At 61.4% G+C, this 57,671-nt stretch carries 53 protein-coding genes and 1 tRNA gene (2 of these 54 cut by a window edge); 25 read left to right on the top strand and 29 right to left on the bottom strand.

Annotation, left to right across the window (positions count from 1 at the left end; all coding sequences use genetic code 11):
- Window positions 1-1,029, bottom strand: partial view of a CoA transferase gene (locus VKV28_15110; GenBank protein ID HLH78131.1) — the 5' portion only. Its footprint begins 171 nt before the window's first position; only the first 1,029 of its 1,200 coding nucleotides appear in the window; the start codon lies at window positions 1,027-1,029; its stop codon lies beyond the left edge, outside the window.
- Between the two features lie 66 nt (window positions 1,030-1,095).
- Entirely contained in the window at window positions 1,096-2,238 is a 1,143-nt protein-coding gene (locus VKV28_15105; protein HLH78130.1) for a hypothetical protein, read from the bottom strand.
- A gap of 294 nt (window positions 2,239-2,532) precedes the next feature.
- On the opposite strand from VKV28_15105, the gene VKV28_15100 reads away from it, so the two are divergent.
- Together VKV28_15100 and VKV28_15095 are read left to right on the top strand one after the other, a co-directional pair.
- The gene (locus VKV28_15100) at window positions 2,533-4,512 is read left to right on the top strand and encodes an ATP-dependent helicase (GenBank protein ID HLH78129.1); all 1,980 of its coding nucleotides are present in this window, start codon (window positions 2,533-2,535) and stop codon (window positions 4,510-4,512) included.
- A gap of 20 nt (window positions 4,513-4,532) precedes the next feature.
- Entirely contained in the window at window positions 4,533-5,732 is a 1,200-nt protein-coding gene (locus tag VKV28_15095; GenBank protein HLH78128.1) for an SGNH/GDSL hydrolase family protein, read from the top strand.
- A gap of 10 nt (window positions 5,733-5,742) precedes the next feature.
- Here the strand turns inward: VKV28_15095 and VKV28_15090 are convergent, their stop codons facing one another.
- Window positions 5,743-6,495: a Phenylacetic acid catabolic protein gene (locus tag VKV28_15090; protein HLH78127.1), complete on the bottom strand. Its 753-nt coding sequence runs from the start codon at window positions 6,493-6,495 to the stop codon at window positions 5,743-5,745.
- 108 nt (window positions 6,496-6,603) lie between these two features.
- Entirely contained in the window at window positions 6,604-6,867 is a 264-nt protein-coding gene (locus VKV28_15085; GenBank protein HLH78126.1) for a heavy metal-associated domain-containing protein, read from the bottom strand.
- A 969-nt stretch (window positions 6,868-7,836) separates the two neighbouring features.
- Between VKV28_15085 and VKV28_15080 the strand changes: the two genes are divergently transcribed.
- The 3 genes from VKV28_15080 to VKV28_15070 are packed head-to-tail and all read left to right on the top strand — an operon-like array spanning window position 7,837 to window position 11,187.
- Window positions 7,837-8,490, top strand: coding sequence for a hypothetical protein (locus tag VKV28_15080; GenBank protein ID HLH78125.1), 654 nt, complete (start codon window positions 7,837-7,839; stop codon window positions 8,488-8,490).
- The gene (locus VKV28_15075) at window positions 8,393-10,360 is read left to right on the top strand and encodes a copper resistance system multicopper oxidase (GenBank protein ID HLH78124.1); all 1,968 of its coding nucleotides are present in this window, start codon (window positions 8,393-8,395) and stop codon (window positions 10,358-10,360) included. The genes VKV28_15080 and VKV28_15075 overlap by 98 nt, the downstream gene beginning before the upstream one ends.
- Window positions 10,357-11,187: a copper resistance protein B gene (locus VKV28_15070; GenBank protein ID HLH78123.1), complete on the top strand. Its 831-nt coding sequence runs from the start codon at window positions 10,357-10,359 to the stop codon at window positions 11,185-11,187. The genes VKV28_15075 and VKV28_15070 overlap by 4 nt, the downstream gene beginning before the upstream one ends.
- Before the next feature lie 448 nt (window positions 11,188-11,635).
- Here the strand turns inward: VKV28_15070 and VKV28_15065 are convergent, their stop codons facing one another.
- The 8 genes from VKV28_15065 to VKV28_15030 form a co-directional block, all read right to left on the bottom strand.
- A complete protein-coding gene (locus VKV28_15065; protein ID HLH78122.1) occupies window positions 11,636-12,421 on the bottom strand; it encodes a transporter in 786 nt (261 codons plus the stop codon).
- Window positions 12,422-12,624: 203 nt separating this feature from the next.
- Window positions 12,625-13,428 (bottom strand): sulfite exporter TauE/SafE family protein, encoded by an 804-nt coding sequence (locus tag VKV28_15060; protein ID HLH78121.1) that lies wholly within the window; start codon window positions 13,426-13,428, stop codon window positions 12,625-12,627.
- Between the two features lie 756 nt (window positions 13,429-14,184).
- On the bottom strand, window positions 14,185-15,072 hold the full coding sequence (locus VKV28_15055; GenBank protein HLH78120.1) for a DUF692 domain-containing protein: 888 nt from the start codon (window positions 15,070-15,072) through the stop codon (window positions 14,185-14,187).
- 628 nt (window positions 15,073-15,700) lie between these two features.
- Window positions 15,701-15,976, bottom strand: a complete 276-nt coding sequence (locus VKV28_15050; protein ID HLH78119.1) for a hypothetical protein — start codon at window positions 15,974-15,976, stop codon at window positions 15,701-15,703.
- Window positions 15,977-16,151: 175 nt separating this feature from the next.
- Window positions 16,152-16,946, bottom strand: coding sequence for a hypothetical protein (locus VKV28_15045; GenBank protein ID HLH78118.1), 795 nt, complete (start codon window positions 16,944-16,946; stop codon window positions 16,152-16,154).
- A gap of 9 nt (window positions 16,947-16,955) precedes the next feature.
- Complete coding sequence (locus tag VKV28_15040) at window positions 16,956-17,297, bottom strand: heavy metal-associated domain-containing protein (GenBank protein HLH78117.1); 342 nt, start codon at window positions 17,295-17,297, stop codon at window positions 16,956-16,958.
- Between the two features lie 136 nt (window positions 17,298-17,433).
- A complete protein-coding gene (gene merA, locus VKV28_15035) occupies window positions 17,434-18,855 on the bottom strand; it encodes a mercury(II) reductase (GenBank protein ID HLH78116.1) in 1,422 nt (473 codons plus the stop codon).
- A gap of 21 nt (window positions 18,856-18,876) precedes the next feature.
- Window positions 18,877-19,494: a heavy metal-associated domain-containing protein gene (locus tag VKV28_15030; protein ID HLH78115.1), complete on the bottom strand. Its 618-nt coding sequence runs from the start codon at window positions 19,492-19,494 to the stop codon at window positions 18,877-18,879.
- Window positions 19,495-19,877: 383 nt separating this feature from the next.
- On the opposite strand from VKV28_15030, the gene VKV28_15025 reads away from it, so the two are divergent.
- The 6 genes from VKV28_15025 to VKV28_15000 all read left to right on the top strand — a co-directional run bounded on the left by VKV28_15025 (window position 19,878) and on the right by VKV28_15000 (window position 25,943).
- A complete protein-coding gene (locus VKV28_15025) occupies window positions 19,878-20,141 on the top strand; it encodes a helix-turn-helix domain-containing protein (GenBank protein HLH78114.1) in 264 nt (87 codons plus the stop codon).
- A gap of 220 nt (window positions 20,142-20,361) precedes the next feature.
- A complete protein-coding gene (locus VKV28_15020) occupies window positions 20,362-20,943 on the top strand; it encodes a sigma-70 family RNA polymerase sigma factor (protein HLH78113.1) in 582 nt (193 codons plus the stop codon).
- A complete protein-coding gene (locus VKV28_15015) occupies window positions 20,936-21,832 on the top strand; it encodes a hypothetical protein (protein HLH78112.1) in 897 nt (298 codons plus the stop codon). Before VKV28_15020 ends, VKV28_15015 begins: the two co-directional genes overlap by 8 nt.
- 1,367 nt (window positions 21,833-23,199) lie before the next feature.
- Window positions 23,200-24,624, top strand: coding sequence for a mercury(II) reductase (merA, locus tag VKV28_15010; protein HLH78111.1), 1,425 nt, complete (start codon window positions 23,200-23,202; stop codon window positions 24,622-24,624).
- 118 nt (window positions 24,625-24,742) lie between these two features.
- Window positions 24,743-25,039 carry a 4a-hydroxytetrahydrobiopterin dehydratase gene (locus tag VKV28_15005; protein HLH78110.1) on the top strand — a complete coding sequence of 99 codons (297 nt, stop codon included), beginning with the start codon at window positions 24,743-24,745 and terminating at the stop codon, window positions 25,037-25,039.
- Window positions 25,040-25,043: 4 nt separating this feature from the next.
- The gene (locus VKV28_15000; protein HLH78109.1) at window positions 25,044-25,943 is read left to right on the top strand and encodes a hypothetical protein; all 900 of its coding nucleotides are present in this window, start codon (window positions 25,044-25,046) and stop codon (window positions 25,941-25,943) included.
- A 193-nt stretch (window positions 25,944-26,136) separates the two neighbouring features.
- Here VKV28_15000 and VKV28_14995 read toward each other — a convergent pair whose 3' ends face one another.
- A complete protein-coding gene (locus tag VKV28_14995; protein ID HLH78108.1) occupies window positions 26,137-26,460 on the bottom strand; it encodes a cellulose binding domain-containing protein in 324 nt (107 codons plus the stop codon).
- Between the two features lie 127 nt (window positions 26,461-26,587).
- On the opposite strand from VKV28_14995, the gene VKV28_14990 reads away from it, so the two are divergent.
- Window positions 26,588-28,900: an FUSC family protein gene (locus tag VKV28_14990; protein ID HLH78107.1), complete on the top strand. Its 2,313-nt coding sequence runs from the start codon at window positions 26,588-26,590 to the stop codon at window positions 28,898-28,900.
- Between the two features lie 18 nt (window positions 28,901-28,918).
- Here VKV28_14990 and VKV28_14985 read toward each other — a convergent pair whose 3' ends face one another.
- A complete protein-coding gene (locus VKV28_14985) occupies window positions 28,919-29,335 on the bottom strand; it encodes a glycine zipper domain-containing protein (GenBank protein HLH78106.1) in 417 nt (138 codons plus the stop codon).
- A gap of 285 nt (window positions 29,336-29,620) precedes the next feature.
- On the opposite strand from VKV28_14985, the gene VKV28_14980 reads away from it, so the two are divergent.
- The 10 genes from VKV28_14980 (at window position 29,621) to VKV28_14935 (ending at window position 38,711) form a co-directional block, all read left to right on the top strand.
- Complete coding sequence (locus VKV28_14980; protein HLH78105.1) at window positions 29,621-30,088, top strand: hypothetical protein; 468 nt, start codon at window positions 29,621-29,623, stop codon at window positions 30,086-30,088.
- A 227-nt stretch (window positions 30,089-30,315) separates the two neighbouring features.
- Entirely contained in the window at window positions 30,316-31,188 is an 873-nt protein-coding gene (locus VKV28_14975; GenBank protein HLH78104.1) for an isocitrate lyase/PEP mutase family protein, read from the top strand.
- On the top strand, window positions 31,167-33,599 hold the full coding sequence (locus tag VKV28_14970; GenBank protein HLH78103.1) for a tetratricopeptide repeat protein: 2,433 nt from the start codon (window positions 31,167-31,169) through the stop codon (window positions 33,597-33,599). Before VKV28_14975 ends, VKV28_14970 begins: the two co-directional genes overlap by 22 nt.
- Before the next feature lie 125 nt (window positions 33,600-33,724).
- On the top strand, window positions 33,725-34,366 hold the full coding sequence (locus VKV28_14965; protein HLH78102.1) for a MotA/TolQ/ExbB proton channel family protein: 642 nt from the start codon (window positions 33,725-33,727) through the stop codon (window positions 34,364-34,366).
- Entirely contained in the window at window positions 34,356-34,814 is a 459-nt protein-coding gene (locus VKV28_14960; protein HLH78101.1) for a biopolymer transporter ExbD, read from the top strand. The genes VKV28_14965 and VKV28_14960 overlap by 11 nt, the downstream gene beginning before the upstream one ends.
- A 17-nt stretch (window positions 34,815-34,831) precedes the next feature.
- On the top strand, window positions 34,832-35,287 hold the full coding sequence (locus VKV28_14955; protein ID HLH78100.1) for a biopolymer transporter ExbD: 456 nt from the start codon (window positions 34,832-34,834) through the stop codon (window positions 35,285-35,287).
- A gap of 14 nt (window positions 35,288-35,301) precedes the next feature.
- The gene (locus VKV28_14950) at window positions 35,302-36,540 is read left to right on the top strand and encodes a vWA domain-containing protein (protein HLH78099.1); all 1,239 of its coding nucleotides are present in this window, start codon (window positions 35,302-35,304) and stop codon (window positions 36,538-36,540) included.
- A 99-nt stretch (window positions 36,541-36,639) separates the two neighbouring features.
- Window positions 36,640-36,716: transfer RNA gene (locus tag VKV28_14945), tRNA-Pro, on the top strand.
- Between the two features lie 257 nt (window positions 36,717-36,973).
- Window positions 36,974-37,786, top strand: a complete 813-nt coding sequence (locus VKV28_14940) for a class I SAM-dependent methyltransferase (GenBank protein ID HLH78098.1) — start codon at window positions 36,974-36,976, stop codon at window positions 37,784-37,786.
- Between the two features lie 172 nt (window positions 37,787-37,958).
- Window positions 37,959-38,711, top strand: coding sequence for a hypothetical protein (locus VKV28_14935; protein ID HLH78097.1), 753 nt, complete (start codon window positions 37,959-37,961; stop codon window positions 38,709-38,711).
- A 70-nt stretch (window positions 38,712-38,781) separates the two neighbouring features.
- Here VKV28_14935 and VKV28_14930 read toward each other — a convergent pair whose 3' ends face one another.
- The 5 genes from VKV28_14930 to VKV28_14910 all read right to left on the bottom strand — a co-directional run bounded on the left by VKV28_14930 (window position 38,782) and on the right by VKV28_14910 (window position 44,020).
- Complete coding sequence (locus VKV28_14930; protein HLH78096.1) at window positions 38,782-39,609, bottom strand: hypothetical protein; 828 nt, start codon at window positions 39,607-39,609, stop codon at window positions 38,782-38,784.
- Window positions 39,610-39,672: 63 nt separating this feature from the next.
- Window positions 39,673-41,004 carry a hypothetical protein gene (locus tag VKV28_14925; protein ID HLH78095.1) on the bottom strand — a complete coding sequence of 444 codons (1,332 nt, stop codon included), beginning with the start codon at window positions 41,002-41,004 and terminating at the stop codon, window positions 39,673-39,675.
- 183 nt (window positions 41,005-41,187) lie between these two features.
- Window positions 41,188-42,225 carry an MBL fold metallo-hydrolase gene (locus tag VKV28_14920; GenBank protein HLH78094.1) on the bottom strand — a complete coding sequence of 346 codons (1,038 nt, stop codon included), beginning with the start codon at window positions 42,223-42,225 and terminating at the stop codon, window positions 41,188-41,190.
- 70 nt (window positions 42,226-42,295) lie between these two features.
- The gene (locus tag VKV28_14915; protein ID HLH78093.1) at window positions 42,296-43,099 is read right to left on the bottom strand and encodes an alpha/beta hydrolase; all 804 of its coding nucleotides are present in this window, start codon (window positions 43,097-43,099) and stop codon (window positions 42,296-42,298) included.
- Window positions 43,100-43,189: 90 nt separating this feature from the next.
- On the bottom strand, window positions 43,190-44,020 hold the full coding sequence (locus VKV28_14910) for a phosphatase PAP2 family protein (GenBank protein ID HLH78092.1): 831 nt from the start codon (window positions 44,018-44,020) through the stop codon (window positions 43,190-43,192).
- 214 nt (window positions 44,021-44,234) lie between these two features.
- Between VKV28_14910 and VKV28_14905 the strand changes: the two genes are divergently transcribed.
- Complete coding sequence (locus tag VKV28_14905; protein ID HLH78091.1) at window positions 44,235-45,323, top strand: nitronate monooxygenase; 1,089 nt, start codon at window positions 44,235-44,237, stop codon at window positions 45,321-45,323.
- Between the two features lie 105 nt (window positions 45,324-45,428).
- Here VKV28_14905 and VKV28_14900 read toward each other — a convergent pair whose 3' ends face one another.
- Complete coding sequence (locus VKV28_14900) at window positions 45,429-46,196, bottom strand: SDR family oxidoreductase (GenBank protein HLH78090.1); 768 nt, start codon at window positions 46,194-46,196, stop codon at window positions 45,429-45,431.
- Between the two features lie 37 nt (window positions 46,197-46,233).
- Window positions 46,234-46,947 carry a glutathione S-transferase family protein gene (locus VKV28_14895; GenBank protein ID HLH78089.1) on the bottom strand — a complete coding sequence of 238 codons (714 nt, stop codon included), beginning with the start codon at window positions 46,945-46,947 and terminating at the stop codon, window positions 46,234-46,236.
- A gap of 226 nt (window positions 46,948-47,173) precedes the next feature.
- On the opposite strand from VKV28_14895, the gene VKV28_14890 reads away from it, so the two are divergent.
- Window positions 47,174-48,052: an FkbM family methyltransferase gene (locus VKV28_14890; protein ID HLH78088.1), complete on the top strand. Its 879-nt coding sequence runs from the start codon at window positions 47,174-47,176 to the stop codon at window positions 48,050-48,052.
- 266 nt (window positions 48,053-48,318) lie between these two features.
- Here VKV28_14890 and VKV28_14885 read toward each other — a convergent pair whose 3' ends face one another.
- The 4 genes from VKV28_14885 to VKV28_14870 form a co-directional block, all read right to left on the bottom strand.
- Window positions 48,319-50,016 (bottom strand): thiamine pyrophosphate-binding protein, encoded by a 1,698-nt coding sequence (locus VKV28_14885; protein ID HLH78087.1) that lies wholly within the window; start codon window positions 50,014-50,016, stop codon window positions 48,319-48,321.
- A 51-nt stretch (window positions 50,017-50,067) separates the two neighbouring features.
- A complete protein-coding gene (locus VKV28_14880; GenBank protein HLH78086.1) occupies window positions 50,068-50,571 on the bottom strand; it encodes a VOC family protein in 504 nt (167 codons plus the stop codon).
- 78 nt (window positions 50,572-50,649) lie between these two features.
- The gene (locus VKV28_14875) at window positions 50,650-52,785 is read right to left on the bottom strand and encodes an ABC transporter permease (GenBank protein HLH78085.1); all 2,136 of its coding nucleotides are present in this window, start codon (window positions 52,783-52,785) and stop codon (window positions 50,650-50,652) included.
- Window positions 52,786-52,972: 187 nt separating this feature from the next.
- Window positions 52,973-53,341 (bottom strand): VOC family protein, encoded by a 369-nt coding sequence (locus VKV28_14870; GenBank protein ID HLH78084.1) that lies wholly within the window; start codon window positions 53,339-53,341, stop codon window positions 52,973-52,975.
- 162 nt (window positions 53,342-53,503) lie between these two features.
- On the opposite strand from VKV28_14870, the gene VKV28_14865 reads away from it, so the two are divergent.
- Window positions 53,504-54,004 carry a GNAT family N-acetyltransferase gene (locus VKV28_14865; protein HLH78083.1) on the top strand — a complete coding sequence of 167 codons (501 nt, stop codon included), beginning with the start codon at window positions 53,504-53,506 and terminating at the stop codon, window positions 54,002-54,004.
- Between the two features lie 13 nt (window positions 54,005-54,017).
- On the opposite strand, the gene VKV28_14860 is transcribed toward VKV28_14865, so the two are convergent.
- The 4 genes from VKV28_14860 to VKV28_14845 form a co-directional block, all read right to left on the bottom strand.
- A complete protein-coding gene (locus VKV28_14860) occupies window positions 54,018-54,623 on the bottom strand; it encodes a hypothetical protein (GenBank protein HLH78082.1) in 606 nt (201 codons plus the stop codon).
- Window positions 54,624-54,649: 26 nt separating this feature from the next.
- Complete coding sequence (locus VKV28_14855; protein ID HLH78081.1) at window positions 54,650-55,486, bottom strand: S1/P1 nuclease; 837 nt, start codon at window positions 55,484-55,486, stop codon at window positions 54,650-54,652.
- Between the two features lie 106 nt (window positions 55,487-55,592).
- Window positions 55,593-57,299 (bottom strand): L,D-transpeptidase family protein, encoded by a 1,707-nt coding sequence (locus VKV28_14850; GenBank protein HLH78080.1) that lies wholly within the window; start codon window positions 57,297-57,299, stop codon window positions 55,593-55,595.
- 324 nt (window positions 57,300-57,623) lie between these two features.
- Window positions 57,624-57,671: the final stretch of a RidA family protein gene (locus VKV28_14845; protein ID HLH78079.1), read on the bottom strand. Its footprint extends 354 nt past the window's final position; 48 of the gene's 402 nt are visible here — the last part of the coding sequence; the start codon falls outside the window, past its right edge; it ends in the stop codon at window positions 57,624-57,626.

The following is a 57,671-nucleotide window of genomic DNA, read 5'->3' as shown; positions in this document are numbered from 1 at the left end:
GGGATGATCCGCGTGCAGGACCATTCGCCGTTCCTGCAGATGGGGATTGGCCGCGACTTCGGCCACGGTGGCCACCGGCGCGCTGGGAATCTTGGCCTGCGCCAACAGCGTCAGCCAATGAGCACGCGGCTGAGGACGAAACCACTCGTTGAGAATCTCCGCTAGCACCTTGTGATTACGCGTACGCGCGCCATTGTCGATAAAGCGCGGATCCTGCGCCAGATTAGGCAACCCAATGGTGGCGCAGAGTTGGCGCCAGAGCTGATCGTTGCCCGCCGCGATGACGAAATAGCCATCGGCGGCGGAAAATTCCTGAAACGGCGTAATCGAGGGATGGCGGCTGCCGATCGGCCCCGGAACTTCGCCGGTCGCTGAATAAATCCCCAGCGCGGTCTCCAGAAACGCCACTTGACAGTCGAGCATCGCAATATCCAGGTGGCGGCCGCGGCCGGTCTGATCGCGCACCCGTAACGCGCCCAGAATACCTATCACACCGTAGAGCGCCGCCACCATGTCGCCGATCGAAATTCCGCAGCGCAAGGGCGCCCCGCCTTCCGGACCAGTCAGGCTCATCGTGCCACCCAGCGCCTGCGCCACGATATCGTAAGCGGGCGCGGTTGAGAGCGGTCCGGATTGGCCGAAGCCCGAAATCGAGCACAGGATGATTCCGGCGTTGGCACGCTCCAACTCCGTGTAACCCACCCCGAAGCGCTCCATCGTACCGGGCGAAAAATTCTCTACGACCACGTCGGCTCGCGCCGCCAAAGCGAGCAGGATTTCCACCCCCTCGGGCTGGCGCAGGTCCAGGGTAATGCCGAGCTTGCCGCGATTGATGGAGTAATAGTAGGCGGAATCGTGGGAGTGAGGAATTTGGGGTGGAAAGCGGCGAGCATCATCGCCACTTACGGGCAGCTCGATCTTGATTACTTCGGCACCCAAATCGGCCAAATGCATGGCGCAAAAAGGGCCAGCCAACACCCGCGACAAATCGAGCACGCGGATTCCCGAAAGCGGTTTATGTCCCAACATTTGCTCTGTCTTTTGTGGGCGCGGTTTGCGCCCCTTTTTGACTATATGGGCGGCCCGGGCGCCGAATCAACGGCGCGGATTGGCGCGCGCGCGCATCGCTTCAGCCGGTGTCATTATAAGACGTGGTTCCTGCGCCGCTTCCTCCTGCTGGTCGGTCAGGGCGGCGCCCAGCGCGTGACGAACCAATTTCAGAAAGAAGGCATCTTGTGAATGCGATCGTTCGCGTAGCCGAGCGGCCGCGCTGGCCAAAATCGAAGCGCTGGCCTGCTCGCCGCGCCGTGCCCGCCGATAGGCGAGGTTCTCGAGCCGCCGCAGCAGGCGGCGATGGGGCTCGCCTTCACCGAGCGAGGCCAGCGCGCCGGCTACGACCACTTCGATGCGTTCCTGCTGCTGAAAACGGTTGAGCACAAGCGGGCTCTGGCGGATTTCCTCAACCTCGGCCACGAACGGACTCATCGCTTCCTTGGTCAGTAACAAGCCCACCAGCTCGGGGTGCTGCTCCAATAGCTGCGGAGCCGGCGCCTGAGCGAGCGTGGCCGCGAACTCGCGGTAAATCGGGTGCTCGAACTGTGCCGGCGGCGCCGCCTCAATCAGCTCCGCGCGCAGGACCAGATAATTGCCCACTTCGCGGCGCTTATCCTCGGGGGTACGGCGATAGGCCTCGGCCAAAATGAAATCGGCCAAGCTCCAGTCCGCCTCGACCATCGGTTCGGGCATCGCGCCGTTGAGCTTGGCTAGTTGCGCCCGCATCTCGCGCCGTGATTCATGCTCGGCGCGAATCAGGGTTAAGCCCACGCTTTCCGAAACCGCGCCCCACATGCAGGCCATCCCACCGGTGGCGCGCCCCTTAGCCATCCAGACCAGTTGCTCGCCCTGAGGATCGATTTGAGAGATCCACGCGCTGCACTCGCCCGCAATGGCGCCGGCCACCGGCTGCTGCGGAGCCTTGTCAACCGCTACTCCCTTTTGCCGCAGGCGGAAGAGCGCCCGGCGAATCTCGCGCCGTTGCGCGCCGGCCGTCGACGCCTCCATCTCAAACAACAACTCGGCAGCCTCGGGCTGCGCGATTGCTCCAGCCGCGTCGGCCAGCTCGGCAATCGGGCTCTGGCCGGCATTCCACAGCTCACGTAGCCGTGCCAGCGCGGCGCGCGGCTCAGCCGGCAGATCCAGCTCCGTTCGGCTTTGTGCGGCGCCCGGATGTTTAGCCATCGCAATGCTCCGTAAGCGCGCACGTTAAATTCAAGCAATCCAACGAGTCAAGCTGTCCCGCTGACAGCGCCAGAGCTCACGTTCATCAGCAATTCTTAGATGGCCGCCCTGCGCACCCAGCGCTGTTGGTCACGGGCGCACCCCGGTTGAGGAAACCGCGGTCGCGTCGATCGCGCGCAGGCGGCCCCACTCGGTAGCTGGAGCTTAAGCGTCATTGGGAAACCTCGGGGCTATTTCAATTGGCGAAGCAGCCTGTCGGAGCGCGCGCCCGCGCATGCTACAATTCCGTCCGTCTTGAGCGATAACGTAATTGTTTTGCGCCCCTCGCCCGCGCCCAACGCGGCGAGCAAATATGCCGAAGTGCTCAATCCGGCGCAACTGGCCGCCGCGATGCATCGTGAGGGGCCGTTGCTGGTGGTGGCGGGGGCCGGATCGGGCAAGACTCGCACGCTGATCTATCGCCTCGCTCATCTGATCGAAAGCGGCGTGCCCGCAGGCGCGATTCTGTTGTTGACCTTCACTCGGCGTGCGGCGCAGGAGATGCTGCGGCGGGCCGAGCTGCTGGTGGGCCAGAGCGCACGCGCCGTTGCCGGTGGCACCTTTCATTCCTTCGCCAACCTGACCCTGCGCCGCCACGGCGGCGCGCTGGGGCTCAACTCCAACTTCACCATCCTGGACCGCGGCGACATGGAAGACGTCATAAACCTGCTGCGCACCCGGATGGGGCTGGCGGCGCGCGAGCGGCGCTTCCCCAAAAAAAGCGCGCTTGCCGAAATCATCAGCATGGCGCGCAACAAGGCGCGCGAGCTACGCGAAGAAGTCGAGGCGGACTACCCCTTTCTAATCGATCAGCTCGACGAGATCACGGCGCTCGCGCAAGCCTACGATCGCTACAAGCGCGAGCGCGGTCTGCTGGATTACGACGACCTGCTCTATCGCCTGGCCGAGCTGCTGGAGCACCATCCCGAACGCCAGCAGCAGCTTTCGCGCGCCTGTCGCTACATAATGGTGGACGAGTACCAGGACACCAATCCGATTCAGGCCCGGCTGGTACGTTTGCTGGCGGCCAGCCACGACAACGTGATGGCGGTGGGCGACGACGCGCAGTCGATCTATTCCTTCCGCGGCGCCAACTTTCGCAACATCATGGATTTCCCCAAGCTTTTTCCCGGCACTCGCATCATCAAACTCGAAGAAAATTATCGCTCTCTGCATGGCATCCTCGATTTGGCCAACGAATTGATCGCGGGCGCCAGCGAAAAATACACCAAGGCCCTGTTCAGTCGCCGCCCCGGCGAGTTGCGCCCACTGCTAGTGCGGGCCGAGGACGAACATCTGCAATCGCGCTTTGTCGCCCAGCGTATCCTCGAATTGCGCGAACAGGGAATCAGCCTAAATGAAATCGCGGTGTTATTTCGTTCCAGTTTCCACGCCTTCGATCTGGAATTGGAGCTAGCGCGCCTGGATATCCCGTTCATCAAGCGGGGCGGCTTCAAATTCGTGGAAACCGCCCACATCAAGGACGCCTTGGCCCATCTGCGGGTAGCGGTCAATGGGGCCGATGCCGCTTCCTGGCTGCGGGTTTTGCTCTTAATCAAGGGGATCGGCCCGCGTACGGCCGAAGCGATGGTCGATCGGTTGGCTGGCGCGGCCCAACCCGAAGCGGTTTTAATGGAGCAGGCGGCGCGGGCGCGCGCCAACGGCAGCGCATTGCGCGCGCTGGCCGAGTTGCTGGGCTCCTTGCGCGCACCCGCCACCCCGCCCGCGCAACTGGCGCTGGTACTCGAATACTACCTACCCTTGATGCGCGACGCCCATCCCGACGACTACCCCAAGCGTGAGCGCGACCTGGAACATTTCTGCGCCATCGCCCAGCGCTATCGCTCGCTGCAAAGCCTGCTTGCCGACATGGCGCTGGAGCCGCCCAGCGATTCGATTGGCGACGTGCTGGCACCCGAAGCCGGAGTTGACGAGTATGTCACGCTGAGCACTATCCATTCCGCCAAAGGGTTGGAATGGCAGGTGGTGTTCATCATCTGGGCCGCCGACGGCCGCTTCCCCGCCTTACGCAGCACCGAGGACGTGCCATCGCTGGAAGAAGAACGCCGGCTGATGTACGTGGCCAGCACACGGGCGCGCGACGAGCTTTACATCAGCTATCCGGTACAGATGTTCGACCGCGCGCAAGGCTACGTGTCCGGCCAGGTCTCGCGCTTCTTGCAGGACTTGAAGCCCGAAATCTTGCCCGTAGCACGACTGGAAGAGGAATTCTGAACCCCCACTCGGTTGAATCAATGCTGCGTAGGATAGCCGCCAATCTGCTCTTAGTCGTGTTCGGTCTGGTTGTGGGCTTGGCCGTGGCCGAGGCTGCGGTGCGGATGCTAGGGCTGGGGCGGCCGGGCTTTTTCGTTTACAATCGCGCAACCGGTTGGAGCCTGCGCCCGGGCGCCAGTGGCTGGCAGAGCGAGGAGGGCCGCGCCTGGGTTGCGATCAACAACGCTGGGATGCGCGACCGCGAGCATGCTTTGCAAAAGCCACCGGGCACGCTGCGCATCGCGGTCTTGGGCGACTCCTTCACCGAAGCTCAGCAGGTGCCCCAGGCAGATACCTTCTGCGCCCTGCTCCAACCCGACTTGAAAAACTGCCCGGCGCTCCATGGACGCACGGTAGAAACCCTCAACTTCGGCTGCGATAGCTATGGCACCGGCCAGGAGTTGATGACCCTGCGCACGCAGGTGTGGCGCTACCACCCCGACGTAGTGGTGCTAGCCTTTTGCACCGGGAACGACGTGCGCAACGATTCCGCCATCCTGGAGGGTGACAAATGCCAGCCCTTCTTTACACTGGATGATGACGAGCTGGTTCCCACCGGCGATTTTTCCAACTCGGCGGTCTTTCGGGCTCAATGCGCCGCCCGCTTCGATTCGCAGGGCTCGGCTCTGCTCAACTTGCTCGGCGACGTGCGCAGCCGCCTGCGCGCGCGCTACCGGATGTGGCGAGCGGCGGCCTCTGCCCCTCACCCTATGGGCTCGGAACTGGGCCTGGACGATACCACCTACAGTCCACCCGCAACCCCGCACTGGCGCGATGCCTGGGCGGTGGCCGAGCAGGAGGTGGCGGAAATCAATCGCGAGGTCAAAGGCCACGGCGCCCGCTTCCTGCTGGTTACTTTGAGCAACGGGATACAGGTCTATCCCGACGCTGCCGTGCGCGCCGCATACATGCAGCGTATGGGCGTAGCTAATTTATTCTATCCCGAGCAGCGGCTGGCAGCGCTGGGCCAGCGCGAGGGGTTTGAGGTCCTCAACCTGGCCCCCGCGATGCAGCAGTATGCTGATCACAGCCATACCTTTCTGCACGGTTTCAGCAATACCAAGATGGGCTTCGGTCACTGGAACGAGGCTGGCCATCGACTGGCCGCCCAACTAATCGCCCAGCGTCTGTGCACAATCCTCAACGAGGCTCAAGTCAAAGCCGCGTCGCCCGCGCCCTGAACGGGTGGGCTCAGGCCAGTGTGTAGGGATAAGCGGCGCTCAGGCGCGGCAGCTCCAGGCCAAACTGCGTCAGGCGGCGCTGCATGATCGAGGCGAACAGGCCGGCCAGCTCCTGATTGTCCTTTTGCTTGAGGCCAAAGCGCAGGCAGTCGAAAGTGAAGCCCGTCCCGGGCGGGCCAAAGAAGTTGATTGCCATCGGCCACCAGCGGCGCAGCGCCTGGGCCACCGAGGGGATCCCGAAGCGATCCACCGCCTGGGTCAGTACACGAGCGCCAAAGACGTCATGTTCGGCCTCTTCCTCCAAGATTAGGTCGGCGGCGCGAGCATGCGGAGCGTAGCTGGATTCGCGATAGTTGATCCCAATCATCAGCAGCCCGGTTAGATCCAGGCTGAGGCTGCCCATCAAAAGGTCAAGGTCGCCAGCCGCCTGTTGGGCAAAGTAGCGAGGCGCATCGAAGGAGGGCGCGCGGCGCAACACAATCACCGCGCGATCGGCGTGCGCGCGATCGACCCCCAAATCGGCCAGCAAGCCGTAAATCAAGGCGGCATGCTCACCCTCTTCGCGCAGATTTTTCTCCGCCTCCGCCCGCAATTCCGGATCTTCCAGCGTACCGCTTACGCGCTGGTAGCCTTCGGCGGTGAGCTGCTCGGCGAGCGCATGCGCGGCCAGCAAGCGAATGAGAACTCTGGCGTAATGTGGTTCGATCCGGCCGAGGTCTGCCACCTCCAACGCGCGCGGTGCAAACTGTGGCTGGATGGGCATGGACGTCATCGCTCCAACGTTGGCTTATTATAGCATCCTGCCGCGTCAGCCCGACCCTTCAGAGATTTCGGCCGCGCAAGCGCTAGCTAGTCGGGCAGGATGGCGCTCTTACTTTGTGGCTGACAGCGCCGTGGCCTGGAACCCGGCCTTTCTGACCGCGCTGACCAATTGGTCTGGCTTGACGGCATCGTCCGCGATCACATCGGCGCGGGCGGTCTTGTAATCGACTTTGGCGCTTTTGACGCCCGGCACCGACTTGAGCGCGGCCGCTACTGACCCCGCGCACATCGAGCATTGCATCCCCTTGACCTGAAGCGGGCAAACTTTTTCGCCGGCCAGCGCCCGGCCGGTCATTCCGGCCATGACGATCATCACCGCCACAATCGCGATCCTGCTCGCCAAGACGAATCTTCCAGCCATAACCTCGCCTCCTTCGATTCTCAACCAGCGTAGCACAGTGTCAGGCTTAGCCGACGCCAACCGATAGTGCGTTCGACCTTCGGCGCTCCGGTTAACCAACGTATGCATAGAACCAATTGATTGCGCCCGTTGCAACTTGGCGCTGAAACCAATTTCGGGAGGCTCCGCCTAGGTCATTGCGGCTGGCCTGCCTTTGGAGGCTGGATCGGGAACGGAGGGACAGTGTTCGGTCCCGTGCGGCTTTAAATTCAGAGCGGAAATTCCAACCCACGGTCGCGAGGAGCGCTCCCGCCGCGGGCAGCCGCGCGGCTACCCCAAGCCAATTCCGCTCTCGAGTATGGTCACCGACGGACAGACTGCCCAGGTCTACCGACTCCCAAACGGTCGTCCGCCAGGCCGCCCTCCCCCGATTGGGCTTACGAACCACCACGGCAACCTCGGCTTCATCTATGCAACGCCGGACAGCATCTGCATCCAACCAGGCAAGAACCAGGTCAACGGGCGTGCTGATCCGACCTCGTGCGGCTGGGTTTCTCGACTCCGAGGGCAGCACGTAAACGGGTTACGCGTTGAAGCTCGCCAAACAACCGCCAACACTCCGTAGTCGAGTAAGGTGCGCTGCCGTTAAGTTCTGTGTTTGCTGATGGGTCAGTCCAGTGCCGCCTATGATAGCCAGAAAGTTTCTGAAGTTTTTGCCTTTAACAGGTTGCGGAAAAGCGATCTTTTCTCACTTAAAATGTTGTAACTTGGCTGCGGTCGTTGTAGGAGGAGAAGGCGGGGATGCGTGGGACGGACCGTCAGTAGTCTTCGATGTTCTGCTACATATCGGCAGAGCGGCGGGTGCCCAGGGATCATCCTTTGCGGGCGATTCGCAGCATGGTCGATGCCGCGCTGCGCGAGTTGTGACCGCGGTTCGACGAGATGTACGCGAAAGAGGGACCGCCTTCGATCGCGCCGGAGGAGCTGCTGCGTGGACTGCTTTTACAGCTGCTCTTGGCCAGGCAGGCTCGCGCACAAGGCCTGATCTCGGCCGAGCACTTCACCGTGGATGGCACTCTGATCGAGGCCTGGGCCGGGCACCAGAGCTTTCAGCGCAAGCATGGTGGGCCGACGCCTCCGCCGGACATTCCGGGTAGTCCCGGCATCGACTTCTGCGGCGAAACGGCGTTCCAATGCGACCCATCAATCGACCGCGACCCGCAAGCTCGGCTGTACAAGAAGTTTGCAGGGCAGGAAGCCAGGCTCTGCTATCTCGGCCACTTGCTAATGGAGAATCGCAACGGCCCGGTGGTGAACGCTCGGCTAACTGAGGCCGATGGTCACGCCGAACGGCGCTCGACGTTGGCAATAGTGGAGGAGATTCCCGGCTTTAGGTGCGTCGCGCTAGGAGCGGACAAGGGTTACGACGCCAAGGAGTTTTGTGCGCGAACTGCACGATCATCGGATCACACGGCACCGCAATTCGATCTGACCACGTTTGCCTCGGACGAAATTCGGCGTCGGCGGGTGCGAACACAAGCCCGCCCTCACGCTGGTTGCTCAATCGAGATTGGAGGTCCGTCTGACGTCATTTGACACTATTAGCGACGGACTCCTGTCGGCGTCCCGCGGAAGCCGCGATCGGGTTTCCCGAGGAATCACCCGCCGGCGCTTCGTTCAAGGAGTGCTCGCCGGCGGAGTGATCGCGAGCCTGGACCTGTCAAGATTGCCCGCCCTGGCACAGAAAACCGCCAGCGGGCCACCGTTGCTTTCCGGCAACAGCTTCGATCTCGTTGTCGAGCAAACCCCGGTGAATTTCACTGGTCGTCCGTCTGTTGCCACTGCGGTCAACGGTTTCGTACCGGGGCCAATACTGCGCATGCGGGAAGGCGACACGGTAACCATCTCGGTCGCGAACCACCTACCGGTCGACACGTCGATTCATTGGCACGGCTTCCGGATACCATCGGACATGGATGGCGTCCCCGGTCTAAGCTTTGCGGGAATCGCGCGAAACGAAACCTTCGTTTACCGCTTCCCAGTCAAGCAGCACGGCACCTACTGGTACCACAGCCACAGCCGCTTTCAGGAGCAAACCGGACTATACGGCGGGATCATTATAGATCCTCAGGTCGAGGATCCGATCGAGTACGACCGCGAGTACGTGATCCTGCTCTCGGACTGGACGGATGAAGACCCTGAGGCCGTCTTCAGCAATCTCAAGCAGCAGAGCGACTACTACAATTACCATCAGCGCACCGTCGGCACCTTTTTCTCCGATGTTCGCAAAGAAGGTCTCCGCGCGACGATATCAGACCGCCTGATGTGGGGCCGCATGAACATGAACCCCACGGATATTTTGGACGTGAGCGGAGCGACTTACACGTACCTGATAAACGGACAGCCGCCAGCCGCCAACTGGACGGCACTTTTTCAGCCGCGCGAGCGCGTGCGGCTGCGCTTCATCAACGGCTCCTCGATGACCATCTTTGACGTGCGGATCCCGGGCTTGCCGATGACGGTGGTGCAAACCGATGGCAATGATATCGAGCCGGTCATCGTCGACGAATTCAGAATCTCCGTCGCCGAAACGTACGACGTGATCGTGCAGCCCCCAGATGCGTCGGCCTTCACGATCTTCGCGCAGTCGGAGGATCGCACCGGCTACGCGCGCGCAACGCTGACGCCGCGACGCGGCTTGACCGCTCCGGTGCCACCAATGGATCCCCGCCCGCTGCTCACGATGGTGGACATGGGGCTGGGAAACATGTCGGGCATGGCGATGGGCGACAGGCCTAGGATGAAGATGGAGGCCAAACCACCCTCGACGCCGTCGGCAGTGGGAACAGTCAATGCTAGGCGCGACGGCTATGGGGAGGTGCCCTTCCCGCAGCCGAGCCCTAACACGACCCGTCCGTCGGTCCCGGCGATCGCTGGAAAGCCGACACCGCCCAAGCCAATTACGCTGCGTGAGGGTCCACAAGTGGACAACGTCGCGATGAGGCCGACGGAGCGGCTCGCCGAGCCTGGGAACGGACTGGATGACAACGGTCGTCGCGTACTGACCTATGCTGACTTGCGCGCCCGTTACCGCGGGACCGATCTGCGGCCCCCCAATCGCGAGATCGAGCTGCATCTAACCGGCAACATGGAACGGTTCATCTGGGGGTTCAACGGCGAGAAATTCTCCAGCGCCGAGCCGATCAGGTTGAAGCTGGGAGAACGGGTACGCATCATCCTCGTAAACGACACCATGATGGAGCATCCGATCCATCTCCACGGGCTCTGGAGTGAGCTGGAAAACGGCAACGGCGAGTGGCGCCCTTACAAACACACGATCAATGTCAAGCCGGGCGAACGGCTTAGCTATTTGGTCAGCGCCGACACGCCGGGTAAGTGGGCTTATCACTGCCACCTGCTCTATCACATGGAGGCTGGCATGTTCCGCACGGTGATCGTGTCATGAGGACGACGACAGCCGGGCGAGAGAGCACCGCGGAATTCGATTCGGCTTCGGCATCTGCCTTGATGCTCATCCTCGTCCTTGTCGGTTTGATTGCTTTAGCGCCTTCGGTCACGAATGCGCAATCGACCGCCACAACCACTCAAAATTCCGGCGTTACAAGTCCGGAAGAAGAGGAACCTCCGGTGATGGACAATCAGATTTTCGGACATATCCTCTTCGATCAGCTCGAAGGGCGCACTAACGGTCCAGACAATGAATTTCGTTGGGATGGCGAGGGTTGGATCGGGACGGACATGAACAAACTGTGGTTCAAATCCGAAGGCTTTGCTGAACACGGCGTAGCCACCGATGGCGACACCGAGGCGCTCTATGACCGACCGATACCCTATCTCAGATACTTCGATTTCCAGGCCGGAGTTCGTTACGACCTTGACTCAAATCCTGGAATGACGTGGGGCGCGGTCGGAATCGAGGGACTGGCTCCGTATTTTTTCGAATTCGCGCCGACCTTCTACTTCAGCGACCGGGGCCGCTTCGCCGGAAAAGTCACCGGATGGTACGACCTGCTGCTCACCAATCGGCTGATTATGCAGCCCGAGTTCGAAGTCAATTTCTACAACACAAATGATCCGAGTCGCGGTATCGGTTCGGGGCTCTCGGATCTCGATACGGGAGTGCGCATCCGTTACGAAATTAGCCGCAAGTTCGCGCCCTACATCGGCTTCGCTTACACCCAGACATTCGGCGAGACTGCTCGGTTTACGCGCGAAGAAGGCGGAATCGTCAACGATCCTCGCTTCATCTTCGGCACACGCGTTTGGTATTAGAGAGCCTCTCTCCAATACGACATTTTATTGCAGAAATCCTCACTACAGACGGAGTCGCGGTTTTAATCAGCGCCATCGTATGGATCGCGGTGATGCCACGTCTTGACTGGGGCGCGGATTAGAAGCGTCGTGTTCAGGCCTTCGGCTTTTCGCTGAACGAGATCAAGAACTTCGGGAGCTACAACCAGATTCGAAACTCGAAGCAAGCCCGTGCGGGCGCAAGCCGAGGAAAAGATCAGAAGCCTCGACGAAAAAATAGAAGCTGGCTACGAAGAAGACTCTAACGCGCCTGATGGCGACTTGTGCGAAGGGCGGTACGATCGATACGTTTCCGATTCTGGATGGTCTCGAACTGGAAGACCGGCCAGCAGGCAAACCCAGCTAGGAGCATGGACGGCGCAAAGGACGCGTGGCGAGCGAACTGATGGAACCTTTATCGGAAGGGGGGTCAGGGCAACGAGAGGTTCAAGCGCAGGCAGACAAACACAGCATAGTCCGGCGACGGAGCGCTGCCGTTGGGGGCTTCGAGCGCCGGCAGTTGTGCCGCGGCCTTCAACGCGTAGCGCTCGGTAACATACTGGACTCCTGGATCCAAAAACCAGAGCAAACCGCCGGAATCCGGATCGGCGCGTCCGTTGACCCGGTTCTTACCTTGTCCGAAGAAGTTGCTGTCGAGCGTCGCGTAGATGAAGCCTGGGTTGCCGGCTCCGATTTGAAAGGGCCACAGACGGTACTGAACTGATCCGTCGGCGAACACTTGGTTACCGAAACGGAAGTGTCCAGCCGTGGTGTTAATGCGATAGCCGGCGTCCGCATCGAACTCCCAATCCAGCGTCTGCCAGACGAGCGTCAGGCCGAACAACGGATCCCACGTTCCCGATCCCGGCTGGAGCGGGCGCGGAATTTTGCTGAACCCTGTATCGCTTATCACCGTGGGCGTTTTGAGGCCCGCGATAGGCGCGATGCGGAGTGCGGATTCCGCGTGCTCGAAGCCGATCAGCGTATACCGCGCCAGGAACAGCGTGTCGCCGAAGCCGTTAGATCCGGAGCTCGTATGAGTCCCGTTGGACGCGGTTTGAGCGAGTGACTTGTGCACGAACCACGGTATCAGCGCGAACAGTTGGAGCTTCGGCGTAACGCCGTATCCGATATCGAGGGTCTCGCCCAGCGAAAACCCATGTCCCTGTTGGATGGCGGAATTCGCAGTAGCACCAGCCGGGTTGGTGATGTCCAATAGGAACAAACCCCCGATGGTAACCGGAAGCGTGGTGAAGAACGTAATTGGTCCGGCGGTCGCAAGGGGCGGTCCCGCCGCAGCCAGTGGCGCAAACCAAACCGTAATGGTCGCTAGAATTGCGAGAGTTCGAGCGACGCCATGAACAATCTGTAGCAGGTGAATCCGACGCGGCCCGTGAACGCCGTGGATCAATGGTCCTTTCACCCGTGAGGTCCAGCGTAAGCGCGAGCTAAGGTTAGGATGCCGACCGCGAACACCACGGCGCTGAAGTAGAGCCGAGCATGCCGCTCGGAAGGCAAGCGTTGCGCGAGCCGCGGTCCGAGCTGGCCGCCCAAGACCACGGCTGGCGCGGCCCACAACATGATGACGCCAAGCTGCGGCAGATCGCGGCGAAGATCGCTAACGAAGCTGGGTCTTAGGCGGCCGATGGTTGCGGCAAGGCTTGTGAAGAATATGATCATCACCAGCGAGCCGATTGCCATTGCTGGCGCGCGGATGGAGCGATGACGCATTACGACCGGCATGGCGAGAATTCCGACCCCAATCGAGATTAGTCCCGTGAGTCCGCCGCCTATGAGCGCAAACGGATACGAAATGGATTGGCGGCGCTCCACCGGGACAAGGCCGCGCAGCGTGAGCGTGGCGATCGTTGCGCCGTAGACGAGCAGGAAAACGCCGAACAGGCCGACCAAGAGTTTCTCGTTGACGAGTCCCGCGAGCCATCCGCCGAGCAGCGCGGCGGGCAGGCTCGCGGCCAGATAGCGGCGAACTAAGGGACCGTCGTAGCTGTGGTCCCGCCAGTTCCGGTAAACGCCGCTGCCGAAGCCAAACAGCATCGTAAGGAGCCCGAGCCAGAAAGCGATCGGAACACTGAGCCGAAGCCAGAGCAGATAGACCGGCACCCATAGGCTGGCGCCGGACACCCCGGCCGACATTGCGAGCGCCGCGATAATGATGCCTATAGGTAGCAGGAACCAGAAGTGTAACAAGGCAGGGCTCATCATTGCAGCGAAAACGTGCTCGGAAGGTCGCGGCTGAATCGTGTTACTCGGATACTGTGTTTTCTGTCTGGTCCTGGTCCGAAGCAGGCCATCGCGCAACCAACGCGCGAGCATTGCACTGATGTGTCTTACCGCGCCGGCTCCCAACAATGGCGCAACAGCTTCGTAGACAGCTCCAAAGGCTGCCTCTTCCCGGACTAGGCCCGGGCGCTATCCGTTCGACCGATTCGATTCCAAACGCCGGCGATACACTTCGTTATCATCCCGCCAGACCAGAATCGTCATCCGGCGCCTTTCCGGGATTGCGGTCTGTTTGCCCTTGCCTGTCAGCTCCAGTTTTCATCATCCGGCCACAACGATTCTCGATTGCGAGTGGCGCATCCAATGGGAAACCTCCAGCATCGTTCGTTCCAGCCGCGCGAGGTCGCCCAGAAAAAGCCATCGCGTGATCTCCGAATAGCGAGCGATGAAATCCAGGCGGAAACTAGCGACTCCACAGAGCGAATGGACTGTCTGATGGATGTGCGGTCAGTTGCGCAGCGACCAGCGTGCGCAACCGTTTCTCGCCGATCACCGCCAAGGTGACGTGGTAATCCTCCCGTAAGGCGTCCCAAAAGCCCGCCGAAGTCGGCAGGTTACTAAATCTGCAGCCGCTCGACCGATCCGAGGCGAGCGTCTCCATGAACAATCTTCTCGATCTTCTCTCGGGAGCGAACGAGCCCCTATGAAGTTGGCCGTTCGCTCCTTCTGAGGAGGTTGTCAAGCGCGCGATAAGACCCCGCGCTCAAAGCCAGATCCATCGCCACCTTCCGTTTCCGCCGCCATCACGTTCCACGCGCGATCGCGCGCCTCTTTGGCGGCGTCGGCCAGCACGCCGAACTCAGGGATGTTGTCGTCCCACTCAATCAACGTCGAAGTCGCCCCGAAACGACGTACGGCCAATTCGTAGAGCCGCCACACTTCCTCCCGGATCGGATGATCGTGGGTGTCAAGCAGATAGGTGCCGTGGTCGCTGTGGCCGGCCATATGGAACTGAACCACGCGGTTGGGCGGTACCGAATCGATGTAAAGGACCGGGTCGAATCCGTGGTTAAAGGCGTTGACGTAGACATTGTTGATATCGAGCAGGATGCCGCAATTGGCCTCTTCGGCCACCGCGCTCAGAAACTCCCATTCCTGCATGGTCGAGCATCGAAACGTCATATAGCTGGACACATTCTCGATAAGGATCTCCTGGTCCAAACAGTCCTGAACCTGGCGGATGCGGCCGGCAACATGACGGACAACCTCTTCCGTGTACGGCAGCGGCAGGAGATCGTGGAGGTTGCGCCCGCCGATTTCCGTCCAGCATAGATGGTCGGAGATCCAGAACGGCTTGAACCGGTGGGTCATTGTCCGCAACGTGGCGAGGTAATTGCGATTTAACGGACCCGCCGAGCCAATCGAGAGCGACACGCCATGCATCACGACCGGATAGTCGCTGCGGACTCTTTCCAGCACCGTAAGCGGCAGGCCACCGGCGACCATGAAGTTTTCCGTGATGATCTCGAACCAATCGACCGCGGGTCGATGCTCCGTTACGTGGCTATAGTGTTCGCGGCGCAGGCCGACGCCATAGCCCAAGTCTGAAAATCGTTCACGGAACACCGCCGCAGCTCACTTAATACTGTTTGTCGCCTTTTGGGACGCAGGGTCTTTGGTAGCCAGGGAGTTTTCTGAAGTCCTTGCCTTTAACTCAAGGGCGCGCGTTGAGATCGGGGTGTGGTTATACGGGTCGGCTTCGAGCGCCTTCTTAATAGCCAATGAGATTCCCGAGGCATCAAGCCTACGGTTCAACGCGCAAATTGCGATGACTGACGGACTTCCGTCGTCTGTTGTTGTCTGCCATCCGTCTGTTTTGAGGGCCTGCGTCACGCGCGCCCGGCAGGAAAGTCATGTAAACCTGGGTGATTTGGCAAGCAGTAGCCGCTCGTTGACCTCCGCGACTTCGACCACTCTTCGTGACGCCAGTTTGTCGTTCGCAAATAAGCGGCCAAGCGAGCCGTCGGGGTGGCCTGCCGCCTCCTTCATAGTGTTTCGCAAGGATTGCTGACACTGCGCTTCTTCCCCTGCGGCTAGCGACGCCGGCTCGTAGCGCACAACTGCAACGGCCAGTGTTGCGGCTATAGCAAGCGGAGCAATCACGGAGATTGTCACCCTTAGACCGTTGCTCGTCATGCTTTGGAAGCCGACTCTGCGGTAGATCCTCATCGGGCTCATTATGGGTTGGCCTCAGCTACATCTTCATCGACTCGGGATGGCCGCCCTTTTCCCGACACTCCTTGGCATTCGAGGTCAGGATAAAGCCTTGCCCCTTGCAAGAGTTCTGGCCCGGTCCGGCGCTGGTCGCGGTCTTACAAGAGCTCTGCCCCTTGCAGCTATTGGCGCCTACACACTTGACCTTGGCTTGCGACGCCGTGCTACCCGAGCCGGCCGCCAGAACAGGCTGAGCCGCAAACATCAGACCGACGGCTGCGGCAAGCATGATTCCTGTGGTTCGTACCTGTTTCATTGTTCTCCTCGCTCCGCTTGTGGGAATGGGTTTTGGACAAGCGTTAGGGGGTGTTTGAGCCAATCCGGGCGCCAAACAGTTTTCTGACCAGCCCGCTCTCGGCCGCGACAATCTGCGGATGCCGTTGGAACCAGCAGCTTGCGGCCTCTTCCGACCGGAAGAGATTGTTGACTCCTCAGCCACCGCCGCGCAGATACCACGTTGTCTCCGGCGTAACCTCGGTCAATTCTCCGGAATCCAGGGCGATGCCGATGGGTTCATGCGTCCACGCGCAGGCGTCGTTCAGGATGGCACGCTCACGCGTATAATCGCTGGCTTGGGCAAGGCTCCGTCCCCTGGCGGAGGCGGCACGAATCGCCGCTGTCATCTTTTTGCTTATCCCATCGGTAATTTCCGGCAGGTGTTTGCAACTGAGGTGCTCCAATACACGTTGGCGAGTCGGCGGATGCGTCATGATGAAGAAGTCGGTCGCACAATTGGTATTGAAGCGCTCGCCGCGGTCGGTCAGCACCACTTCATGGAAGTTAAGTCCGATGCCGTTAACTACGCGGGCTTGGCCCGGAGCCAGTTTGTAGCCGTCCGTGTCATGCTCCAAGAATCCAACCCATTCAAGGGCCTCAAGTGCTTGCGGAATACCCCCACGGGACCAGTCCATTGCGGCCGTGCCAAGACTCTCGGGATCGGGAATCAACGCAAGAGACGGTGCGGCTCGCAGGATAAGGCGCGCGAAGAGCTTCTCATCATTGGTGAGTACATATGCCGACAGATCCCACCGCATCAGCGCCGCGGCTCGTTTATCCTGCCGCAAGAGATCGGCTATGCGCAGCCGCCTTTTATGAGAAAATGGCACTCTCACCCGCTCCATCGCTTGGTCGATGGTCGTGCAGCGCAGAAGGTCCATCCAGTCATCGTAAAGAATCTGGAGAACGCGAGCTTCCTCGCTTTCTAGCAGTGAATCGACGGTGCGCAAGTTCGTCTCCTACCGCTTGCAGCAAGAATCCTTCGCCTGAGCTTGGGGCATCGCCGGCAGGGGAACGGCCTCAAAGCCGGCCTTTTTAACCGCGCCCAGTAGAGTGGCAGGCTGGACCGTATCGTCCACGACGACATCGGCGCGGGCCGAGCTGTAATCGACCTTTGCGCTTTTGACGCCAGGTACGGCTTTCAGCGCGGCCTCGATTGCGCCCGCGCACATCGCGCACTGCATCCCCTTGATTTGCAGCGGGCAAGTCTTGTCGCCGGCCAGAGCCACGCCGCGTCCGCCCAACGCGATCAAGCTCATGACGCTCAGCGCCAATATCCCAATCGTAATCCTTTTGCTCATAAAAGCTTCCTCTCTCGGCCGCACTCGCGGCGCATTCGTAGGCGAACAGGAGGGCCCGGCAACGGGGGCAAAGCACGGTTGCGCGTACGCAAGCCTTCGAGCGAATCAATTGCCGATCATGGGCTAAATCTGTTGTTTATGTCGCGCAGCAACTTAGCTTGGTCACATCCTTGTTGAACGATAAGGCCGCGATCTTGAATGCCTCGGCCAGGGTCGGATAAACGAAAGTGGTGCGCAGCAAGTCGCCGACCGTGAGTCCCTGCTGAACTGCCAGCACGCCGATATGGATCAGATCCGCGGCCTCGGCCGCCACCAAATGCGCGCCGAGGATCCGATAGTTGCGACCATCCACGACCAACTTCAAAAGGCCGCGCGTGTCACGCACGGCGGCGGCCTTGGGCACGTGCGCGAAAGGTAGTTTGGCGGCCAAAATGTTGCGCCCAGAAGATCTCGCGTCGCGCTCGCGCAGGCCCACCGAGGCGACCTGCGGTGAGGTGAAGATCGCGTGGGGCACGTGGCTCAGGTCGATTCTTTTACGAGCGCCCGCGAGCGCGTTTTCGGCGGCGATCCCGCCCTCCATCGCCGAGACCGTGACCAGCATCATTTGGCCGGTGACGTCGCCCGCTGCCCAGATGTTTTTCGCACTGGTCCTGAGTTGGTCGTCAACGACTACAGCTCCGCGCTCGTCATGCCGGACGCCGGCTTTGTCTAGCCCGAGGTCGCGGGTGTTGGGTTTAAGGCCGGCGGCAAGCAGCAGTCGCTCGCCATAGAAATCCACCGACTTGCTACCGATCAGGGCTTCGATTCGCACACCGCCCTCGACCGGTTCAACCCGCGTCACCTTGACCGAAGTGAGAACCTGAAGCCCTTCTTCTGTCAGATAGGCCTTTAGTGCCTCGGAGATCTCCCCGTCCTCCAGTGGCGCGATATACGGCAGAGCTTCGAGAATCGTTACCTTGCTCCCGAAGCGCGAATACATCTGGCCAAGCTCAAGGCCGATCGGCCCCCCGCCGATCACCAGGAGCGATTTCGGGAGCTGCTTGAGGTCGAGAGCTTCCTTGTACGTAAGAATGGGTGTCTTTTCCAGTCCAGGTATTGGCAGCCGCGTCACGGACGCCCCAGTCGCGATGACAAAATGATCGGCGGTGACCTTCCGGTCGCCGACACTTACTTCATTGGCAGAAACGAACGCCGCCGGGCGGGACACAAACTTGATCTGCGGAAAGGCCTCCAGGACGTCCCAATATTTGGCCTTGCGCAGCCCCTCGACGAGGTCATCCTTCTGAGCAATGACTTGAGCGAAATTCGCCGCTTCCTTGCCCTGGGGCAAACCGGCGAATCCATTCCTGTAGTAGTCGTAATACCGCTCGGCGGCATAGAGCAGGTTCTTGCTCGGCACGCATCCGCGATTTACGCAAGTACCGCCGATAACACCCTCTTCGGCGACGCCGACGCGCGCACCAAGCTCGGCCGCGCGAATCGCCGCGGCGAACGCCGCCGAGCCACCGCCGAGGACGAACAAGTCGAAGTCACCCTTGGCTTTCCTTTCCAACAACATGCTACCTCTCCGACAGAGCGTTCAGTCCGCAACCTTGGCGTCGTATCCCACGGACTTTACCGCGCTCACCAACTGAGCGGCGGTCGCCTTGGCAGGGTCATATTCGACGGTAACCGTCTGATGGTGAAAATCCACCTGAGCGAAATGGACGCCGGGCACCTTATTCAAGCTGTGCTCGATCTCTGGCACGCATGCGTAACACTCCATTCCTGTGACCGCGAGAACCGCGCGCGGGTAGTTGACTCTAGCGGTGGTGGAAGCGCCGCTGGCGCGGATGGTTGCGCTCTGCGCAAATGTGGTCTGCATCGGCGAACTGGGAGGCAACAGATGACTCACCAATGCCGAACCTGCAAAAAGCACAACCAGAACGGTGGCGACCGAAAGCGCGACGAGCGTACGCCGCTCGCCCTTTATGGTCGAACCCAATGCATATACGCGTCGTCGCTCGTGCATAAAATACAACCAGGCGGCGATGACCACTAGGACACCCCCCAGATCGAGCCACGGCTCGAACCGTCCGAAAAACGACCCGAGCCCGATGCTTCCCAGTCCGAGCCCGATTGCGAGCAGCGGGAAGAGACAGCAGGTCGAAGCCAGAATTACCGACAGCCACCCAAGCCTTTCAGGTTTTAAAGGCATTTCTTCTACTCCCTAACGATGCCTGGTTCATCCGCTAAGAACGGGGATGAGGCCTGAAGGTTACATACCGGATAGAGAGGAGGCCGCCAGGTCACAACATTCGCTCTGGAAGAGGATTCGTGCGCGCAAACGCGGGCGCTGTGGCGATCGTCTGAAGGCGCACTGCAATAAGGTCTTTGGCGCGGGCAAAGCGGTCGCGTGCGACCAAACGGGGCAACTTCATTTTGAGCTTGGGTCTAATCGGCTGCTTTACTGACCCAGCCAGCCGGCTTGAACTCAGGTGACCAAATCACCGGGCAGCGCAGAGCAGCGACTATAGGCCATGGCCTGTAACTTTCAAGCGACTATTCCGTTTTGATTTTAGGCAAGCAGCAAGAAGACTTATGTGTCGTAATCATGAGTATGAAAAGGTGCCCCGGCCTGCCTTGCGCACACGCCCCGTCTATCCAAGCGATAAGAACGAAATCCTCACCGTGAAAATGCTGGCGGATTATTTGCGCTGCCATATCAGCACGGTCTATCGCCTGATCAAGCATCGTGAGCTACCGGCGTTCAGGTTGGGCTCCGACTGGCGGTTTTATCGCCCCGCGGTTGACCGGTGGATTAATGCCAAGACCACGCGTACCGGAGCCCATGGACGTAGCTGAGCAGGCACAGCTCTGCCTCTCCAAAGCATGGCGACGAAGGCACTCCCCAGTCTGTGCTTTGCTAATGTTATCTAAGCTTAGATTTGTCTTGCTGCGATTTGCCGTTAACGTAATGTTCCGAGGCTGACTACGGATCTTTAAGCGAAACAAGTGCAGTTTTTGAACTGCGGTAACTTTCGCCGGGCAGGCCCGTTATAAGGGGTGCAGGAGCGGAGGGAGCGTGCGGAACGATGAGGACTTGATGCTCGCATACGCCGGCGGAGATGGCCGCGCTTTCGACGAGCTCTTCAAGAGATATGGCACCAGGCTGTTCAACTTTCTGCTCCGTGCAAGCGGGGATCGCGCGATGGCGGAGGATCTCTTTCAAGCCACGTTCCTGCGCCTGCACCAGGCGCGAAAGAACTATGTTGCGGGAACTTTCAAGGCCTTTCTGTTCACTATCGCGGCCAACCTGCTGAGAGACGAAAAGAGCCGGGTTGAACACCGGCGGCAAACGACCATGGACCAGGAAGCAATCGACGTGATTCCGGCAGACCATCGGATCGTGGATACCGATCCGATGGCTCTGACCGAGGCCACCGAAACCAGCAGGGTGCTACAAGCGGCAATTTTGCGACTGCCGCAGGGCCTGCGGGAGGTGCTGCTGCTCAGCCGATATCAAGGGCTCAACGGGCGTGAAATTGCCTTGGCGCTTGGCATTTCCGAAGGAGCGGTGAAGGTGCGGCTTTTCCGCGCGCTGGCGCAACTCCGCGCCGCCCTTTGCGCTCCAGACAAAGCTGCGGGTCAATCTGGCAATGAATAGCTGCGAACAGACTCAAACCGAACTGGCCAACGCGTTGGCCGATGGCAATCTTCAGATGCCGGCGAAACTTCAGGTCCATCTGCGCGGATGCGCTAATTGCCGCCAGGCGTGGCAAGAGATGAAGCTTACCTGGCGCGCGCTGGGCGGGCTTTCCGAAGAGGAGGTCCCCGCGAGGCTTTTGGAAACAACCCGTACGCGGGTTCTGGACGAGCTGGAGCGAGAACAGGCGAACCTCGAGAGCGCCCGGATGGGCAAATCGACGCTCGTGAGCGTGACAATGGGGCTGGTCTTTTCAGTTGCCTCAGTCTGGGTTCTTGGGCAAAAGAGCGATTTGACGGTCTTCTCACCGCAAGTGCTGCTGAGCATGGGTGCGGCGTGGGCTGCCTTGTACGCCGCTGCGGTGCTTTTGGCGATGCGCGGCGGCGGAGTGCCGCGCTATGGCATTGCCGCGCGATGGGTCGGTATCGCGGGGTTGCTGGCGATGGGGCTTTCGCTGGCATTGACCAGATCTTGCTCGATCGGCCAGGCGTTGGATTACTGCCAGATGAGTCCAGGCGTGCGCCACCTCTTCGCAGGCGTGCAAAGCCAGACCTTGTACTTTCTGCTCGGGAGCCTTTATTCGCTGGCTCCGCTTCTGATTGCCACCGCGATCGTTGGTATCAAGGCGCCGAGGCACCCCGTCGTGCTGGGCCTGATGGCTGCCGGGGTATTTGTCCTCCTAACTCTGCCGGCGATTGTACTCCAGTGTGGGGCGTTCTCGGTGGGCATAAGCCTGAGCTGGATTTTCGGCTCGGTTGTTGGCTCGCTTGCTGGCGGCTCGGTCGGTTCACTGGCCGGAGCCGTGCTCTATCGTCACTTACTTCAAGTCGGCGTTAGTCGCGAGGCGTAACCGGAGCGACAGGCCGCCGAGCGATAGATCGATTGTGAGATGATTATATGAGATACGCAATTTCGGTCATGTCGGCGTCATTTTCGGTGTTGCTTGCGTCAACTGCGTTGGCCGATCCCTGCGGCGACGCAATTTGTTCGCTTGCAGGTTACGCGGGGTCGTCTTTGGGAACTGGCGGCATTCTCAGCATACTGGCCTTAGGCGCCGCTGTTCTGGGCGTGTGGCTGTATCGTCGCCGCGATCGAGTCGATAACGAAGCGGCACCGAAACAACCTCACAACCTGAAGGTCTGATTCCAGCGAGCCGCTGACCATGGCCACTCAGCTCGAAAACGGCAACGCACTTGCAGCTGCTGAACGGCGGATACGCCGCGAGCGTTGTGCGTTGTGCGGCGGGCGAGACCTTGAAGGCGGACTTGGCTGCCTGCTTCGTGACGGAGTTTGCGAGCCGCCAGCTCACTGCCGCACTTGTTATTACCAGTGGTGGCTTGAAGGGACTGGAGTTGACCCGTGATACCGCCGGTGACGCTGGCAAAATGGGGTCCGCTCGGAGCGGTCGTGGCAGCGGCATGTTGTCTTGGCGCATCGTGGCTCACAGGCATCCTCACTACCGTTGGAGTGGGGTTTCTTGTTCACTACGTTTTTCTCGCTCCATTCCTGGCTGTGTGCCTGAGCTTCGCACTCGTAGGTTCGTGGCGTTATTCCTGCGAGAGCCACTCGAAGACGCACCTCTGGATAAGCCTAACCGGCGCCGTACTGCTGGTGGTCGGTCTGGTCTTTGACCAACGCGCAGCCTACGCAGGGATGGCGTTGCTGATAGCGGCGTCGTTTTACACTCAGCTCAACATTGAACACACGCGCCACCACGCGCCCGGCACGCCCTGACCGTGCCGATTCCCGCACCCACAGTCCGAGTTTGACGGTCTTATGGGAGAGGACGCTTGAAATCGTTTCATGCTGAAAAATGGGGACCGCTTGGAGCGATCTTTGCTTCAGCTTGCTGTCTCGGCTTCTCTTGGCTGATAGAGCTGGTCAGTGCAATCGGCGCGGGCTTTATAATCCGCGACTCGATCCTACTTCCGCTCCTGATCATTTTCCTGGCATTCACCGTGTGGGGCTTGTGGCGTTCGTTCCAGCGCCATCACCGTCCCTATGCGCTATGGATTGGCGTGGCTGGCGCGATATTGCTGGTGGCGGGAATGTTCTTTTCGCATCCCCTCGCCTATCCGGGGATTGCCCTGCTCATAGCGGCACCCTTGGTCGACTTGGCCCTTCAAACGAGGCGGGAGTGGGCAGCATAGGACAGCCGGCGCGCGCTCGTATCTCTTCACTGGAACTGCGCTCTTAGCTGAAAAGGATTTTAGACTTATGGAAAGGCGACGCTTCGATTTGGTCATTTTAGGTTCGGGGGCAACTGCTTTTGCCGCGGCCATCCGTGCCGCGGAACTCGGCAAGACCGCTGCGATGACGGAAAACCGCACCCTCGGCGGTACTTGTGTCAATCGCGGATGCCTCCCGTCGAAAAACCTGATCGCGGCGGCGAGCATCATTTATGAAGCGCAACATCCGCGCTATCCGGGAATTAAGTCGGCGCGGCTTAAGGTCAACTTTGCGGAATTGGTTGGCCAGAAAGACGAGGTGATCGCCTACTATCGCGAGAAGAAATACCAGAGCATCGTCGGCGATCGCATAAGCGTATACGAAGGAATGGCGCGGTTTATCGATCGCAACGCCGTTCAGGTGGGCGATGTTCGCTTGGAAGCGGAACGCTTTCTGGTGGCGACGGGATCACGGCCTTTCATTCCACCGCTAGAGGGCCTCGACGAGGTTCCGTTCATGACCAGCGATCTGCTGACTAGCCACGAAACCATGGAACTCAAGGAGCAGCCGGAGTCGCTCACGATTGTGGGTGGCGGCTATATCGCGCTCGAATTGGGGCAATTCTTTCACCGGCTTGGCACGCGAGTGACCATCCTCGAACCAAGCGAGCGAATCCTGCCCAACCATGAACCTGAAGTCGGTGTTACGCTCGGCGAGGTTCTGCGCGAGGAAGGAATCACGCTCCTGACCGGGACCAAGGCGGTGGCGGTCCGTAGAGATCGCGAAGGTGTCTTGGTTGAGATAGCTGGAAATGCTTCAAGCGCCCTGCACTCGTCGCACTTGCTTGTTGCCACGGGCCGAGTTCCTAATACTGAAGGGCTGGGCTTAGACGTGGCGGGAGTGGGCACCGACCAGCGCGCTGCGATCATTGTCAACGACGAGTTGGAGACGACGGCTGCGCACGTTTGGGCCGCCGGGGATGTAGTCGGCTCTAACACGGAGAGCCAGATGGCGACGCCGGTAGGAGCCCAGGATGGTGGTATCGCGGCGCTTAACGCGCTCGGTGGGGCGCATCGCAAGGTTGACCATCGGGTGATCCCGCGCGCCATCTTCACCGACCCCGAGGTAGCCGTGGTCGGACTGACCGACAAGGAAGCGGTCGAGCGAGGTTATCGATGCGCCTGCCGTACCGTCGATATGGAGCAAGTGCCACGTGCGCAGGCGGTGCGCAATCCGCGCGGCGTTATCAAGATGGTCGCCGAGCGCGACAGCGGCAAGGTTCTGGGCGTCTCGATGCTGGGCATGGACGCGGCGGAAGTAATCCACGAAGCCGCGATGGGAATCCGCTTTGGGGCGAAGGTCGAGGACTTCGTTGGCATGCTGCACATCTATCCAACCATGTCCGAGGCGCTGAAGATCGTCGCATTATCGTTTACCAAAGACATAACTAAACTTAGCTGTTGCGCCGAATAATTCGGCCCAGCTCCCTGGCCTTCGTCAGCCGGCTCGATTTACGGCCCGCTGAGGAAAGGGACTATCGTCGCACCGCTGAGCCTGAAGGTGTAACCTCTGGACGGAGGTAAAACCTGCCATGGCACAGCTCAGTAACGAAGCGATCGAGCGCGGTCTAAACGCGCTCCCGGGCTGGAAGTTGCACGACGGCGCCATCGCCAAACAGTTCCGTTGCTCCGGTTTTGCAGCGGCGATGGCACTGGTCAACTGGGTCGCTTGGCAGGCCGAAGCCGCCGACCATCATCCCGATATCCTGATCAACTACAATCGCGTCACCTTCACCTGCTCCACCCACAGCGAAGGCGGGGTTACCGACAAAGACCTGGCCCTGGCGGCCGCCATCGAGCGATCGGCGCAGGCAGCTCAAGCGTCGTAGCATCATGAAACTTGCGGTTCCCGATCTGATTTCGAATTCGTATTTTCCCGCGGTAGCGGCGGTGGAAATGGGGCTGTTCGCACGCGAAGACATGGACGTAAGTCTGGAGCTGATCTTTCCGGTGGACCGAGCCTATGCTGCCTTACGCGAAGGCACGGTGGATTTCGTCGGCGGCTCGGCCCATTCCGCCCTGGCCGCCTTTCCCCGCTGGGAGGGGGTCAAACTTTTATGCGCGCAAGCCCAGGGAATGTACTGGTTCCTGGTGATGCGGCGCGATCTCAATCCAGTGCGCGGCGATTTGAGCATCGTCAAAGGGCGCCGCATCGGCGCCGCGCCTTGGGTGGAAATGGGGCTGCGCCGCTTGCTAAGCGAGGCCGGCATCGAGCCCGAGAGCAACGCGGTGCGGATTGCGCCGGTGCCGGGTGCGCAGGGAGCGGGGGTCAATTTCGGCCTGACCGCGGCGCGGGCTCTGGAAGCGAGACAGATCGATGGCTTTTGGGCCAACGGAATGGGCGCCGAGGTCGCAGTGCGGCGCGGGGTGGGCAGCGTAGTGCTCGACGTCCGCCGCGGTGACGGCCCGCCCGCCGCGTTCCATTACACCTTCGCCGCGCTAGCCGCGGCCGAGCGTCTGAGCACGCGCGATGCGGCCGGCGCGCGCCGCGCGATCGCCGCCGCCCAGGCCGCGCTGCGCGCCGATTACACCTGCGCAAGCGAAATCGGTCGCAAGCTATTCCCACCTCAAGAGGCCGAGCTTATCGCCGAGCTGGTTCGCCGCGACCTGCCCTTTTACGACCCCGCGATTTCGCCGCAAACCGTCAGCGGGATGAATCGCTTCGCGATCGAGATGGGAATCCTGGACCATGACGTGCCCTACGACCAGGTCGTCGCCATCCTGCCGGGGTGATCCGGCGCCCGCTGGTACGCGGATTGTTCCGAGTTACGGAAGAATCTCGAAACGCCCCAGGCGGTATGGCCGATAGAGCCCAAAGTCTCTTCTGTCCACGGTGAAGATCCGGCGGATTTTTTCGCGCTCAGCGATCCGGACCAAAGCCGCGTCGGCTAAATCCATCGGCAGGTCCCGATACTTCCACATGAGCTCACTCAGGCGAGGACAATCGTTGGGCCAACGGCACGAAGCGGCCGCTCAAATTGCCGCATCCCACTTGCGCCCAATCGCAATTGAATTGCTGCGCCATACCTTGGGCGTTGGTCAGCCAATAACGAATCGTCACCTGGCTTAGATTGATGGGACTGGTACCCGCGTTGACGATCTGGAACCATGGCACCGCTTGCGAGCTGATCGGTGCCGTCGATTGAGTAGTGTAAAGCACGCTCAGGCCGCTATTGGCCGCGCGCGCGTGAGCACAAAAGGTGGCAATCAATCCCAGCGCGAGTATTGCGCCCAGTATCCGTCGGTGCATGGTCGAGGGTTCCTTTTTCCCCTGGGGTTCGTTACCGCCCGAGTCATTTAGACGACAATAGGTTGATTTCGATACAATTCGATTACAGCAGATAGCGCATGACAGACATCAAGAGCGAAATCAGCAGGTGAACTCTTCGCCCGCGCAAACCACGCCCCTTTCACTCCCGCCCGTTATCCGCGCCGGACGGCGGCTGCGCCGCCTTTTGGCGCTACAATGGCGTGGCCTTTGCCGGACGTTGCGCGGATTCGAGCACCTGCTGGCCGAGGAGTTGCGCCCAAGCCCGGGGCGGCTTACAGCGGCGCTGCGCAGCGCGGTTATCCTCGCGCTGGGGGCGGGTCTAATGGCTGCGATGGGCATCGACGGCCCCAACGGTCCATATATTCTCAACGGACTGGTGGGCAGCCCCGCGGCAATGACGGCCAGCAGCGCGGCAATTTTAAGCGTCAGCCAGGCGCTGGCAGCCGGCTCCTCACTGCCGATTATCGGGGTGCTGGTCGAGGCGCCATGGCTGATGGTCGCCTTCTTTGCCCTGATAGCCGTGATCCTCAGTTACGCGATGATGGGACCACTGTCGGCGGGCAAGTGGCTTTACGTTGAAATCTCCTTCCTCAATACCTTCTTTCTGATGGTCTTCAACCCAACCAACAGTGGCTGGGCGGTTGCCTACACCCTGGCCGGCGGCTTGGTCTCCTTCGCCCTCCTGCTGCTATGCGATCAATGGCTATGGCCAGTATCGGCACAGCGGACTTTGCTTGCGGTCCTGGCGCGGGACTTGGCTCGCTTGGGCGGTCGCTTGGCACTGGCCGGACGCCATTATCTGGACCCTGCCCAGCCGCTTCCCCGCTCCACCGTAGCCTCGCGTCTGCCACTCCATCTCAATCTGCTGGCCACGGCGGTGAGCGAGGGCCTGCCACCCGATCGCGAAGCGATTCTGACCGCTGCTGTGACGCTTGCGGCGCGGTTGGAAATCGAGGTCGAGCGGGTCCTGGTAATCGCCTCCGAAGCCGGGCCCACGCACCTGCGGACAGCGCTGACGGGCCAGTTGCGCACCATGCTCGACGCTTTGGATCACGCGATGGCACGCCATGTCGAGCATCTGGAGCGCGGGCTGGACGGTACCCCAGACGAGGCGCTCGCGGCAGCCGTAGCCCAAGACGCCGCGGCGCTTGAGCAGTTGCTATCAAGCCAGCAAGAGCTACTGGCCGACCGCCGGCTGGGGCCCGAAGCCAGCAATCGCAGCGCCTTCGTGGTGGGTATGCGCCGGTTGGTGCGATTGCTTGAGCGCGCCCCCGATGCTCCGCCCATCGCCGTGAGCGCAAACGCCAGGCCACCGGTCAATCGGCTGCTTCCCCTCAATCGCGCTCAACTGGCGCATGCGATCAAAGTCGCCGCCGCGATGACGGTGGGCTTTCTCGTCGTCATCACCAGCAATCATGCCGAGTTGGATACGGTATCGCTCACGGTGATGATCTGCGCGCTGCCCAGTTACGGCGCGACTCTGCGCAAGATGAACCTGCGCTTGGCGGGCGCGGCGCTGGGCGGAGCGTTGGCGATCGCGGCGATGCAAGTGGTCTCGCCCAACAGCGAGACCCTGGGGGTATATATTCTGGCTCTCTTCGCGGGCACAGTGGGAAGCTTTTACGCCGGCCAATCCAGCCCACGCCTGGCATATATGGGCAAGCAGATTGGAGTAACCTTCATCCTTGCCTATGTGGGGCTGAGCCCGGCCGCCAACGTTTACACCCCGCTTTGGCGAATCTGGGGCGTGTTTCTGGGGGTCGCCATCGTGGGGCTGGTATTCCTGGTCCTGAGCCCCGATTATGCCGCCCGCTCGATGGTGACGCGGGTGCGCCGCTTGCTCCAGACTAGCCTTGAATTGCTGCCCAATCACGTTGCAGCCCATCATCTCACTGAAGCCGATATCGAAGGCAAGGTCTTCGAGATGGTTCGACTATTCGTTGAATTGTTGGGCGTGGTCGACGACGCCCGGCTGGAGGGGACGCGCAGCGGAATCTATCCTGATCAGGTAGTCCACGCCTGCGGCACTCTGCGCCGCATCTGCTATCGGGTAGGCGACCTCGCCAAATGGCGGCTGGCTTATCCCAACATCTCCTCGATGAGCATGGCTGTGATGGCTGAATTCGAGGAGGCTCTGCGCGAACGGCTGAATTATTGGCTACGCTACCTGGACTGCGTAATCATCGGCCCGCGCCAGCTCCACTTTCCCAAGCCCCAAACCCCCGCCCCTGATGTATTGGTCCAGCGCTTGGCCACATTGGAACGCCATTTCTCGGGGCCGGGTCTCAATGAAATCGACTCTTGGCCAGTGCTAGCCAAGACTTCCTTGTTGGCGCAAGTCGAATCCTGCGGGCGACTAGTGGTCCTCGCCAACGAAATGGACGAGCAACTGTCCCGGGTGGCGCGACGCTGGGTTTAGCGCTATCACCCAGGCCCTCTACTCCGTTTCCAGACTCTCCGCCATCTGTTGCTGTTGGATTTGAACGCTGCGAGCCTGCTGCGCCTGCAGGCGGTCGATTTCCTGGGCCTGGAGCTGATGAATCTCCGCACGCTGGCGGGCCAGCTCTTGTTGCTCAGCCGAAACCTCGCCAGCCAACTGGTAATTGCGTTCCTGATCAACCTGCAAGCCGTGCCCAATCAGACCACCCGCAGCCGCGCCTAAACCGCCACCAATCAAAGCACCGCCCAGCGGATGGCCCACCGCACTTCCGACCAGCGCACCCGCTCCGGCACCTAGAACCCCACCGCCCAACAACCCCTCGGTGGTCGAAGTGAGCGCCTGAGCCTGGCCAGTGCCAGACCAAAAAAGCGCAAGCAAAAGCACCGCAAGCCCCCAGCTAAACGCCGCTTTCATCGATCCAATTCTCCTTTTTCAACCGATTTTTACCTGTTGGCAATCGGTTTCGCCGGCTAAGCGAAAAGCGTGCCGACAATAAGCAGGCGATTTAAACGGCTTCAAGGCTTCGTTCGGCTGCTCGCCTGTAAGTTTTACAAAGCTGCTTTAAAATTCTGCTTCTTGCTACGGGCCTCAGGATCCGTGGGTCGGTGCGTAAACTCAAACACAATTCGGTACTGAGGGGCGGGCGGTATGCAAATTGCTCCTGGACCGGGAGTGGTATTTCAAAAGGATAAACTCAAAATGATCAAACCTCGATTTTTCTCTCTTTTTTCGTTCGGTGCCGCAAGCCTGATCGCGGGCGCGCTTTGCTTAAGTCGCCCGGTACAGGCGCAAACGGCAGCGCAAATTTTCGCTCGGCCGCTTGGCGCTCAATGTCAAAGTGGGACCAAAACGCGCCTGATTCTGCATGGCGTGAGCTTTCAGCCTAACAGCGACAGGCTTACCGCCGCCGCGGGCGGGTTGCTCGATGACGCGGCGGGCTGGGTGAGGAGCAACCCCTGCGCCAGCGTGTATGTCGAAACCGCGGCTGATAACGCCTCTGCCCTGAGCCGGGCGCGCGCTCAGGTTATTGAAGCACGACTGATGCGGGATGGAGTGGTGCCGGCCCATCTGGTCGTCGCGCAAGTCCAGGCCCAGCCCCCACCCCCCGCGCCATCCTCTCTGATCATGGCGACCCAGCAGTCTCAGCTCACACCGCCGCGCTCCTGACGCACCTGCGCAGCGCGGGCGCGCGCGTTGGGCATCAAGGCGTCAACGCTTGCGCCCGCCCGCAACTCCCTACTGACAGAGGCGCTTTCTCGCTCTCAAAGCAGGCTTATCCCGAGCATCAGCAGCGATCCGCCCTTGGTCGCGGCGTGGTTTAATCCTAAGATGCGGCTGCAATAGCGGTCGTCATCAAATGCAGCGACCGCCAAAAACGTAGCGGGAGATGAGCAATGAGTAATCCGGTGGTGCGCGAGAAGCTGGCGCGCAAGGAATTTTTTGTCGCCCCTGGTATCAACGACATGGCCACCGCGGCAATCGCCAACGCCATCGGTTTCGACATCGTGTATGGGACTGGCTTTTGGCTCACCGCCTCGCTCTACGGACTACCCGACGCCGGCCTGGCCAGCTACACCCAAATGCTGGAGGCGATGGCGACTCTGGTACGAACCTCCAAGGGGGCGGTGATCGCCGATGCCGATACCGGCTACGGCGGCCTGCTCAACGTTCATCATACGGTGCGCGGCTACGAAGCTGCCGGGGTCTCGGCCATTCAGATTGAGGATCAGGAATTTCCCAAAAAATGCGGCCATACCCCTAATAAACGCGTAATCCCGCTGGCCGATATGGTGGAAAAGGTTAAGGTGGCCTGCGCCGCCCGGCACGACGCCTTAAACACCCTTATCATCGCCCGCACCGACGCGCGCGCAGTGGAGGGCTTCGACGCCTCCTTGCGCCGGGCCGAGGCTTACGCCGCCGCCGGGGCAGATATCATCTTTCTAGAGGCGCTCACCAGCGACGACGAGATGGTCAAGGCCTGCAAGGCGATCGACAAGCCAATGATGGTCAACATGGCCGACGGCGGCAAAACGCCAATCCGCAGCGCCGCGGTGCTCAAAGAGATGGGCTTCGCCTTCGCGATTTATCCTTCCACCGCCGGCTTGGCGGCAGCCGCGGCCACCGCTCATGCCCTGCGAATCATCAAGGAAACTGGCAGCAGCCGCGATCCCAGCCTCAAGCTGTTCGACTTCGAGCAGTTTTGCCGTTTGATAGGCTTCACCGAGGTGTGGGAATTCGAGGCGAAATGGGCGCGCGGCGAGGGGTAACGCTGACTCCGATGCACCGTCGTGGCGGTCTCAGCGCACGCTTTTGCAGCTTGCTTGCAGCGGCCGGCTTGCTGGCAGTGCTGCTGGGAACAGCCGCGGCAGACGCGCAGACGCTGGAGGAATTCAACCAGCGGCTGCTCGCCAGTGAGACCCGCCTGGGTTCGGCGCTAAACGATCCGCGTGCGGGCGAGGCGATGGCAGAGGAGCTGGACCGCGACGAGGCTCAATTCGCCAACTACACCGCCGATCCGCGCGCCAGCACCGCACAACTTGGACTGGCTTATCAGCGCCTGGACGGGATGCTGGAGAAACTTTACCGCACCTGGCGTGACAAACATAACGCCTGCCTGACCACGATCGGCAACGGCGGCCAGTGCGACTACGAGCAGCCTGAGCAACTGGAGCTGCGCACGCTCTATCCGCTCTCCTGGCTGCGCTTTCACGCCAGCGTCCTGTTCCGCTCCCAGCCCCAAGTCCGCCGCCGCATGCTGGAGCAGGCCATCGCTGGCTTCTCGCAAAGCACGCTGGTCCTGCTCAATCCCGACCTGATCCGCGAAAATCTATTGGGACGAGCCTTTTGCGAGCGCGATTTGGGCCAATTCGATCATGCTCAATATGTCAAGGCCTTGGCCGACTTCAACCAGGTGCTGAAGGCGGGCCCGCACAGCGCCCAATATGTAGCCGCTCAGCAAGGCTTGGCAACCACCTATGCCGCGATGGGGGCGGCGGACAAAGCAGCGGCGATTTCCGCTAGTTTGGCTCAGAACGCGGCTGCTGGAGGCCAGCAGGAGGGCTCCCAGCTATTTCGCCTGGAAGAGCTGCTCAAAGCCGAGAGCGCCAGCCAAAATCCCCTCCAGCGCACCAAGTACCACCGCGAAGCGGTCGATGTGTTACGTCAGATTGCACACCAGGGACAAGCTTGGCCTGCAGCGGTGGCTGCCGTGATTCGCTATGTTCAAAACCCTACCGCAGAGTTGGGCGGCGGCGATCCGTTCGAGAGCTACCTGCTGGCCTCGGTGCTCTACACTCAACACCAGGCTATGGCGGCAGCCCATTATTTCCTGCTCGCGGCACGTAGCGGCCGTTATCCTCAAGCCTACAAATATGCGGTGGAAATCTATTACTCTCAGAGGCGTTACGACCTAATCGATCCGGTGTTGCAAAATCTGGTCGCGCAGCGCCGGGCGCCGCTGGCTGACTGGGCCGGCTACATGCGCTTCAAGCTGGCGCGCCAGCGCCGGGAGCAAAGCGGCCGGCAAAATCAAGCCCTACGTCAACTTTGGATCGGGCGGGCCCGCGATTATCTAGCCCGCTTTCCCCACGGCCAGTATGCCTATGAGCCGCGCTTTCGCCTGGCCGAACTGCTCCAGCAGCAAGGCCAATATGGCGCGGCAGCGGCCCAATACGATCAAGTCACAGGCGATAAATATTACGATTTTGCCGCTGCCTTCAACGCGGCTCAGTGCCGCTATCAATTGCTCGCCGCGGCCTGGCAGCAAGCCAGTTCCCCCTCGCTGAGCGCCCTGAGCAAAACCACTCGCGCCGCGTTGGAGGCGGTTATCGCGCGGGCGCCCAAGGTGGCGCAGCAGTTGCCCGCTCAGCGCCAGTTCATTGTCGATTCGCGCGGGCGTGCGACGTATATGCTGGCCGCGCTCTTGGTCCGTCAAAGACCGCCCAACCAACAGCGCATCGCGCAACTACTGGACGGCTTTCAACGCGACTATCCCAGCCTCGAAAGTTATTTCGATGACACTATTCGCTGGCGCCTGAGCGCGCTTTTGGCCCTGGGGCAGTTTGCTCAGGCCCAGCAACTGCTCGCCCCGTTGCTTTCCTCCGATGCGCGGCCGCAGCCTAGCGCCGATTTCTTAAAGGAACTCGGGATGGATTGCTGGAACGAGGCCACCGCGCGGCGGGCAAGTGGCGATCGCGCCGGGACGTTGGCCAGCGCTCGCCTCACCGTGCTGCTATACGACTACTTCGCTCGCGCCCAAGCCGCCGGCATTATCCCGGCACGCGATCTGACCGGCACACTGTCGATTCTGGGCGAAGCTGAGATGGAGCTTGGGGATAATGCGCGGGCCCAGGCCATATTCACCACCGTGGTCCAAGCGGTTCCCACTTCGCCCGACGCCAACGCCGGCCTGGCCCGTCTGGCGCAGGCGCGGGGCGATTACAAAGAGGCGGCGGAGCGGTGGAGCGCGGTGGAAAACAACGCCGCGGAATCTGACGTCCTGTGGTACGAAGCACAGTATCAATTAGCCCTAATCTACGCCCATGACGGCAACATTGCCGCCGCCTGCGGCAAATTGGCCAACACTCGTAGCGCCCATCCCAGCTTGGACGGCCCAGAAATGAGGGGGCGATGGGACGCACTGCAGCACAAACTTTGTCTGACTAAAGTGCGCTCGTAACCGGTCCCGGGCATCGCACGCGGCTGCTCTTGACAAACCTGCTGATTGAATTAAGTCAGGCGCTACGCCGATCGCGCTCGCCATTGGCCTGCGCGCGGCCAAATACTCCCCGCCAGAGGATAGCCATGCAAGGGCAGTACGGCCTGGTCGCCATGATCCAACAGGGTTACTACGCGACCTATCCGCTGATCGCGATTTCCGTCATTTGTATCACCGTCATTTTGGAGCGCCTGTGGGCTCTGGCCGGACTGCGCCGGCGCATCAATCGCACCGCGCTGGCGACGGCCACGCCGCTGCGCGAGGGCAATTTCGAGGAAGCCTTGCGCCGGCTGGCCTCCCGCCGCTCGCCCGCCGAGCGGCTCTACCACGCGTTGGTCGCGGCCGCTCGCACCGACGACCGCGAGGCGCTGGCGCGAGTGGATGAAGAGCAGCGCTTTGAGGAATTGCTAGGGCTGCGCCGCTACGTGTGGGTACTGGCGACTTCCGGCGCCTCAGCGCCTTTCATCGGCCTGTTCGGCACGGTGGTGGGAATTCTGAGCGCATTTCAATCGATGGCGATCATGGGCACGGGCGGCTTTTCGGTAGTCGCCGCCGGTATTTCCGAGGCTCTGATCTCGACCGCACTGGGACTGGCAGTGGCCATCATCGCGGTAATTTTTTACAATTATTTTTCGGTTCGCATCGAAAATCTCAACGCCCTGATGCATGTGGGGGCCAATCGGCTGATCAACGCCGCCCTAGAAGGACGCCAAGCCAGTGGCAATTAGCACGCCCAGCGGCGGCCGTAATCTGTTCTGGCAGATCAATATCACGCCGCTCACCGACATCTTCCTGGTCCTGCTGATCATCTTCATGATCACCGCCTCGGTTTCGATCGAAGCCCAAAGCCGAATCTCCCTGCCTCAAGCCGATCACACCGCTCCTGAACGGCGCGGCGTGATCGTCACCTACACCGCCAACCGTGAGATCTTCGTCAATTCCAAGGATATTCCCGCGGCTTTGCTGCAGGATACTTTGCACTCCGCGTTGGCGAATATCAGGCCCAAGGTGGTGATCTTTCAGGGCGACCGGCAAGTGCTGCTGGCTGACATGGTAACCTTGATGCGTATCGCGCAAGCCGCCGGCGCCGAGCAAATCGCGATCGCGGCCAAACGCGTTCCTCAGGCCCAGTTCGAGCGCTCGCTGGGACTGATTCAAAGCGGCGCGGGCGGCTGAGGGCAAGACCAATGGCTATGATGAACAGTCCTGGCAGCGATCTGTTTGCCGAAATCAACATCACGCCGCTCACCGACATCTTCCTGGTTTTGCTGATAATCTTCATGGTAGCAGCGGCGGTTACGATCGAGTCTGCCGCGCACGTCGGGCTGTCGCGCAGCGCGCAGGCAAGCAATCAGCCGCAACAAAAGACTGCGGTGGCGGTAAACTTGGACGCCTCGCGCCACCTGTACGTTGACGGCAAGCCGGTCACGCTCGCGAATCTGCAAAGCGCTTTGCAGCGAGCGCTGGCCACCACCACGGCCAAGGTGGTGGTCTTCAAGGGCGACCCGCGAGTAATTTTGGGTGACATGGTAATCGTGTTGGACATCGCCAAACGAGCGGGAGCGCAGCAACTGGGTGTCAGCATGGCGGAGCCCGGCGACATCGCAGCGTCGCAAGCATCACCCCAGGCCCCAGCGACGACCCCCTGAGCTCGGGGCGCCTCATGAATCGACTCTGGAGTGAGCTGGCCGCCGACCACACCTTGGGGGCGGCCCTGATTTTAGCTCTCGCGCTCGCGGCCTGCGCACTGGCGCTGGTCGCGGCCGGCCATCGCCAGTTTCGGCGCTGGCGTACCGCGCCGCGGCTGCCAGGTGAACCTGGCCGGCGTGGGCTGTGGGACACGGTGCGATTGCTGGGTGGCCCCTTTCCACTTTCGATTGCCCTGCACCTGGCGGTGCTACTTATCCTGGTGGGCGTCATTAAGCAGCACGCGGCGCCGGTCCTGCTGACTATCCGCTTGGAGGGCGGAGGTTTTGTCCCGCGCTCGGCGCTGGCCGCCCCGGCGCCACCTCAAGTTGCCACCCCCGAAACCGCGCCCTTGGATATCGCACGCCCGCCGGTGGTTGCGATGCGTACCCAGAACCTGGCCACCGACTACGTGCGCGCCATCGATCGCGCCACGTTGGAGATTGGTAGCGTTGGCCGCGGCGCGACCTACGGCCGAGGGGTGGGCAACAGCTTCGGCGGCTACATCGGCAGACTGCGCCACCAGGGGCTCGACGTCTGCCTGGTAATCGACGGCACGGGCTCGATGGGAGACGTGATCGACGACGTCAAGACCAAGATGAACCAGCTGGTGCTGGCAATCCATCGGCTGGTTCCCACCGCCCGGCTGGGCTTGGTCGAATTCGGCGGCCGTGGCGAACCTATCGAGGTCCACCCCTTCACGCTCTCGCCTGCCGTGATGGGCGGTTATCTAGGGATGATCGAGAGCCAGGGCGGTGGCGAGTGGCAGGAGGATACCCTGGGCGGTATCCGCGCCGCGGTGGAGCAGATGGCTTGGCGGCCGCGCGCCAAGAAGGTAATCGTGCTGGTGGGCGATACGCCTCCCTTCGCCGAAGACATGGAAAAGGTGATGGACTTGATCAGCCGCTTTCGCGCCGAGGATGGCACCTTCAACACCGTCGATGTAACGGTGGAAGAGCACGAACGCTTCCAGCGCGAGATGTACTACTCGCTCCATCACACCTATCCCAAAACCATCCCGCCCCTGCAGGAGTTCTATCTGGAGACTCAACATGCCTACCAGGAGATGGCGGCGGCGGGTGGGGGCGAATGGCGCAGCCTGACCATGGACATGCAGGTCAACCAGCAGGTCCTGATTCTGGCTTTCGGCCAGCAATGGGAGTCCCAGGTCGCAGCCTTCGGCGGCGGGATCGGCACCACCGCCGCCACCCCCTAATGTCCTGTTGCTACGGGAGCTTTGTTTCTTTTTACTTTCCGCAACCAACCGGCAGGCGTGGTTGAGAGCGTCACGACGGTGTGTTAACGCTTATCCTCGCGGGGCGTGGCGCAGCCTGGTAGCGCACCTGCCTTGGGCGCAGGGAGTCGGCCGTTCAAATCGGCTCGCCCCGACCAAAATCGGGTTGGATCGAGCCCGGAGGTTTTTCTCCGGGCTCCTTCGTCCTGGAATTTGAGGGGAGCGCCAATTTTTTCGCCAACGTACCGGTACACCGGGCGAGGGTTGCACGTGTGTGTCAGTTGCTGGCTCAATCCGGCCAGCGCGTCATGCTCATAGGGTTGAGTTGAACTCCTATTACAAAGTCAAAAATTTAGCGCACGCCAGCGCTCAGGCTCACCCCGAGCGCCCAAACGCACACCGGCGGAACTGATCGATGTCGCGTGTAAGCAAACTGGTACGCACGAAGCTGGGATTTCGCTGGCGGCGCCACCGTCACATGGTTGGCATTCCCCACTATTTCGATCCTATCGGGCGTTCCCAGTTCGAGTTGCTCAAGCTGCTGGGCTTGGCGCCGCATCATTACGTTCTGGACCTGGGCTGCGGCTCGCTAGCGGCGGGCAAGCATCTGATCCCCTATCTCGCGCCTGGCCACTACTGCGGGATCGAACCCAATTCGTGGTTGGTCGCGGATGGTATCGTTTACGAGCTGGGCAAGCGTTGGATTAACCAGCGCCATCCACGTTTTTCAGACAACGATCAGTTCGAATTGACGGTCTTCGATCAGAGTTTTGATTTCATTGTCGCCCATTCGATTTTTTCTCACGCTGCGCAGGCCCAAATCACCAAGAGCCTGAGCCAGGCCCGCCAAGCATTGAAGCCCGAGGGAATTTTCGTCGCCAGCTATTTCAAGGGTCAACACAACTATGAGGGCGAAGCCTGGGTCTATCCCGGCGCGGTCGCTTATACCCCGGCGAAGATGGCGGAGATGGCGGGGGAAAGCGGGCTGACGATGAAGGAACTGGTGTGGCCGGATCTGAATCAGACCTGGGTAGCATTCTTCAATCCGCGCGCCGAACCGACAATTACCAAGCGCCTAGTTGTGGCAGACCGGGCCGCCAACGACAAGGTCATCTATCCGGACCCGCGCGGACCGGCGTGGTTTCGCGATGTGGTGCGCAGATTGCCGCCCGCGCTAAGTAGCCTTTTTCCGCGCGATTCCAAAATGCCCGGCGCGCCCGGCGACTGAACTTCGCTCGAGCGGCGCAGGCCAGTTCAAGCGTAGGTACCTCCAGCTCTGCTCCGCCCGCGGTCTTTACGGGCCGTGCGATGGGTTTAAGTTGCCACAACACGAGCCTAAAATGGGATCGGATTGCCGCGATGGCTGATTGAAGGCGGCGAGGGCCCACAAGATCGTTACTATGCTCCGATTTTTACGACCGACGCTTTGGGGCGAGTTGCTGCTGCTAATGGTAGCGCTCACCGCCAGCGCGCAGGCCCAGCAATCTCTGGAGCTGCCCGCTCAATCCATGCCATCAATCCGCCCGCAGCCCGGAATAAAACTGCCTAATCCCCAAGGCAACAACGTTCAGACTATCCCGATGGCGCCGCCATCCCTTCACTCCCAAGGCAACTCAACCCAGGAGTTGCCGCCGATGCAGCCCCAGGGAAATGCCCAAGCATTGCCCCAAGTAATGCCGGCGCAACCGGTGCTGCCAGCGGTGTTTCGAGGCTGTTGGCGTGGCACAGTTTCTTATCTTGATCGGATCGAGCAGATCGGAGCCTGGCCCATTGGGGCCTGGATTCCCAAAACCTACCTGCTCTGTTATCGGAGGATAGGCAACGGTCCATTCAAGTTGACCTTTACTCAAGCTGGAATGGCGGGGTCCAGCCAAATCGCCCATCCCGCCGGTCAGATGAAGCTTATCTCCAGTGACGGCCGCAGTTACGCGACCATGGATGCCTACCTACAATTCGACGAGTACGATCCCATCATTCACTTCTTCACCCATTCCAGCTTTACCGTAAACGAAGCTGCCCGCTTGCAATGCGCGGTGGGCCCAGATGGGATGATGCGAGTTTCGGGGAGCGTCATGGGTTACCGCAACAGCGCGCCGTGGTTTCGCGCTTGGTGGCACGCCACCTTCGAGCAGGTCAAAAGCGCACCTGAGTGAGCGCCGGGTGGAATAACGCACCATTGGGGTAGGGCGCACAGGCCGCCGGAGCGGCCTGTGCGCTTGGCTTTTAATTCTGGCCGTGCTTGAAAAAATCGGGCACCAGATAAGCAAAGGTCCCGTTGCGCACCGAGTCGGTGGTGAACAGCTCGCCATGCGCCGGATCGAGCGCCACCCCGCTGGGATGGAGCAAATCGGTTTCCGCGCCACGGATGATCGCATGCGGGGCCACGTCGCCGTCGTCGGTTTCGTTCCACACCCCGATGAAACCGAGCGGACCCTGCCAAGCCAGCGGCGGCCCGGTACATCCAGGCCTGGGCTCGAACCCGCCAGCATCATAGGGCGGCTCGTAATACCAATTGCCGGCCGCGGCATAGATCTGACCATGGTAAGCCGCCACGTGCCACAGGCTGAGCAGCCCGGTAGTGGGTCCGGAGATAACCGCCTTGGGCTTGGCATCGCCCTGCGCGGTACGATCGTAAATGTAGAGTGCGCCCTGGAAATGCGCATTGCGCCCTGCCACTACCACCACGTTGCGTTCAGAGTCCACCGCCACTCCCGAGGGCAAGCGCAGTCCCGACACCGGCCCGCCATGGATCACGCGCAGCGGAGCCACGTCGCCGTTACCGCCTAGCGGGAAAACCAGCACCTGATCGGCCGTGAGGTCGGCGATGTACAGCTCGTTGTGCTGATAATCGATGGCCGGCTGCCAGGGGTTGTGGATCAGGGTATGCGGCCCCTGGATCACCCGCACCGGCGCCGGGTCGCCGTTGGCGTCGCCACGCAGGAAGACAATCGAGGCCGCCAGCGGTTCGGTGGCGACGATCAGGTCATCCTTTTCATCGTAGATGATGCCGTGGGCGACTCGCGTCAGTTTGGTCCGTTGTCCTTCGATCACTCGGTCCGGGCTCGCGTCACCACTTGCCAACCTGGCAAATGCCGCAATGCGCGGATCGCTGACTCAATTGGGTACCAGCAGTTCGTCGCGCTTGGAGTCGTAGGCAATCGCCTGCGGATTGCCAAAGCCGGCCGCGATTGCGTCCGCGGGTGCGTTGCGGATAAGTCGCCGGGGCGCCACGTCGCCCCGCGCGGTGCGCGGAAAAATCTCCGCCGTGTGGCCGAAATTAGCCACCCAGATCTCGTCGTGCAGGGCGTCATAGGCGACTCCCATCGGATGGCTAATGTAAGTATGGGGACCGGCCAGGACCCCGACCGGGGCCACGTTGCCCCGGGCATTGCGCGGGAAGATCAGAATCTGGTTGGCCGCTTCGTTGGCCACGAACAGCAGGTTATGGGCGTCGTCCACCGCGATCCCAGTGGGCCAGTTGAAGCGGGTCTTGGAGCCCTGGATGACGCGTACCGGAACCGCGTCGCCTTCGGCGTCGTCGCGAAAGACCGCCACCGACGGCGGGTAATAGTGGCCGCCGTCGCGGTAATCCATGTCCCAGTAGCCAGGATTGGAATTGCCATAGTTGGAGACGAAGATCTCGCTGTTCTTTTCGTCCCATACCAGGCTGTGGGGATCGTTCAGGTCAGTGTGCGGACCGCGAATCGAGCGCACCGGGCGATCGGCGCCATGCGCCTGCAGACGGTAAAAAATGATCTCAGCGTTATGCTGAATCGCCACTGCCATCTGCTTGTAGCGCTGGCTGAGCGCGATCCCGTAGGAGCCGTGCGGAACCGCCAGCACTCGCGACTTGTAATTGCCATTGGCGGTGTACGAAAAGGCCGCCACATCGTCACCGATATCGTTCTCCGTGGTGTAGAACTCATGGCGCACCGGATCGACCGCGATCCCAGCGGCGAAGGACAAGAAAGTCGCCGGCCCCCTAACCCACGTTCGCGCCGGGGTCACCGTCAGGTTGTGCGGCGTAGCCTTCACGTTGATGTCATAAACCAGCACGCTCTTTAAGTTGGTGTCGCTGAGCACCGCGATCCCGTTGCGAGGATCCAGGGCGATCCCGTTGAATTCCGGATAGGGGTCCATCAGCGCCGCGCAGGGCGCCACCGCACCGCCCGCCATCGTGGTAAAAGCTTTGATGAATTTGGGCGATAGCTCATAAACCTGGTTCTCGCCCTGAACCGGCGGGTGAAGCAAGCCGCCCCCACCGGGATGTGCCCGCGGTGCGCCGTTGGCGGGATGTGCACTCTTGCCATGGCTCGCCTCCTGGGCGTAGGCGCGTCGCAACCCCAACCACCCACGGGTCGCCGCATTATCGACGACCACACTCAGGCCCAGCAACAGGACGCCGATAGTGCCAGCGACCCCGACCACCATGCGGGACTTTTTCATTTAAGACCCCCGGCCGACCGCAACCGTAGATTTAGCGCAATTGACTGTACAAGCGAGCCTGAAAACCTGTCAACGCTGCGCTTCCCCGCCATCACCGCGCCAGCGCGCGCCTGAGTTCTCCTCGCACTCGCGCAAAACTGGCCGAGAGGAGGTCACGCCGCCCCGGATCTTGAGCGAGCGGGATCATCGCTCGACCGGAAGCCGCGCATCGGCCCATTCGATCATGCCGCCTTTCAGATTCCAGACGTGCTCGAAGCCCAATCCGGTGAGGATCGCAGCGGCGGTGGCGCTTCGGACCCCAACGCGGCAGATCGCGACGATGTCGCGGCCCTTGGCATACCCAAACTCATCGACCCGCTCGGGCAGTTGCTTCAGCGGGATTAGATGGGCACCCGCGATATGACCCAGCTCTCCGCGATACTCATCTTCTTCGCGAATATCGATTAATATCGGCGGAGTGGCACTGGCGAGCCGCACGTGCAACTCGGCGGCGCTCAGCTGGCGCACCTGGTTGAGTTGCGCCAGCGTGGGAAACTTGAGCGCGCCCGCGTCGATGTCGGATTGGTTGGGTTGCAGCGCCTCCTGGATGCCCTCGGGCAACGGCAAGCCGAGGTTGTTCATCAGGTCGATGTATTCCTCGCGGGATCTGCCCGCCAGGCGCGGATTGGAGCGCTTCTCCTCGCCGATGGTTGAATGGGTGTGTCCGCGATAGTCGTGCGCAGGGTAAACCAGCGTCTCGTCGGGAAGCGTGAACAGCTTGCGCATTATTGAATCGTACTGAATGCCTGCCTCGCCGCCCGCGAAATCGGAGCGTCCGGTCCCATGGATGAACAGAACATCGCCGGTGAAGACGCGGTCCTTCGCAAGCAGGCTTATCGAATCCGGGGTGTGGCCCGGGGTATGGAGGACACGGAGTTCCTCGTTGCCCACTTTCAGCGCCTGACCGTCTTCGACATGGATACTGACGTGCGGAGCGGGCGCCAGACGATGCATCACGACCGGCGCACCGGCCAGTTCGCCCAACACCAACGCGCCGCTGCGATGATCGGCGTGAGTGTGGGTGTCGACGATCGCCTCCAAGCACCATCTGTGATAGGCGAGGACCGCGAGATAGCGCTCGATCTTGTCATGCAAAGGATCGATGACGGCGGCCTTGCGGCTTGCTTCCGAGATCGCCAGATAGGTTTTGCACTTACCCCAATTGAGTTCGCGAAAGATCATTTGACCGCTCCAGCGATTTCAAGGTCTCGCGGCCAGCGCGGTTGAACGCGCAAGGAACCGCGCCGGCAGGTCAGGAGCGCAGCCAAGCAACGATACGCTGATGGATCCCGACCGGGTCGAAGCCGGCAAAGGCATGGCCGGCGCCGGGGATTATCCACAGCTCGGCTTGGGGTAAGCGTTGCTTGAGCACTTGCGCGTTGGCGGGCGGAATCACCTGGTCTTGGTCGCCATGAATGATCATCACAGGGCAGGAAATTTGCGGCAGGCGCTCGTAACTTTCGAATTCAGCCACGCTGAGCAGGGTCTTCTCGGCAACCTCCGGGGTGATCGCCGGCACCGCGGCCAGCGCCAGCAAAAGCATCGGCTTGAGCTCGGGATGGGCGGCAAGAAAAGGCGCGGGATAGAGCAGCGGCAGCAGGATATCCAAGGCCCGCTCGGGGGCGCTGGCGGCAAGCTTGGTCCCGGCCAGCAAGTCCATCAGTACCTGCTCGGGCGGCCGCACCGCGTGAACTCCTCCACACCAGGTGCAGCCCAGGATCAGCTTCTTGACCTGCGCGGGATGGTCGAGGGCCAATTGTTGCGCAATCATGCCACCCATCGAGATGCCATAGATGTGGGCGGCGCCAATCCCCAGCGCCTGGAGCAAATTGCTGGCATCCTCGGCCATCGAGGCCACTGAGTAGGGACCGCTGGGGCGCTCGGAAGTGCCGGTGCCACGGTTATCGAAGAATATGCATTGGAAGCCGGACAGAAAGGGCAGGATTGGCGTCCACGCCGCGCCGGGCATCCCGTAGCCCATCAGCAACAGCAACGGTTCGCCCGTGCCGTAGGTTTCGTAATGCAATTTTATGGAACCAGCCTGGACCAGTGGCATACCAATCTCCTGGGCGCCAAAAATCGCCCAAACCTGACGCTAGTTCAGTTGCGGGGCCAACAAAAGTGGCTGGCGCGGCACGGCGCTTACCTACCAGTCGTACGAGACGCCTGCCCCGCCGCCCTGACCCGAGGGGCCGCTGGCGGAGAAGATCTGCCAGGAGGCGGGATGCTCCTGTTGCTGTTTATGGAAATACAGCACCATCTCGGTCGAGCCGATCCCCAGCAGCGCCGAACCCACGACGTCGGACAGCCAGTGGGCGCCGGTGCCGATCCGGCCCACCCCCACCGCAGTGGCGGCGCCGTAGGCGGGAATCGCCACCATCCAGTTATTGTCGGCGTATTCGCTCAAGCCGCAGGCCAGGGCGAAAGCCGGAGTGGCATGGCCAGAGACAAAGGACTCGCCGTTGTCCCAAAATGCCCAGCGCCCATTGCCGCGATAAGGACGGGCGCGCGCGAAGCCGTATTTGAAGGCAAAGGTGAAGGCCGCGCCCACCGCCGCCCCTTCGCTGGTCGTAATCATGAATTGGCGGGTGCGCTGGTTGTCAGTGTAAAGCCCCCAGCCGTAGGTTGCCGCCGTCACCCCGAGCATGCCGAAAGTAGGGACGTCCTCCAAAACGGTGCCAACGCCGGAAGACATCCCACGAAAATGGCCATACACCGTGTTGTCTAGGGCAAAGCCGGTCCCCAACGCGGCGCCCGCGCCTAGCAGCGTGTAATAAAAGACCGGAGTGCGCAGCGCCTGCCCCAACAACACCGGCGCGGTGAAGAAATCGTAACTGTCGTTGACCGCCTTGTTGACGACGAACCGGCCATCGGCAGCAATTTGGTCGCTCACGCTGCTGTTGTCGGCTTGCGCCGCATAAGGGGCTAGGCAGACCAGCAGCGCGAAAACTGCCGCGCTCAGGCTGACGATTTTCATCCCACAACCGTCCTCGTGCGCTTTGTCGCACCCAAAGGATTGCCCACGCGGTTTGCGGGGCTAATCTGTTTTAAACAAAGCGCGCCGGTAGAACAACCCACTGCCCCTCGCCCACCGGCTCATCTCCGAAGCACCGAAGGCGTCGCCCTGGATTGCCCCTATCGGTAGCTCGCCGCTTTGAAGGACACTAGCCTGCTTGAAGGAGATTACGGTCATGCCCACGCTTCATTCTGCGATCATTCGCGCGAACGAGTTTTGCTCTGCCAACAATCTTCGCATCCCCATCCTGCTGGCGCCGATGGCTTCGGCCTGCCCACCGTCGCTGTCAATCGCGGTTGCCGACGCCGGTGGCATGGGCGCTTGCGGTGCGCTGACAATGGCGCCGGCGGCGATCGAACGCTGGGTAGCGGAAACCAGGGCCGGCAGCCGCGGCCCCTTCCAACTCAATCTGTGGATCCCCGACCCGGCCCCGACGCGTGAGAGCGCCGCCGAGGACGCGGTCCGCGCTTTTCTGCGCGATTGGGGCCCCGAGGTGGCCCCGGCCGCCGGCAATACCGAGCTGCCGGATTTCGCCGCCCAGTGTGAGGCGATGCTCGAAGTCGCGCCGGCGGTTATTTCCTCGATCATGGGCCTTTATCCACCCAGCTTCGTGCAAAGGATGAAATCGCGAGGGATCAAGTGGTTTGCCACTGTGACCACCGTGACCGAAGCTAAAATTGCCGAAGCCGCCGGCGCCGATGCGATCGTCGCGCAAGGTATGGAGGCTGGCGGCCATCGAGGCGCCTTTGAGAGCGCTCAAGCCGAAGCCGCGATGGTGGGACTTTTTTCGCTATTGCCGGCAGTGGTTGATGCGGTCAGCGTGCCAGTCATCGCCGCCGGCGGCATCGCGGACGCCCGGGGGGTCGCGGCAGCTCTCCTCCTAGGTGCGTCAGCGGTCCAGATTGGTACCGGCTTCTTGCGCTGTCCGGAAGCGAAGCTGCCGCCGGTGTGGGCAGATGCCCTCGGAAGGACGCTACCAGAACAAACGTTGGTCACGCGAGCCTTCTCCGGCCGCGCCGGACGCAGCATCGCAACGGCCTATGTGCGTGCGGCCGCGGCGCCGGGTGCGCCGCGACCGGCCCCTTATCCGGTTCAGCGCGGCTTGACGCAAGCGATGCGTGATTTGGCAATCAGGAACAACGATATCGACAGGATGCAGGCGTGGGCCGGGCAGTCGGCCGCCCGGGCGCTCGCGCGACCAGCCAGTGAGGTCGCGCGCGAGCTTTGGGAGGGCGCTCAACTGCTTCTCGGGCAGGGCTCCTGAAAACAGGCTACGGCGCGAGCGGCCAGACAATCCTGGGCCGTTTCGCTTGGCGCGCTTCCTGACGCTTATCTTGGCTGAGGGCCAAAAAGGGCCTGCTACCCGGGGTTAATGCATCATGGCGCCGCCATCGACCAGGATGGTCTGGCCGGTAATGAAGTCGCTGTCAGCCGAGGCCAGAAAAATCACCGTGCCGACCAGATCCTCCGGCACCTGATCGCGCTTGAAGGCGCGATCGCGCAGATTACGTGCCCGTGCCTCGCTCATCGCTTCTAATCGGCTGCGAATGTTACCGCTGAGGGTAAGCCCGGGCGCCACGCAGTTGACCGCGATCCCCTCGCCTCCCAACTCGCGCGCCGCCGCCCGGGTCAACGCGATCACAGCACCCTTGGAGGCCACATAATGCAACTCGCCCGGGGGGGCGCTGAAGAAAGTGCTGGAGGCAATATTGATGATCTTGCCGTAATGCTGGCGGCGCATCACCGGCAACACCGCCTTGATGCATTCGAACGGTCCGCGCGTATTGACCGCCATCATCCGGTCCCATTGCTCCGAAGTGATGTCGCTCAGCGGCTTGGGCGTGTCCGGACCTCCTAGCCGTGCGGCATTGTTGACCAATACCTGGATGGCGCTGAAGGCAGCCACGGTCCGGCGCACCATTTCAGCAACCGCGGCGGCGTCGGTTACGTCCACCTGCATCCCGATCGCCTCACCTCCCGCCCGCTTTATCGCATCCACCACCGGCGCCGGATCGACGATGTCGCTTACGCTCAGACGCGCCCCTTCGGCCGCCAATGCGAGCGCATAAGTTGCGCCCAGCCCCTCCAGGCTGCCGGCTCCGGTTACGATTGCCACTCGACCACTCAGTCTTCCCATTTGATCTGCTCCATCGGCACGGGCCGAAACTTTGACCTTACCCGTCAAGTTCCGGGTAATGGCGAAAGATCCCTTGATTGTTGAACGGAATACGGCGCTCGGAAGCCAGGTAGGCGGCGATCCGCGGACGCTGAGCAACCCGTTGATGCAGGTCGAGCAACCGCGAGTACCGTTTGCCCTGCCGCTCCATCGCGCGGGGAAAGGCGAACTTGAGCCCTTCCACGATTTGAAACAGCGACAGGTCGGCGTAACTGGGCTTGCTCCCGGCAAGCCAGCGCCCTTGGCGCTCCAACACCCGCTCGTAGTAGCCCAGATGCTTGGGCAGGCGCAGTTTCAGGAAAACCTCGGCACGGCGCGCGGCTTCGGGCTTCTGATCCTCGTAATACAGGCTGGAGCCGATCGGATGGTGAGTATCGTGGACCTCCACCAGCAGGTCTGACATGGTCAGTTGAAGCTGATTGACCCACAGCCGGCCGGCCTCGGTTGCCGGCGCCAAACCGTGGCGAGCGCCCACGAACATCAAGATGTTAGCGGTCTGCCCGATTAGCAGTCGCCCAGCCTTGAGAAAGGGTGGCGCAAAAGGCGGATGGCCAGCCTCGCTACCGTTGAGCAAGCGCGTCAGCGCGGCAACCCCGCCATGGCGCTCATCGCGCGCGACATCGATATACTCGACCGCAACCTCTTCCAATGCCAGGCGCACAAATTCTCCCCGCCCCTGGATCAAAGGCCAGTAGTACAATTCGTAGGGCATGGTCGCAACCTTCCTCGGTTAAATGTGTTGGCTAACAGGGCATTGCGGTTTGCCCGGCGTCATCCCTCAATAACACTGGCTTAGTAGCAAGCGCCAGTCGCGAGCGTTCAGCGACCTTTACAGGGCCGCTCGCGCCACTGCTTCCTGCCATTTGCGCGGTGGGTACTGGCACGGGGATTTACCCTGGCGTCGCCGCGGGATAAGGATTGTGCCTCAGAGGAACGATGTGAAGCACGCCGACGTACAACCGCACATCGAGACGGAGACCACAAACGCGGCGGCGGAAGACTCCGCTTCGGGCGAGCGCAAGCGGCAGGAGCGGCTGATTTTCGACGTCGGAATGCACACCGGGCAGGACACCGACTTTTATCTCAAGAAGGGTTTCAAAGTGGTCGGGATCGAGGCCAATCCGCGGCTGGTAGCGCAATGTGCCGCGCGCTTTCGCTCCGAGATCGACCAGCAGCGGCTGGTTGTTCTCAATGTCGCGATCGCGCGCCAGCCCGCGACCTTGCCCTTTTACATAAATCTAACCCACAGCGAATGGAGTTCGCTGGACCCGAAGTTAGGCATGCGCGAGGGCCGCTTCGAGACCATCGAGGTACCCGCCGTCACTCTGGCCAGCATCCTCAACCGCCACGGCGTGCCCTACTACCTTAAAATCGACATCGAGGGGTACGACGATATCGCCCTGGAAAGCCTGGCTAGCACACGCATCAAACCCCGCTTCGTGTCGGTGGAAAGCCCGCATCTGTCGACTCTGGAATATTTACAATCGCTGAGTTACAGCCGCTTCAAGTTCATCAACCAGGCGCAAGTGCGAAAGATGCGATGCCCGCGGCCGGCGCGCGAGGGCATGTACGTACGCTACAAGTTCGAGTTCGGCTCAAGCGGCCCCTTCGGCGAAGAGAGCGTGGGTCCCTGGCTGAGCGCCGAAGAGGTCGCCCGCGCGATTAGCACCTATTGGGGCAATCCCAAGCTGGATCCGGCGGTTGACGGCTGGTTCGATCTGCACGCCGGCCTGGCCGAGACGGCTGATTCGGCACCAGCGGCCGCCGGCGTGTGGCGGCGGATTAAGGCGCGTTGGCGTAAGCCCCATCCGGGCTAGCGTCGCGTCCGATAGGTATCTGACCCGCGGCGCACGCCGGTCTCCTCGGACAGCTTGGCGAATTGCCGGCGCGCGGGCGGCCCCTCCCCACTAAGCCCAAGCCGGTAACGGTTTCTGCGGCAACGAAGCGCTCCACTTATTTGGGAGACGCAACACTAGCAGGCTTCACTTCGCGAAAAGACAGAACAAGCACTCACCTATTGCCGATAGGGATTGGGCGTTATACCCGGACGAACGTGGCGGCCACGTTCTTGGGTCGCGTCACTTCACTTGCCAGCCGCATGCTGGTGTGACAGCGCGGCCGCGCGCAACTGGGAAAGCGTGGTGCGCGAAGTGATGGCTTCCCCAGCCAGCGGCAGCTCCAACAGCGCCGCGCATCCCTGCGCGCGCGCCCGTGCAAAAGCGGGCGCAAACCCGGCGTTGTCCTCGACCCGTTCCGCATACAAGCCGTAGGCGCGCGCCAGCGCCACAAAATCGGGATTGCGCAGCTCGGTGGCGCTGACCCGGCCCGGATAATGGCTCTCCTGATGCATCCGGATAGTGCCGTACATCCCATTGTTGACGACCAGGAAAATCGGAGCCGCGCCATATTGCATCGCGGTCGCCAATTCCTGCCCGTTCATCAGAAAGCAGCCATCGCCGGAAAACGACAAGACCGGACGCTGGGGATAGATCAAGGCGGCCGCGATCGCCGCCGGGACTCCATAGCCCATCGAACCGCTCACCGGGGCCAGCTCAGTGCCCAAGCCGCGATAATGCCAGAAACGATGAATCCAGCCGGTGTAATTGCCAGCGCCGTTGGCAACGATCGTCTCCGCGGGCAACTGCTCACGCAGCCAGGCGATGAGGGGGGCCAACTGCAGCGCGCCCGGATTGCCAACCGGGGCCGTATAGTCGAGGTAATTTTGATGGGCCACGGCGGTAAACTCGGCCCAGGCCGAGGAATCAACCGGGGCTAGTTGGCGCAACGCTCGCGCGAAGTGTGCCATGCCAGAATTGATCGCCAAGTCCGGCTGATAGACCTTGCCCAGCTCTTCGGCACCCGCGTGCACGTGGACCAGTTTCTGGTGCGGGCGCGGCGCTTGCAGCAGGGTATAATTGGCCGTGCTCAGCTCATCCAGCCGAGTCCCGACCGCGACAATCAGATCTGCCTCCTTGACGGCCGCCGCCAGCCGAGGATTGGCACCGTTGCCCAAATCGCCGGCGTAACAGGGATGAAGATTGTCGAAATGATCCTGGCGGCGAAAAGTGGTCGCGGTAGCCAGCCGATTGTCTTCGGCGAAGGCAGTAATGTCGGCCACTGCTGGCTTGTTCCAGGTACTGCCGCCCACCAGCATCAAGGGCCGCCGGGCCTGGGCTAGCATCTGGCGCAAATGCTCCACATCGGCCGGATCGGGCGCGGCTTGCGTGGCGCGATAGGGTGCCGCATCGGCCACACTGACCCGCTCGCGCAACATGTCCTCGGGCAGCGCCAGCACTACCGGACCAGGCCGTCCGGAGGTCGCCACGCTGAAGGCGCGCGCGACCAGCTCGGGAATGCGCGCTGGGTCGTCGATCTGCGCCACCCATTTTGCGATCGGTGCGTACATCAGGCGGAAGTCGATTTCCTGGAAGGCCTCGCGGCCGGCCTGAGCGCGCCCGACCTGGCCGATGAACAAAATCAGCGGGGTGGAATCCTGGCGCGCGGTATGGATGCCAACGCTGGCGTTGGTGGCGCCCGGCCCGCGAGTGACGAAACAGATTCCCGGCCGCCCGGTTAGCTTGCCGTAAGCTTCGGCCATGTAGGCCGCGCCACCTTCCTGGCGACACACGATGAAGCGCAACTTATCGCGAACATCGTAAAGCGCATCGAGCACCGCCAAGTAGCTCTCGCCCGGGACGCCATAACCGATCTCTACGCCATGGATCAAGAGCTGCGCGACCAGGACCTCGGCGCCGCTGCGAGTGCCGGTATGCGTTGCCACGAATCGTCCGCGAAAACTGCTGAAGCTCTACGCTGAACCCGATGGCGAGCCTTACTTGGCCACGCCCTCGTGCGCCCACGCCGGCGGCGGCGCCAAAGGATCGGGTTCGGGTCCTTCGACCGCGAGATGGTCGGCGCGGTTGACCTTAATCACGTCGCGCCATCGCGGATTGTCGCAATAGACTTCCAAAGTATGACCGTCGGGATCCTTGAAGTAGACGCTGCGGGTGATGCCGTGATTGATCGTGCCCACGATCGGCACTTGCTTGGCGCGCAACTCGCCATAGGCACGTTGCAAGTGGGCCCAATCCTGCAGCCGGAAAGCCAGATGATAGAGCCCAATTTCGTCCTCGCGCGGCCCCTTGGCCTCCTGCCCGATTTCCAAAAACGCTACCTCGTGATGGTCGCGCTGCGGGTTGCACGACATGAACAACATGTGTTCCTCGGGGTAGGTCTTGACCACCTGCAGGCCGAGCACGTCGTGATAGAACTTGCGCGTCACCTCCAGGTTGCGCACCTTGAGGACCGCATGTGCCACTCGATCCGGGCATATCATGATGGTCTTTCTCCCGAACTTTGAGCTACGCGTTATATATCGCTTTTCCACCAAACGGTCGATGGCGTGGGCGGCGGGCTACTCATAGCGCAAGGCTTCGATCGGGTTGAGCAGGGCCGCCTTGCGCGCCGGATAGTAGCCGAAAAAGATTCCGATCGCGGCCGAAAACACGAATCCGCCGAGCACCGCGCTGGAGGACACCAAGGTCGGCCACCCAGCGATTACCGAAATGGTTTGCGAGGCGCTCACCCCGGCCACGATGCCCGCTACGCCGCCGATCACGCTCAACAGCAAGGCTTCAACCAAAAACTGCATCAGGATTTGGCTGCGGCGCGCGCCAATTGCCATCCGAATCCCGATTTCGCGCGTCCGTTCAGTGACCGAAACCAGCAAAATGTTCATGATCCCAATCCCGCCCACCAACAACGAAATCGAGGCCACGGTGGCCAGCAGCAAGGCCATGATACGGCTGCTACCCTCGGCGGCGGCGGCAATCGCGCTCAAATTGCGAACGTCAAAATCGTTGGGCTGGCCAGGCTGAATGTTGTGCCGCCGATGCAGGGTCGCGGTGATTTGCGCTATCGCCTGGGGAATCGCGGCCTGGCTGACCGCCTGCGCGAAAATGGTATGCACCCTGCCAATCAGTTTGGGCGGACTGCCGAAAGGGCTCATCTGGGCCGCGTCGGAGCTATAAATGGAAGTCACCGGCGCCACCGCCGCATAGGGATTAAGCACGCTGGGCGTGGCCGTGGCACTGGCGCTGACGGGCGGCGCCGCCACCCCCAGAACCTTGCGCTCGGCCGTAGTGAAGGGAATCATCGCGACGTCGTCCTGATCTTGCCCCCAGCCCGATTGCCCCTTGGCCTTGAGCACCCCGATAACCCGCACCTCAACATTGCGGATTCGAATGGTTGCGCCCACGGGGTTGTCGAAGCTGCCAAACAGATTTTTGACTACGGTTTGGCCCAAGACACAGACCCGCGCCGCGCGGGTGGCTTCGCGCTGGTCAAAGGGACGTCCAGCCACGATCGGCCAATTGATGATCGAGAAGTAGTTGGGGGTTACTCCTTGGACGTTGGTCGTCCAGTTTTGATTTCCATAGGTAACTTGCGCCAATTGCCGATCCAAATAGCTGACACTGGCCACCGCCGAATCTCGCTTGGCGATCGCATCGGCATCCTCCACCGTCAGGGTCGAGCTGCTGCCGAAGCCGGCGCGCACCCCATTGGAAGTCACCGCACCCGGCAACACTATAAGCAGATTGGTGCCCAGGCTGGCGATTTGCTCTTCCACCGCCTGATTGGCCCCCTGTCCCACCGCCACCATCGCGATCAGCGCCGCCACCCCGATGAAAATCCCCAGCATCGTCAAAACCGAGCGCATTTTGTTGCGCGCCAGCGCCCGGCCGGCCACCCGCAACACCATCAACCCGAACATCGGCACACGCGTTTCAGCTTGCTCAGGCTGGTCGGACACACTGATGGCGGCGGTGGCTTCGTCGGCCGATGCAAGTACTGGCGCCGGTGCCACATTGCGGCGATCCGAAAGGATTTGCCCGTCACGCAGGGTTATCACGCGCTCGGCGTAGGCGGCAACGTCGGCTTCGTGAGTGACTAGTACCACGGTCAGGCCGCGTTCACGATTGAGCCGCCGCAGTACTGCCATGATTTCGGCGGAGGTTTGCGAATCCAGATTGCCGGTGGGTTCATCGGCCAGCAGAATCGCCGGATTATTGATCAGCGCACGGGCGATCGCGACCCGCTGCTGCTGACCGCCAGAGAGCTGATTGGGATGATTGCTCTCGCGCCCACCCAAACCCATCAGCTTGATGGTCTGGCGCGCACGCTGGGCACCATGCTCGAAATCGCCCGAGTAATACAGTGGCAGCTCGACGTTTTCCAGCGCGCTGGTGCGCGAGAGCAGGTTGAAGCTCTGAAAGACAAACCCGATTCGGCGGCTACGAACGGCGGCCAACTCGGCCTCGCCCAGCGCCGCTACGTCGACCCCCTCCAGCCGGTACGATCCGGCGTCCGGTTTGTCCAAACAGCCGATGATGTTCATCAGGGTGGACTTGCCCGAGCCCGACGCACCCATGATCGCCACGAACTCGCCAGCCTCGATTCGAGCGGTGACGCCGCGCAGCGCGCGCACCTCGACATCGCCTAGATGGTAGGTCTTAACCAGCCCCTGGAGGTCAATTACCGGGTGCGCCATACTCTAGCCGCGTAGAGGGCACGGCTGGATACGCGCGGTTGGAATAAGTTTATCCAGTGCAAACGGTAATCGGCGCGCGCCGCCCCTCCTCGCCCCGTGCCAAGACGGCGCCGCTCTCCTTTTGGTTGACCCGACCCCGCCAGCCGCGGCTCCGGCGAAGCCGAAAATGCTAACAATTCCCCCGCTTTTACTCAGACCAGGTCATAATCTCGAAATTGTGACCATTGGGGTCCATGAAGTAAAAGCCGCGCCCATTTCTGCGATCGTTGATTTCACCGGGATGCTCAAAAAGCTGGTCGGAATAGTAATTGAGCCCCATTTCCTTGATCCGGCCGAAGATCGCGTCGAATTCCTGGGCGCTGACCCTAAAGGCATAATGGTTGGTGGAAAATTCGCCCCTCCGCTCGTCATAATCCAGGGTCAGGTCGGGACTAACCCGCACCATCTGAAAATGGGCGAAGGGCTCGACCTCCAACCCCAGCAGCCGCGCCAGAAATTCCGCCGATGCTTTGGGGTCGTGGGCCGGCACGATCGTATGATTGAGCGATACCGCCATCGTAGTAACCTCCCGCTGCGGCCGGGCGCCGCCGAGCAGAACCGTACCGTTGTTTATTTGTAGCGCCGGCTACAGGAAGCTTGCAAGCTAGCCCGCGCCGGGCTGAAATCAGCACGCTAAGGCAGCAGGCGTGGTACCAAGACTGAAGCAGGAGAAATCGTGATGGACGACATCGTTGTCTGCCGTGCGCAAGCAAGCGACCTTGACGGTATCATGCGGCTGGCGCTTGCCAACGAGGCGCAAGCCGGCGGCATGCTGACCGGCCATGTACCGCGCGAGCTGGTAGCCGAAACGATGGAGCGGATGCCGGTGATCGTGGCACGCCGGGCGACCGAGGTGGTGGCATTCGTGATTACCTGGGAAAGCTCCGCCAAAAGTGAGTCGCCGGTGGCGGCGGCAATGAAGCTGGCATACCAAGCCAAAGCCCCGGCCTATTTCCAAGGTCCGATTTGCGTGGCCCAGGAGCTGCGCGGCCGGCGCCTGGCCCAGGCGATGTTCAAAAAGCTGCGCGAATATCTTCCCGAGCATGAGGCGGTGTGTTTCATTCGCGCCGACAACACACCCTCCCTCAAGGCCCATCGCGCGATGGGGATGGAGGAGCGCGCCGATTTTCGCGTCCAGGGTCAGGACTTCAAAGTCTTGTCTTATCGCCCACCCAGCTAGCCGCGGATTAGCCTCACGTCGCAGGCGCGGACGGGGCGGCCTCGACGCGGCGATGGCGATGGATCATAACCGCGGCCACTGCGGCGATGGCCAAGGCGATCAGGCCCAGCACCACGATCAGCCACAAATAGCCCTCGATATTAGTACCGATGATCGCGGTGGCGGCCAGCAACAGACTGATCCAGATAAAGCTGTGATCCAGATGCACGCCGGCCAGAAAGCAGGTCACCGCCAACAGCAGCACGGTCATCAGGGCGGCCGAGTCGGCGTCCATCTGTCCCCATTCCAATTGCAGAAAAATCACCCGCACCGCCAGCATCGCGCCCAGCCAATGGGCCGCTTCGCGCAGCAGAACACGCCACACCGGCATCACCGGATGCCTGGTTCGCAGCGCTTGCCAGGTACTCACCAGGCCAAAGATGGGAAACATCGCGGTCCAATAAAAACGCGCATCCAAATGCGAATAGTTAGTCAAGAATAGGCCGAACAGGACCAGCGCGGTCAGCAGGGCGGCGGCCAGCACGCGATGCAAAATCGCCGCGCGCAGCCGGTGTCCGCTCCCCGCCACGGCCACCGGCGCGGTCTTGTCGATGGTCTGTTCCGATGTCACTTCAGCCATAGCTGTCCTTTTTCCGGAAAACTCGACTATTTCAGGTTCGCATCCCAAATCGAGTTGAGCAACGCCGCCAAACGGTATCCAGCCGCCGCCAGTTGCGCTCCCGCCAAGTGGGCGGATTGGTTCAAATAATCCTGGCTCAAAACCACGGTACGGCGCGGCACCTCGTAGCAGGAGAGCAGCGGGGCGCAAGGCTGGAGTGGAATGGCCAGGGGCTGGTAGACGGCGCTGAGCGCCAATTCATGCGAATGCCAGGCGATATGCGCGGCACTGTCGGGCCCCCAGTGCATTTGCTCGGCCGTGGGCGGATAGAGGGCTTGCAAGCGCCGGGCGCTCTGGGACGCATCGTTGGCTCCCAACTGAGTCTCAAGCTGCCAGACCACGGCATCGTCCCAGGCATTATGAAGGTTGCGTGCGCGCACGGGCGAAATCACTTTCTCACAGTTGCCGCCGAGATCGTGGTCGGTGGCGGCATGCAGGGGCTGGAACAGGTCACCCACCAGGTGAATTTCAAAGGCCAAATCGCCTTCGCCGCCCCAGCGATCGTAAACTTGGCTGCGCAAGCGCTTGGCGAACTGGTTGACCTGATCGACCACACAGGCCTCGCCTGGACATCGCGCCGCGATATCGGAGGGACGGTCCTGCAGGCAGAGATCGATGAAATGCCACAGTTCGCTGGCTGGATCCTCACGTCGATATTCGGTGTCCGGCCACACCGAAATACGAGCCATCGCGGCGGCCACCGCGCCGGGCTGATCCTGCAGACCTAGAATTCGCGCCACCTGTGCGCGGGCCGGCGCGCGCAACCGGTCAGCGGCGATCGAGGCCACTATCTGGTGCCCTTCTTCACCCCAAGCCAGCGCCATGCCAACCCAGCTCGCAAACATGAGCAGGGCCAAACACGCAGGAAGCCACAGCCTGCGCAACCAATTCATCCGATCCGCGGGAGCCCGCGTTGCCTGAAGCGCCATTTCAGCGGGTCGGCACGCCATTGCTCAGAGCGCGCTCCAACTCCAAATCGTAGCCATAAATGTCGTTGAAAAAGCGCACCTCGCCGCTGCGCAACACGAAGGCTGTGGTATACACGATCAGTACCGGGAGGGGCTGTGCAAGGTTGACTTGATAGGAATCGCGCTCTCCCTCCATCGCTGCCAGCACGTGCGTACGGTCCCAATTGCCGGGATTGTGGCGCAGCACCCAAACCGCCAGCGACACTGGATCCTGGACTCGAATACAGCCGTGACTGAAATCGCGCCGGCGGCGCGCGAATAGCGCGACCGCCGGGGTGCTGTGCAAATAGACGCTGTAGCTGTTGGGGAAGATGAATTTCACCAGTCCCAAAGCGTTTTTGGGGCCGGGGCGCTGGCGGACCGACAGCTTGCCCGAGCGTATCCCCGCCAAAATCGCGCCGTCCATCGCACCCGTGATGATCGCCCCGCTGCGGTCGACCACTTCGTAGCCATGCTCGGATAGATAGTTTGGGTTGCGGGCCAGCTTGGGTACCAACTCGGCGCGCTGGATGCTAAGGGGAACGTTCCAGTAGGGGCGGAAGACCAGATAGCGCATCGGCTCGGCAAAGACCGGAGTCTTGTGCCGGTAGGAACGGCCGACCACCACTCGCATCTGCAAGACATTGCGATAATCTTTGTTCCAGCAGCGAAGCATGAATTCGGGAATATTGACGATCAGCGGTGGCTGCGCGTAGGTCTGCGGAACCCAACGCCAGCGCTCCAGACTCAGCCGAAGCTGCTCCACGCGCCAGCTCAGTGGTACATTGAGCTGCTCCAGGGTGGCCCGGCCCAAACGCCCGTCGATATCTAGACCATGGCGGCGCTGATAGCTCTTGACCGCCGTCACCAGCGGTTCCTGGTAGATGGGAGGTGCGGTCTTAACCACCGCGTCGGCGGGCAAATCTCCCACCAGGCGCAACCGGCGCACCAATCCCGTCAAGCCGGCATAGGGTTGGCCGGGTTCGACGCTTTTGGCGGGAATCGGTAAGGTCTGCCCGTCGTCCGATTTGGCCAAACGCTCGTAGGTCTGAAGCGCCGCCAGAGTGCGTCGATAGGCCCAAAAAGGCGGTTCCAAAGCGCTCATGGCGGGTGCGATGGTCGCCGGTTCGGCGAGCACCACCCGGGTGCGCAGAAAGGCCGCCATATCGATTTCATTGGCACTGGGATCCAGGCCGAACTTCAAGGCCTGGGGATTGACCCGCCCCACCCGCAAGTCTCGGATGTAGCGCATCGCGCATGCCGTAAGCGCCACGTCGAAGCGTACCAACTCAGCTTCATCCGCCCGCGGCAATCGCTGGAAGCGATCAGACCAGCGCGGACCGTCGTAGTCGGCGGGCTCCAGCCCTTCGCGCTCGGCCTGCACAAAAACCGCCACAAGTGCCGTCGCCTGAGGCGTAACTTGGCCGTCGCGAACCCAGGCCAGTGTGTTGTCGCCACTTTGGTAAAAGGTCCTAAGCGGGGCTTCGAACGAGCGCAAGTCGGGTCGATACATCTCGGCGATCTGGCCCGAGGCAATCAGCTCCGCGAGCATCTTCTGCCCCGCGGGCGAGAGCGCTTGCGCGCGCGGCGGTGGAATTGGCGCGGCGGCTAGAGCTTGTGCCATCAGCACGCCGACCCCAAATCCCACCATCAGCACCATTCGGCCCAGCCGGCTTGGGAACGCAATCATATGTGTCATCGGCAAACGTAGCATCGGAAACAATTTACCAAGCCGTGACCATCCAGGCGCTCTGACCACCAAATCACTTAGCGGCCTAGCCCTTAGGAAAAGGGACCGGGCGTAAAAGAGATCAGAGGTCATTTTAAATCCTTCGCCATGCTCAAGATAAAACTTCGAATCTCTGCCATCAGCCGATGTGAGGCGGGAAATATATCGTGGGCGTTCTTCGCTGGGGCTCAGGATGACGGTGGAACTGCCGCCGCGCCCCATCTTATAACGCTTGCTCGGAATGGTCTCGACTTACTTTGCGTAAAGTTGTTTGCCCAACGCTCTTTAGGGCACCACCGCGACCGCCTCGATCTCCAGCAGTAGGTTGTCCTG

Source organism: Candidatus Binataceae bacterium, from assembly GCA_035294265.1.
Taxonomy (GTDB): domain Bacteria; phylum Desulfobacterota; class Binatia; order Binatales; family Binataceae; genus DATGLK01.
Note: the sequence above shows the minus strand (reverse complement) of the source record. Positions and strands in the feature narration are given on the sequence as shown.

What these genes read in the sequence shown, in the direction of transcription:
- VKV28_15105 (HLH78130.1), bottom strand. Translation starts at nt 2,238, where the DNA reads ATGGCTAAACATCCGGGCGCCGCACAAAGCCGAACGGAGCTGGATCTG.
- VKV28_15095 (HLH78128.1), top strand. Translation starts at nt 4,533, where the DNA reads ATGCTGCGTAGGATAGCCGCCAATCTGCTCTTAGTCGTGTTCGGTCTG.
- VKV28_15090 (HLH78127.1), bottom strand. Translation starts at nt 6,495, where the DNA reads ATGCCCATCCAGCCACAGTTTGCACCGCGCGCGTTGGAGGTGGCAGAC.
- VKV28_15085 (HLH78126.1), bottom strand. Translation starts at nt 6,867, where the DNA reads ATGATCGTCATGGCCGGAATGACCGGCCGGGCGCTGGCCGGCGAAAAA.
- VKV28_15080 (HLH78125.1), top strand. Translation starts at nt 7,837, where the DNA reads ATGTACGCGAAAGAGGGACCGCCTTCGATCGCGCCGGAGGAGCTGCTG.
- VKV28_15070 (HLH78123.1), top strand. Translation starts at nt 10,357, where the DNA reads ATGAGGACGACGACAGCCGGGCGAGAGAGCACCGCGGAATTCGATTCG.
- VKV28_15060 (HLH78121.1), bottom strand. Translation starts at nt 13,428, where the DNA reads ATGATGAGCCCTGCCTTGTTACACTTCTGGTTCCTGCTACCTATAGGC.
- VKV28_15050 (HLH78119.1), bottom strand. Translation starts at nt 15,976, where the DNA reads ATGAAACAGGTACGAACCACAGGAATCATGCTTGCCGCAGCCGTCGGT.
- VKV28_15040 (HLH78117.1), bottom strand. Translation starts at nt 17,297, where the DNA reads ATGAGCAAAAGGATTACGATTGGGATATTGGCGCTGAGCGTCATGAGC.
- merA (HLH78116.1), bottom strand. Translation starts at nt 18,855, where the DNA reads ATGTTGTTGGAAAGGAAAGCCAAGGGTGACTTCGACTTGTTCGTCCTC.
- VKV28_15030 (HLH78115.1), bottom strand. Translation starts at nt 19,494, where the DNA reads ATGCCTTTAAAACCTGAAAGGCTTGGGTGGCTGTCGGTAATTCTGGCT.
- VKV28_15025 (HLH78114.1), top strand. Translation starts at nt 19,878, where the DNA reads ATGTGTCGTAATCATGAGTATGAAAAGGTGCCCCGGCCTGCCTTGCGC.
- VKV28_15015 (HLH78112.1), top strand. Translation starts at nt 20,936, where the DNA reads ATGAATAGCTGCGAACAGACTCAAACCGAACTGGCCAACGCGTTGGCC.
- merA (HLH78111.1), top strand. Translation starts at nt 23,200, where the DNA reads ATGGAAAGGCGACGCTTCGATTTGGTCATTTTAGGTTCGGGGGCAACT.
- VKV28_15005 (HLH78110.1), top strand. Translation starts at nt 24,743, where the DNA reads ATGGCACAGCTCAGTAACGAAGCGATCGAGCGCGGTCTAAACGCGCTC.
- VKV28_15000 (HLH78109.1), top strand. Translation starts at nt 25,044, where the DNA reads ATGAAACTTGCGGTTCCCGATCTGATTTCGAATTCGTATTTTCCCGCG.
- VKV28_14995 (HLH78108.1), bottom strand. Translation starts at nt 26,460, where the DNA reads ATGCACCGACGGATACTGGGCGCAATACTCGCGCTGGGATTGATTGCC.
- VKV28_14985 (HLH78106.1), bottom strand. Translation starts at nt 29,335, where the DNA reads ATGAAAGCGGCGTTTAGCTGGGGGCTTGCGGTGCTTTTGCTTGCGCTT.
- VKV28_14980 (HLH78105.1), top strand. Translation starts at nt 29,621, where the DNA reads ATGATCAAACCTCGATTTTTCTCTCTTTTTTCGTTCGGTGCCGCAAGC.
- VKV28_14975 (HLH78104.1), top strand. Translation starts at nt 30,316, where the DNA reads ATGAGTAATCCGGTGGTGCGCGAGAAGCTGGCGCGCAAGGAATTTTTT.
- VKV28_14970 (HLH78103.1), top strand. Translation starts at nt 31,167, where the DNA reads ATGGGCGCGCGGCGAGGGGTAACGCTGACTCCGATGCACCGTCGTGGC.
- VKV28_14965 (HLH78102.1), top strand. Translation starts at nt 33,725, where the DNA reads ATGCAAGGGCAGTACGGCCTGGTCGCCATGATCCAACAGGGTTACTAC.
- VKV28_14955 (HLH78100.1), top strand. Translation starts at nt 34,832, where the DNA reads ATGATGAACAGTCCTGGCAGCGATCTGTTTGCCGAAATCAACATCACG.
- VKV28_14950 (HLH78099.1), top strand. Translation starts at nt 35,302, where the DNA reads ATGAATCGACTCTGGAGTGAGCTGGCCGCCGACCACACCTTGGGGGCG.
- VKV28_14940 (HLH78098.1), top strand. Translation starts at nt 36,974, where the DNA reads ATGTCGCGTGTAAGCAAACTGGTACGCACGAAGCTGGGATTTCGCTGG.
- VKV28_14935 (HLH78097.1), top strand. Translation starts at nt 37,959, where the DNA reads ATGCTCCGATTTTTACGACCGACGCTTTGGGGCGAGTTGCTGCTGCTA.
- VKV28_14925 (HLH78095.1), bottom strand. Translation starts at nt 41,004, where the DNA reads ATGAAAAAGTCCCGCATGGTGGTCGGGGTCGCTGGCACTATCGGCGTC.
- VKV28_14920 (HLH78094.1), bottom strand. Translation starts at nt 42,225, where the DNA reads ATGATCTTTCGCGAACTCAATTGGGGTAAGTGCAAAACCTATCTGGCG.
- VKV28_14915 (HLH78093.1), bottom strand. Translation starts at nt 43,099, where the DNA reads ATGCCACTGGTCCAGGCTGGTTCCATAAAATTGCATTACGAAACCTAC.
- VKV28_14910 (HLH78092.1), bottom strand. Translation starts at nt 44,020, where the DNA reads ATGAAAATCGTCAGCCTGAGCGCGGCAGTTTTCGCGCTGCTGGTCTGC.
- VKV28_14905 (HLH78091.1), top strand. Translation starts at nt 44,235, where the DNA reads ATGCCCACGCTTCATTCTGCGATCATTCGCGCGAACGAGTTTTGCTCT.
- VKV28_14900 (HLH78090.1), bottom strand. Translation starts at nt 46,196, where the DNA reads ATGGGAAGACTGAGTGGTCGAGTGGCAATCGTAACCGGAGCCGGCAGC.
- VKV28_14895 (HLH78089.1), bottom strand. Translation starts at nt 46,947, where the DNA reads ATGCCCTACGAATTGTACTACTGGCCTTTGATCCAGGGGCGGGGAGAA.
- VKV28_14880 (HLH78086.1), bottom strand. Translation starts at nt 50,571, where the DNA reads ATGATATGCCCGGATCGAGTGGCACATGCGGTCCTCAAGGTGCGCAAC.
- VKV28_14875 (HLH78085.1), bottom strand. Translation starts at nt 52,785, where the DNA reads ATGGCGCACCCGGTAATTGACCTCCAGGGGCTGGTTAAGACCTACCAT.
- VKV28_14870 (HLH78084.1), bottom strand. Translation starts at nt 53,341, where the DNA reads ATGGCGGTATCGCTCAATCATACGATCGTGCCGGCCCACGACCCCAAA.
- VKV28_14865 (HLH78083.1), top strand. Translation starts at nt 53,504, where the DNA reads ATGGACGACATCGTTGTCTGCCGTGCGCAAGCAAGCGACCTTGACGGT.
- VKV28_14860 (HLH78082.1), bottom strand. Translation starts at nt 54,623, where the DNA reads ATGGCTGAAGTGACATCGGAACAGACCATCGACAAGACCGCGCCGGTG.
- VKV28_14855 (HLH78081.1), bottom strand. Translation starts at nt 55,486, where the DNA reads ATGGCGCTGGCTTGGGGTGAAGAAGGGCACCAGATAGTGGCCTCGATC.
- VKV28_14850 (HLH78080.1), bottom strand. Translation starts at nt 57,299, where the DNA reads ATGATTGCGTTCCCAAGCCGGCTGGGCCGAATGGTGCTGATGGTGGGA.